Below are 57,671 nucleotides of genomic sequence, written 5' to 3'. Positions count from 1 at the left end.
CTGATCGTGATGGCTACTGCCCGAAAGTCTGGCCTGGATCACGCGGTTCTCTGGATGCTTTCGATCTGGGGATTATTGCACATGCTGGGAGGCATCCTGCCGGTTGGCGATACCGTTCTGTATGGCTGGCGGATCATTCCACTGATCGATCGTGGAGGTGACTTTTTCATCCTGAAAATGGATCAAGTCGTCCACTTTTACGGATTCATGGTAGCGGCGATGGTCATGCATCAATTGATCGCGAAACGCAGTGTGGATTGGGTTCATCCTGGGATGCTTATATTCTTTGCTGCGATTGGCAGCCTTGGTTTAAGTGCAGTTAACGAAATCATCGAGTTTTTAGCATTTGCCACCCTGGAGGAGACCGGGGTAGGCGACATCTATAACATGGGTCTGGATTTGATCTTTAATGCACTTGGTGCCGTTGTCGGAGCAACATTTCAACAATTTCGGTTTTCCCGAAATCAATAATTAGTTGAAGTCATCGGGAATGTTTCAGGATTATTGACGTGAAAGCCAGTGAGGACGTTGTCAGCTGCAAACGCAGCCACCCAGCTAGCCCGCTGATCTCTACAGACCTGACTCCCAATGTGCTGAAGCCAAACGCTCGGTAGGTCTCGAGCTTCATGACCATCGCCTTCTTGGTCTCTGATTGCCATGCTCTGACCTCTTGGCTCCCGCCTCGCGGGGTCCTGCGGATAGCGAGCTGCTGGCCGTGAGCCATGGGCCCAAGAAGATATTGAAGCCACATCTGGTTGTGACGAAATCATGTCACATGCAATATCATGTTACTGACAGGTTATTGGCACGTTCTTCTGGTTTCTTGTAAATATGACTAAGTCACTAGCGTACTAAATAGAGAGCCGCAAAGGAGATATAGATGAATGAGCTACAACGCTATGTGTTGGGACTGATCCAGCAAGACCCAACACCGAATTGTCGATTGGCAGAGCGGCTTGGCTGAATCGAACGGTAGTGCAGGTCACCCGCGATAAGATTTCCGCTTATCAACGCCCAATTCCAATACTGTTTCCACGTGGCTGTCTCGTGTGGACCACTGTCGTCAAACAAGCCATCGTCCGAAGGGTAAAACGCAGTGATGAGATTTGGGTGTTGTGCAAAAACGGAGACTCGTTGGAATGGCTTGACCGAGGCGAGCTCGACGATGCCGATCTGGCGAACCAGATTGAGCGTCAAATTGAGACATTTCTTCATGTGAAAGATAACGATATGCTCAACGATTTTCGTGGACATAAGCACATGCCGGGAGCGTGGACAACGAGCTGAAACGGCGCAGGTGCCTTTCTGTGACCGCGTCTGCTTCGCACAAGAACGAGCATGCCTCCCTAATCTAAAACCATCTAACCAACCAAAAAGGTACTGACACCTTTTCAGGTTTCAGCCAGGATCGGAAGCTGATGGGGGCCGTCAACACAGCCCCTAACTTTTTCAAAGCACGTCTCGAACTGGAACGCAATCGTAATCTTGGGTTTTGGGTCGCCAAGCCGGTGATTTGGAGTGCATGATAAGCGTCACAATCGGACCACCCGCAAACCACGTCGCACTTTCTATCAGTGGCAGATGCTGGGCAGGGATGGGAGCCGATATTTCGGATTATGTTAAGAGGATGAGGATACTGCCTCCCTAGTGGTGTGAACGATAACTTGATGGTTTAAAAAGGCGGATGGATGTCGGGCACGCGATATCGACCGGAAATAGATGGATTAAGGGCACTCGCGATCGTTCCTGTCGTCATGTTTCATTTGGAACTCGGATTACCCGGTGGTTTTATTGGCGTAGACGTCTTCTTTGTCATCTCGGGCTTCCTAATCACAGGAATTATCCGACGTGGGCTTGAGAACGAAACATTTTCTCTGCTGGAGTTCTGGGAGCGGCGAATTCGCCGGATTTTACCGGCTCTCTTCGTGGTGGTGGCAGCAACTCTCGCCGGAGGCTGTTGGCTGCTCGTTCCAAACCAGCTTGAGGAATTGGGGATGTCCGCAGTGGCTCAAGCTTCGCTAATGGCGAACGTCTATTTCTGGCTGGCTCCCGGGTATTTTCATGACTCCGCAGTGTTTCGGCCTCTGGCCCACACTTGGTCGTTGGCTTTGGAAGAACAGTTCTATCTGTTCTTTCCGTTGGTCTTGTGTTTTTTGAGGCGACTTAGCCACCAGAAACTCTTTGCCCTACTCATGACGGTCGCTCTGATTTCCTTCGTAGGAAGTGCCTTTGGGGCGTTCTTTTATCAGGAGGCAACTTTTTTTCTGCTTCCAACGCGAGCATGGGAGTTGCTGGTTGGCTGTTTGCTCGCAGTATGCCCTTGGCAATGTGAGTCATCTCCGCGCCGTGATAATGCGATCGCCACGCTTGGTGTTTTGGCGATTGTCTTGCCATTCTTTCTCTGCGATTCGGAGATACCCTTCCCGGGACTTGCCGCAGCACCGCCTGTTCTTGGCACCGCGGCAGTCATTTTCGCGACCGCGAATTCGCCGAGCATTTGGGTTTGCAAGCTCCTCTCTCTCCGGCCATTCGTCTTTATTGGTCTTTTTTCATACTCCCTTTACTTATGGCACTGGCCGGTCATTGTTTACACACGGATCTACTTTGGGTACTTCGGTTGGAAGCAAATTGCCTTCGCGTCTGTCGTGTCGATTTCGCTTGCGATTTTGTCATGGATGTTCATTGAAACGCCATGTCGTCAAAAAAACTTCGTCAAGCAAAGGCGAAAACTGTTCACTTCCGCAATTATTTTGAGTGGGGTGACGATTGCAATCGGACTGCTAATTATTGGTGCGCGGGGATTCCCGCAGAGATTTCCAAATTACCCCTCTGTTTTAGTCGAAGATGCGGAATGGACGGGAGACGAGTATTCACTGCAAACGCGGTTTCGATTCAACTCGATCTCGCCTGCGGAGTTACCGACAGTTGGCAGAAAGCCAAGCAATGGTCAAGAAATCGATTTCTTAATTTGGGGCGATAGCCACGGAATGGCTTTGAGCAACTGCTTCGATGAAATTGCGAATGAATTTAACTTAACCGGAAAAGCCGCGTTGATGCATGGGTCGCCACCGCTTCCTGGTGTCGCAAGACCTGATTTGAAATATCGGCTAAAGCTGAAACGGGAAATACTCAAGTGTATTGAGGAGTTGAGACCTTCGAACCTAATCCTTGTCGCCGCTTGGTCAGCCTATGAACCGTTTCTTGCGCAAAAGCATTTTCAAGAAATAATTACCTTTTGTTCAAAGAATTCGATCCGCTTATGGATCGTAAAGACGGTGCCCAGCACTGGTGAACCAGCGGCAGCCGCTGAAATTCTCAAGTTTGCTCTCGGTAGCAAAAACGAGGTTTCCAGCCAGAAGACATCTCTCGCTGATCATCAGGCGCGTACCGCAAAGATCGAGCAGCTTTTCCGTGAACTTGATCCGGATATCGTACGATTTGTCGACCCTGCTCCGCTCTTGTTCGACTCAAACCAAATGACCATCAATTACTACGAAGGACGTGGTGTGTACCGAGACCGACATCACCTTAGCCGTTGGGGAGCGGAGCAAATAAAACCTCTTCTCGAAGACATGTTTCGAGACAAGGCATTTCAGAATCCCAGGAAGCTGACGCCACCAAGCCGTTAGAATTCGTTCGCAATTCCACCTGGAATTTATCTACGTGATATCGAGACAAGGCTTGCGAGTTCTGAAGTGACTGGAGGTGGAGTTCTCAGTTACTTGCCTAGAATTGAGCAGAGGACCAGTTCGGTTGAACGCAGCGACTGGTCTGCGGCATGATACTCTCGTAAGGGCGATTAGCGATCTTCCTGGGCATGGATGGGATCATATCCGCCCTGCCGAAGCGATCGGGTCGATTTCGCGTCCTGGCATCGCATTTTGTTTACCACTAATCGAGCTCATGGGCGAATCAACCAAGCAGTGATCCGAAGGACAGTAGGTCGATCAATACCTTGATGATAACTGCACTGATTGGGTTCGAAGCACGTTTTGATGCTTTAATGGCCAGCGCGAACAGTACGCCGTAAATCGCGAGGGCAACCACAAACGCGACGGCTATTTGCGCCACATTACACGACCCATGCAGTAATAATCTTTAGTCGATCCCAAATGAAGATGGGAACTGCTAAAGGTCAAGAATGTACTACGTCGATTAAGATTCTCAAGTTCTTGCGCTTCGATGATCCCTGCGAATTGACCTCGTTGGCGAATGGGTGCGCATAGTGAGCGAGAGCAATTCAACGTTAACCATTCGCGCCGGCATGCCAATTGGATCCGGGTCAGAAGAGAAGTCAAAAAGTTCCGATAAGTGGCAGTGTGGCCGCCCACATGGAAATCAGAATGCCAAGCATGAGAGCTCCAGTGATTGAAGCTGAGAACGTTTTCGCACCCAACTTAGATTTCTCGTTGCGATGCAACGCTCCAAAAATACTCACACCTAGGGCAATCGCAAATACGAAGGAAGGAATTAGGAAGTAAGAGTACTGCGACGCCAGGTGACTTGTTTTTACCAACCATAGTGTCTGAGCTGGAAGCGTCGTATCGAAATCTAAAAAGACTTGTTCACACTGAGGTATGGCGACCCACCAGCCGAAGCAGAGCGTCGCCCACCCCATGCCACGCGCTACCCCTTCACCTCGGATCGCTCGGACAGTGTCTACGCTACGTAGAGGGCGCTGGCTGATGGCAAGCACCGCGATAGTCATTGCGAACCAAACCGCGAGAACTATTGTAATGATCATGCGCTTCTTCGTCATGCAAATGTGGCAATGGTAAGGCGTTTGTTTTTGCTGATGGCCGTGTCTCGGCGATTGCGTAAGCGTTCATACTGGCGTGCATTCCACCATCGGTGCCTAATCCGATTCGGCGTAATCACTGTTTGGACAGTAGTAGATTTTCGCGTTTTGTCGAGGTGTAACGGCTATCGGGATCGTGAAAACAAGCACATGCCTTGAGGAAACACGAGGCCGTGAACAACGAGCTGAAACAGTGCAGGCACCTTTTTGTGACCGCGTCTGCTTTGCACAAGAACGAGCACGCCTATCAAATTTCAAAGTTTCTAATTCGCCAAAAAGGTACCTGACACCTTTTTCGCTCACGCCCCGGCAACGACATCATGCATCGCTAGTCGGAGTTCTCTGAATTGTCGCGCTTCTGAGGTCGTGCTGACACACTTTTCGGACCTTGCGCTGGGCTTGGTTGCACTTTGAATTCGAAGGCGAAGGTGCGTATGATCGAAAGACGCAACCACAAAAAGACCCGCACAGCATCGAAAGTGGTAAAGTAATACTTGTTTGACTGCTTTGCGATCCAATTTGGTGTCATCGAGCCCACCTTAACCATGAAGCTTCGATTACAAACGGACTATGCACTACGAGCATGAATTTTTCTGGGCCATGCTGACCGGAAGTCGACTGCGGAAGAAATATCCAACGCATTTGGTTTTTCCTAAGACCATTTGGTGAAAGTACTTCAGCAGTTGGCGCGACTTGGCTACGTGCGAACGTATCCTGGACGTGGCGGCGGCATTGCACTGGCAAAGGATGCGTCGGCGATCACGGTTCGTGAGGTCATTGAAGCAATGGAAGGAAGTGTGGGTGTCTTGGATTGTTTTCAAGATGCCTCGTTCTGCCCGATGGAACCAGGTTGTCACCTTCGACGCTTACTGATGCATGCGGAAAGTGCGTTTTACGAGGTGCTGGGTTCTACCTCGATCGCGCAACTCTATCGAGGTCGCAGAAAGGGTGGGCTTTCAATTCTCGAGATTGAGATTGGAGGCGTATAGCTATGTTTGCAAGGATTTCGTTTGTATTGGTAGGTCTCAGTGTCGTGCTTCTTGGATCTTATTGCGAAAATCTCTTGGCCCAAAAGGCCCCTTCAACTGAAGCAGCAAAAAGCAAATCAAGTACCGTCAAAGCCGTTGACCGAACTCGTCGGCAAGTACAGATGCTCGATGGTATCTATAAGGACAGCATCGTGCTCGTCACAAAACACTATGTCGAAGGCGACGAAGACGTGCCCGCAGGCACTGCCTTCAAGAAGCTTTTCGAGATCGCAAAGAAGAACGGGTGGCACGAAGTGCGTCTCGTCGACGCGACCGGCGAGCCTTACGGCGATGAAAACGTCGCGAAGTCCGATTTCGAAAAGCAGGCCGTTAAGCAACTTAAGACCGGCAAGCCATTCGTCGAAAAGGTGATCAAAGCCGATGGTAAACGCTACTTGCTCGCCGCGACGCCGATCCCTGTCGTCTGGAAAAGTGCACGATGTGCCACGACAACTACGACATGGACAAGAAGGGCCTCGTTATTGGTGCCCTTACCTACAAGGTACCTATCGACGAATAGAGAAAAACACGGTCGGCAGGTCAGTCCCGCTCAGTGGCGGCTATCAACTCCCTCAGTGGCTTAGGATCGGCGGCGCGTGCCGCTGTGGCAACGGCGATGAAGGACAGTCATTGGGCTGTTCGTCGGGAGGCTGCCGTTGCACTTGATCGGATGCGAGCGTCGGAACCAGCGACAATATCGGCTCTGATTGAAGCAACAATTGATGAGAATACGGATGTCCACGTTGCGTCTATGGATGCGATTACGAATTTAGGATTGCCGACCAAGACGACGGTGTCGAAGCTAATCGAGGCGTTGAACGACGAGACCGTGGAGGTTCGTGAGGCAGCAATTCATTCCCGAGAGAATATGGGGGCCGAGGCAGCGTCTGCGATTCCGAAGTTGGTCGACATGCTGAAGGATGAGGACGCGGATATTCGTCTTGCGGCGATCGATGCGTTGAATTTGCTAATGGGCGCTGAGGCGACTAAGGCGAGTAGGGGATGGAATATTTTCGTCACGGCGATAGGCTCGTTGTAGTTAGTTTCTGTCGGGGTTGCACATTATTGGAACCCCACTGAATGCCGCGAATTCGAGCAAGTTCACGGAAAGACCGATGGTCGTTTTCGGGACAGAATCCGGGACAGAATACATGTCAAAAGATGCTAAACGACACTAAAAACTGGAATTCGACACGCTGACCGGCGTGCAGGGACGGAAGTTCTAAGTTCCCAATTCTAAAACAGTTGAGTCGCCCCGAGGAGAAGGTCCGCGGATTTCGTGGACTGGCCTACGGAACCGAAGGGGTGGATACAACGCGGCCTGAGCGAGAGCGTGTTTTCGGGGGGCCGCTGGAAATCGCCTTTCTCTCTGCGGAGGGGAAGGTAATATCCCCCCAGCGAGCGGGGGTGTTATGGGTGAGGAAAGGTAGTTAAGGTAAAATGCGAGTTTTAGGTGAGACTTTCAGATCTAATTGACGCTCGGCACTTTTCTCGATTCTGTGGAGCAAGTGAAATGCGAAAGGCAATCCTAGCGGGCCTGCTGCTGGCCTTATGGTCGCAGGCTACTTTCACCCCGCGTGTGGCGTTTGCAGATGGTATCTATTGGACCCAGAAACACGAAATTTGGCGTGCTGATTTGGATGGGAGCAACAGCGAGATTCTGGTATCCGGTCTGACAAAGGCCAGGGGCGTGGCACTCGACACGACCGCTGACAAGATCTACTGGGCTGACTACGGCTCGGACAAGATCCAGCGAGCGAACCTCGATGGATCTGAAGTCGAGGATCTGGTGACCACAGGCATATTGGGGCCACGAGGGCTCGCACTGGATTCGGAAAACGGGAAGATGTACTGGAGCGACAAGGATACGGATAAGATCCAACGGGCGAATTTGGACGGCACCAATATCGAAGATCTGGTTACAACCGGATTGAAATACCCGTACACGGTCAGGCTCGACGTGCGGGCCGAAAAGGTCTACTGGGTTGATCGACATACACGGAAGATCCAACGGGCGAACCTGGACGGAACACAAGTCGAGGATCTTGTAACTCTCTCACCTCCACACGAATACATTACCAATGGTTTCGCATTGGATACGGCCCACGACAAGATGTACTTCAATCTGCATTCGGCAACCCACAATAGCATTATGTCCGCATCACTTTCTGGCGAAAATGTTCAGACCGTCTTGTCTGGAATTGGCTTTCCGCAGGGACTAGCTTTGGACCTTGCCGCAGGGCAGATGTACTTTGCGGAGAATGATGAAGCTCGGAACACAAGCACAATCACGCGCGCGAATCTCGATGGCTCAGATGCCGAGCCGCTAGCGACTCAAGGGCATTATGCTTCTGTCCGGCTTATCGCCTTGGATTTCACGCCGGTCCCCGAACCCTCCACCGTCATTATGCTGGCAATGGGTGCCCTCGGTCTTCTCGCCGTAGGGCGAAAAAACTCGACCGAACAGAAAACCTGATAGGCTGACTCAAGTTAGAGTGTTTGACATCAGTGATTCTCGGCCGGATCGGTATCGTGATCCGACAGTGAGAGATGCTCGGGATCAAAAACGGAGATCTGCTTGATTGTCTCTGGATCGAGTCCTTTCGCTTTCTCGGCCAAGAGACGTCGTTGCTCCGGTGTCAACTGAATCGGTTTCCCGGTTTTCCGTTCCACCTCTGTTTTCAATCGCATCGCTTTCTGCTGCAACCTGGCGACCTCGCCTCGCTGCTTTTCGTCCAACCAGGTAACCAACTGTGTCTTGAACCAACGAAACATTACTGACTCGCTCAGGCCGCATCACAATAGTAATACTTCAGCAGTCCTCCGAGCCGCTCGCGACATTCGATCTTGCCGACCGAATGCCCGATCTCGCTGCTGGGGTCAATGATCTGGTTGTCCAATCCCTGATGATTCCTCTCGAGATGGTAATGGCGGATGTAAGCATTCATAGCTCGCCGTAGCGACGTCTCGCCGAAGAAGATCATGCGTGAAAGACATTCCGATTTGATGCTTCTCATGAACCGCTCGATGTGCGCGTGCAAATCGGGACTTCGCGGAGGCAGCCTCAGTGGCTGAGTGCCTTCGGTATTCAGGAAGTCACGGAACGTCGGCCAGAACTTGCCGTTACGGTCCATGAGAATGTACTGCTTGCCACTGAGAAATCCATCTTCGAAATTGGTCAATTCACGGGCGTTCTGTTTCATTCAGGCTTCATTGGGATTTGGTGTGCATCCGACAAAGTGGACGCGTCGCGTCTTGAGCTCCATGACAAACAGCAAGTAAAACGTCACCAGTCCGCCCTTGGTCCAGACTTCGATGGTGGTGAAGTCGATGGCGGCCAACACATTCCAATGCGCTTTCAGAAAAGTACTCCAGGACCCTGTGCGCTGACGATCCGGTGCGGGGGTCCACGCCGTGGGCTTTGAAAATACTACGAACCGTCGTGTCGCTGATCCGATAACCGACATTTGCCAGCGCACCTTGGATTCTATCAAAACCCCAACTTGGGTTTTCTTTCGCGAACCGCAGCACGAGGTCTACGATGACCTGACGGACACGCGGCCGACCTGGCTTCTTCCGACGATCAGAGTAATCCCATTTCTGCGCTACGAGTTGTCGATGCCAGCAGAGAATCGTATCTGGCGTTACGATCGTGGTCAGTATCGGTCAGCGCCTGGCGGCCGAGTGCCTTCCCTTTGACGGCCAACAGCCGCCGTTGCCCATCAGTCAAAAGCACTCGTTGTTTGCCAAATTTCTTGAGCAGGGCCTCGATCTGTACATTTTGAAACTCGATGATCTGTTGCTGACGCTGATTCACCCAAGCAGAAACGAAGACGAAAGCAACGTGCCAGGGCTGCAGTACGAACTCCATGGCGTCACCAGATTCTCAACTCGCAAAATCCACAGCATCTCGCACCTTTGGCCTGAAATCAACCGACCCAGATTTGAGAATCTGACTAGCCAAAACTCGTGAACAGGACTTGAGATGCCGTTCGGCTGAATAATTTGACCGCACCGGCGCACTGACCAAACTACCAGGAATAATAATGAAACTATCACTACGGAAGTTTTTGCGGGATAAGGCCGCAGATTGGACTGCGAAGAATCCAGACCGGTTGTTGTACACCGTTGCCGACATCGGCGACGGATTGCCCGAATTGGAAATGGTCGAGCGTGGCATCGACGAATGAGACTGCCTACCAGTAGTATACAAACCTGGTCCGAGCGCCCTTTTCGCGAACTAACTCGCATCCCAGACAAGAATAGGCAGCGGGAGTTGCCGCCAAAGTTGTCAAGGTGGTCGAACATATTAAACACTGTCCGACGGTGGATTCGGCGATGCAACAAAGAATGCCCCGGAATTTACGTTGCAGTTTAGGTCGGCCATGGTAGGTTGATGCAGTCAATCAAAAGGCGGAGAGCGCTAATTCCAACAAAGACGGCACGAAGTTTCCAGCGGTGGTCGCGGACGCTTCGTGCCTTTTTTGTTGATCGGGCGATGCCGTATTGGAAGGCAACGTCGGATAACGTTCGAGTATGTGCGCTTTCGGGCGCGAACTTGACGATATGAATGATCGCATAGAAAGAAAAATGGCATGACTCAATTGTCTCTCCGTTTTACCGGGTTACTCGTTTTTCTCTCAGCCTGCCAGCATGTCCACGGTAACGAGGGACCGGATTTATTAGGCGACTTCGCAATTGGTTCACAAATTGTCGAGGCCGTTGGGGGCGATCATTCGTTCACAAACCTTTTTTGGTATCCGGTCGATCCAGAAAACGCGTCCGGCGAGCCGAGCCAAGGGTATTTTGACCATAGCGGAGGGCGATTCTTGTATCCGCGGACACTTCTCGGTGGATTTCATGATGTGCCGGTGTCTACAGCCGGCCCATTCCCCCTGGTGGCGCTTTCGCACGGGCATGAGGGAAACCCTGGCGGCTACACAATGCTCGCCGAGTCACTCGCCAGCCACGGATACGTCGTCGTAGCTCCCCAACACAAATACGAACGACCGCCCGCGGCGGAGATGCAGTTTCTGCTCGACTCCGTAACGGCCAAGAACGAGAACCCTGACGACGCGTTCTTTGGTGCGATTGATCTGGCGGCGACCGCAATGGGAGGCTATTCGCATGGCGGGGACGTCACCGTGTTAGCGATTACCGGCAATGATGAAGTGCCAGCCGACGATCGCGTTCGGGCAATCTTGTTATTGGATAGCCTGGTCCCAAACAATGAAGTTATCGATTTGCCCACACTCGCGATGGCGGGGGGGCATGCCCGCACGACGACCGTTTTGGATCGTCTTCCATCGGTGCAGCCCTTCTACGGCTTAGATTTTAGCGAAGTGGATAACGTGTCCTTCCGTACTTCGATCTGCCAGATTGGCGACCAGATTCTGGCGGCTGATCCTCCGCAGGAGTTTCTTGATGTGTTGCCAGACCGAAGTGAATGGAACCTGCAGTCACCCTGCAATCCGGACTTCCAACACATTCAACCGACGATGTCGCGTCAAAGCGTCGCCTTTCTTGACACGGTTTTGAAGGACGATCGTTCGCACGAGCCATTTATTCGAGCTGACTCATCGGAAGGAAGCGTGTTGCTTGAGGTGCTAGTCGACGGCAATGGCCGACTCGCGAGCCTACTATTGACCGATCCAGATGGAAGACAACTTGGCGCCGGTCCATTGTCAGAAATCGTCAACGACCTTGGAGATCAAGCGAGATTCAGGAGGGGGCGGCGGGCTACGACGTTTATTTTGCCGGCCGAGGATTTAGTCCCGGGCGAATACGTACTGACGGGGACCGGTGACACGCAGCTGCTGGAATAAACACTGAACTTTACGCTCACGATTGAAAATCTGCGAGATGACGACACTCGGTTTGTCTTTCGTGGTGAACCGGTATTTGGCAGCGGTCTGCTTAAGGGTGGGCTGGAGCTAGAGCCCATCCGATTCACGATTATTCCCGAGCCTGGCGGCTTAAGCCTAACAATCGTGTTTTTCGTTTGCGCCCTGCTGAACCGCCGTTCCTGGCCGCAAGTGGGCTATTAGGCCTTATGGAATTTCTTGTTTTTTTGGGCGTTTAGTCCCCCAATGAAGAGGTTCCATTACCAACGCGAGATGTTGCTGCCTCCGCGAGAAGATTTAGGGGCGGTGCCTCAAAAGAAAAAGAACAGGCTCAATATTTTCGTTTTGTTTGTGATCTCATTGGTGGGCTACATTGACGTTTACGTGTACGGATTTCAAGGGCACCTGCCCAAGTTAGTCATGATTGCACTTACGGTTTGGATCGTAAATTCTGTGGCGGTCACGTACGGGTGGATGCAAACCACACACGGTATCAACCGTAGATTTGGGAGTAAGATTGGCGTAATGCTGTTTGCTCTACTTGGATTTGCCCTGCTAATCGACACTACTGGCGAAATTAGAAATGCATTGCAAAACCGATCCGATGAGTGGTTGGAAATGAGGTTGGAGAACGAGCAACAGTTGGTTGCTCAACCCCTCCCAGACGCTGGACCCCTGGACCCCTGGACCCCTGGACAGTGATAGCGCGATGGAAGCCGCTCGTGGAAATTGGGTACAGGTCGCAAAGCACGAAGCTGATTTGAGGGCTAAGGCAAGAAAGATTGGGGAGCCGTATGATGTCGAGGCGTGCATAGAAAGAATAGCAGCGGCGAGAAAAGCTTTTGAAGACGCTACCGAGCAGGCGATTTTAGCTTGGCACCAGGGGCGGAAAAAGCCGAAGCGGGATCTGGTAGAAACATTGCAGGGCGAGAACAGAAATGTTCGCTCGGCGGCTAAGAATGGAATGCGGCATATAGGCCCGAAGGCGAAGGCGGCTCTGACGGAAGCATTGACAAATCCCGATCGAGAAATTCGTTGTCAGGCCGTCGTTTCATTGAGCCGGGTAGCACCTTCATTAATGGGGTTCGAAGTCAAGCTTGCACTGCCGGCTTTGATCGAAGCATTGCAGGGCGAGAACAGAAATGTTCGCTCGGCGGCCGTTCAGCTCCTGGGGAGTATGGAGGTCGATTTTTCGACGTTGATACCGGCTGTCACTGACGTTTTGAAGCATGAAGATTCGGATGTCCGCTTGGTCGCTGTTCGTCTCCTGGAGAGTCGAGGCATGGAAGCGGGGGACGCTGTGCCTGATCTAAAGGTCGCCTTGGCGGACGAAAATATGGAGGTCCGCGTGGCATCCATTCGGGCGCTTAGCCGAATAATGGGATCAGCTGCGATACCGGCTCTGACCGAAATGTTGAATCACGAGGACCTGGTTCTCAGCGGCATGGTGAAGACAGCGATCAGGAGTATCGGATCCGATTAAAACGGGAGCCGGATGTTTTTTTTGCGATACGTTTGAGGCTGCCTTCACAAACACCATCCTAAATGGTGACCGATTGGAGTCATTGATGAGCTTCACAAGCAAATCCGACCATTGCAATCTGTTCTATGCAGTCGACACCCTTCAGCCTAGCGGGCGATTCTTTTTCTCGGCTGCGGCGATCGTGATGGCGTGGATAACGATTCCGACGATTCTAGCCCGTATTTCCGATCCTATCGTGGTTGCCTTCAACATGCTGATCATGCTGGCGATGATTTATCTTGTTGCTGCGGCTTGGCTGAATCGAACGGTATTGCATGTCACCCGCGATAAGATTTCCCTTCGTCAACGTCCAATTCCAATGCCGTTGCCACTTGGGTGGACTGCTTGGACCGCCAACATCAAACAAGTCATCGTCCGAACGGTAGCAGGCACAACTTCATCCTATGAGATTTGGGTGTTGTTCAAGAACGGAGACTCGTTGGAATTGCTTGATCTTGGCGAGCTCGACGATGCCGATGTGGCGAGCCAGATTGAACGCCAAATTGAGACGTTTCTTCATATTGAAGATGACGATACGCTCAACGATGTTCGTGAAAACAAGCACGTGCCGGGAGTGTGATCATCGCTCGGTGGCTGCAACGGTGCAGGCTGAAAAAGGTGTCAGCTACCTTTTTGTGACCGCGTCTGCTTCGCACAAGAACGAGCACGCCTCTCCCATCTCAAACCATCTAATTCGCCAGAAAGGTAGCTGACACCTTTTTCGGCCACGTAAGGTGTGCTTCTTTCTGATTCAATCGACGACGAGCATCGCCCCCTTTATCGGGGCGATGATTATTGGCACAAGGCATTCAGCGACGACGACGAACAAACGCCAGGGCACCTAGCAAAAGAAGTACAACACTACTCGGTTCCGGAACGGCAGCTGCCGCACGGACCCCCGCTTCGTAGCCACCGTCTGTGAAGGCTGAGACAAAATCGCTTGAATTGAACTCGCCGTCGCCATTCCAATCGCCTTCGGACCAGGTCGAATTGTCGTTTAACTCGTCCTCATACTCGCCAGCCGTAAAGACCACAACGAAGTCAGTCGAATTGAACTCGCCGTCAAAGTTCGAGTCACCAATCCAAGTACCGAGAACATCGTGCACGTAATCGGCACGCTCGCTAGGATCCGTTAGCGATCCATCATCGAGGCGAAGAGTTGGGTCCAGACTTCCCACGAATTGGAGTTCTCCCCAGTTACCTGCGTGGAATAAGTTGCCATCTTCACCGGTGCCGCTGGTCGTGACGTTTTGAGACCAGTCGGTCCAAAAGATATTTCCTCCACCAAATCCAGGCTGTGGATCTTCATGATCATCAACATCTCGCCAAAACAAAGCGAAACCCATGTTCTGGTCTGGTGTGAACCCTTCATTGAATCCAAATGGTAAGACCAGTTCGGCCGCATAGCCTGTGAAAGTTTCGTTAGGATTGGCCAAGACTTCAGGATTTTGCGCGCCTGCAGCGCCTAGGTCATCATACGATTTCGCAGCCACATCGTGCCCACCGACAGCGGAGAAATCGGTTTCCTCTCGCACGTCCTCTAAGTAAGCTAATCCGACGATATCTGGGTTGCCAGCACGTTCCATATGAAGCTCCGCGCCCACATCGCCAGGCTGCGGTTGAGCGGGTGGGAATGATTCGTTGAGACCGAACGTTAGTTGGAAATCGTCGGTATTGGGTTCCTCGTCGTCGATGGTCGGGAATCCGAATTCCGCGATCAGGCCATCTTCTTCGCTGTCACCCAACGCATCGATGTAGATTTCGAATCCATCGTTGAGGAAATTCGTGAGTCCACCTTCTGATCGAACACCGTTGAGTTCTTCATCAATGAAGACGCCTAGAATGTAGAGGAAGTTGTCATCGTAGGCGAAGTACATAGACGCCCCAAACTCCGATGCATTGTCTGGCTCCCAAATCTCTAAGTCGGTCCCGTTAAACGGTCCAACACGATCGACATCCCAAACAAGGTGGTCGCCATTTGCGCCCGTAGGAATTCCCACGCCCTGTGCGTCGGGAAACTCTGGCTGCTGAGCAATCGTTGTATAGGCTGCCAACGGCCAGTCGCTGAAATCGCCGTCAACGGTTATCGGTGACGAAATGCGAGGGACACTGATCGTGCCCTTAGGGCCAGCAAAAAGTTGCGCAGCGGCAAAGTTGAAACTTACAACCGCAATAAAAGATATCGTCAAGACTTTCATGTTCCACCCTTTTTGAGAAGGAGCGCATTCTTAGGAAAGTGCTCATCACTTTAATCGTTGTTAACACTCATTGCCAGAATTTTCAGTCAAATGTCTGGTGGTGGTCCATGTTGTTTCGGGCACTTCTGCTGTCAGCTATGAGGCTGAACAAATATGCTCGCGAGGGCTTTGTAAATGAATCGGTGGACTTTTATGTCGATCCTTTCAAGGACCGTGGCGATCTGCCAGTTGGAGGTTCCCCGCGGAAATCAGCTGGGCAGTTACCTCTTAAGGAGGTCAACGACTTGCAGGTTGGGAACGGAAAAGCGGAGTGTCCGCACCCATTAAATACCGGTAGGAGATTAGCCGTACCCTCACGGATGGCAGCTAATTGGTTGAAGTCGGAATCGCAAGAGTGTCTTTGACAAGCCCTTGCTGTTAGTTTTCGGATCGGCAAATCAGCCGGTAGGGAATCACTGTACCTTTTACGAACATTTCATGATCACCGAAAAAGACTAGAGCGGTGACAACTCGTGACATAGAATATTGAAACTCTATTCCAGGCGGCTTCATTCTCTCCACTCTTCGCGCGAAGTGACAGCTATGACCCGAAACAAAATGACTGTTCTTGTCTCGTTTTTCTTCCTCTCTGGTTCTGCGGTTGCGATCGCCGATCAAAAGCTTGAGTTAGCAGTTCCATTCACAAGTAATATGGTCCTGCAAAGACAGATGCAGGTACCGGTTTGGGGATTTGACCTACCTGGCAGTGAAGTCACCGTCGAATTTGCCGGCCAAAAACGGCGTGCTGTTGCTGACCAAGATGGCGATTGGATGATCAAGCTTGATCCGCTCACCGCATCGCGTGAAGAACGCACCTTGAAGGTAGCGAACGATCGACAAGAGTCGATTGTGCTTGATCGTGTGCTGGTGGGTGAGGTTTGGTTCTCTTCGGGACAATCCAACATGGTCTGGACGGCCGGTAAAAGCATGTGCAGCGGAATCGCCCGCGATATCGCCAGTTCGGAGACCGACATTCCGATACGCGAAATCAATATCAATACGGTGTCTGCTTTGTTTCCTCAAAAATCAGCCACGTCGGAGGGGGGATGGAAGACACGCGGAAATGCCGGCAGTTTCTCCGCACTGTCATTGTCGTTTGCCTACGAACTTTACAAGGAATTGGACGTGCCGATCGGTATTCTGTTGAGTGCCCATAGCAATACCAGGATTGAAGCGTTTACTCAGCGCGAGGCAATCGAGCAGCATGCTCAACTGGAGAGCGACGTCGATTTGATTCATGATGCGGATCCGAGGATTGAGCAGGGGCACCGGGCGTTTGAAAAGTACTACGCGGATTTAAAGGCTTGGCAAACAGTTGCCGGTGACGCCGCCGACGCAGGTGGCAGAGTTGCTGCTCATCCCAACCTGCCTGGGATCGCCGGGATGTGGCGGGGCCCATCCCAGTTCTTCAATGGGAAAATTAATCCAGTGATTCCCTTCGCGGTTCGCGGAGCAATCTGGTGCCAGGGCACAAGCAATTCGGGAGATGGCAGGATTTACGCCGCAAGAATGGAAGCTCTTGTGAACGGCTGGAGAGATGCTTGGGGGATGCCCGAGATGCCATTCTATTTTACCCAAATGCAGTGTTATGGATCTCCCAATTCGGATTCCGTTGCATTCGCAGACATCCGGCAAGTCCAGCACATGTTTTTCATGAACAACCGAGATCACGTTGGGATGGTTGTTCAGTCAGACTTAAATTCAGCTCGACCGCAAGGGATTCATTACTACAACAAACTTCACCCGGGAATGCGGTTGGCGCGCTGGGCTTTGGCAAAGCAGTATGGCAGTGACATTGCCTACACCGGTCCGATTTACACCGGGTACGAAGTTCGAGGCGATGAAGTGATCGTTTCTTTTGAAAAGGAAAGTCTCTTTGGTGGTCTGATGATTGGTAACAAAGGAATGGCCAAAGACTACCGGGAAGCGGACAAGTATGTTGAGCCAGCCAAGCCGACTCCCAATGACAAATTAAACCATTTTCGACTTTGCGGTCCCGACAAAGTTTGGCACGCTGCCAACGCGGTGATTGTCGGTGACACCGTTGTTGTGACTTCGGGAAGTGTGCCCGAGCCTATTGGCGTTCAATATGCCTACAACGCGGTTCCGGAAAACTCTAACTTGTATAACCAAGCCGGCTTGCCGGCGACTCCATTTGCTTCGATTCATGGCAAATTGATTTTTGAGGAAGACGATTTGGAAAAAGCAGCGGCGCTCAAGGCGAAATACGCCCAATACACCGACCCGGATTATCCCATCCTGCAAGTTGTTGAGTATTTTCGGGACGGCGCGATTATTCAACGGGACAAGCCAATTCCCGTCTGGGGTCACGCGAACAAGGGTGTCAAGGTGACTGTTACGCTGGGAGATGTCACTCGAACTGCGATCGCTAATGAGCTTCAGCAATGGTCGGTCGATTTTCCGGCGCTCGAGGCTTCCGCCAATCCGATTACTCTGTCCGTCGTTTCGAGCCACGGACATCAACGAACGGTCAATGATATTCTTGTGGGTGACGTTTGGTATCTTACCGGCTCGACGCTCCTGAACGGTGAAATGGCATACAACGCACGAGACAAGGGGGCGAAGCCTCCGGTTGCAATGCCGCTGGTGCGTGAGTTCAGGCGAAAGACCAGCGCCAGCAGTTTTCCGACTCCACGGAAACGGAAGTTCGAGACCGGTGGTGGCAAATATCGTTCCTCATGGATGGGCACCGACTCCTGGGAAGGCGATCGGGGTGTGACGATGTTTGCGTATTACTTTGCGAAGACTTTAGATCGTAAGGGAATTCCTCAAGGGTTCATTACGATGTCCTCGGGACAAGGCGGACGGGCAAGGCAAATGGCCTCGCCTCTTTCATGGACTTCTTTTGAGGGCGTTAAAGAGGTCGATCAGCCGGCGTTTCGAGCTCGTTTGAATGAGCTGTTTATGCAATATCCCAACACAGAGGTCGCGAGAAACGCGGTTGACGAACACGTAGGGCAAGTGAAGCAATTCGTCTCGACGATCGTCGCAGCCAGCCAGCGGGGCGATGATCTTTCCAAGGCAGCGCCGCTGGCGGCACCGCCTTTTCCTGAGGCGGGGAAGGGCGGTGAGATCCCGTCAGATACGATCCCGACTTATGTTTACAACTGGTGCGTTAGCCCCATGACACCGATGGCCGTTGCTGGCGTGATCTGGGTTCCTTCGGAAAACAATGTCGGATACGAACCAACGCTTTACGCTGCTGAAATGGAAATTTTCGCAAAGAGTTTGCCTCGTACTTACGGATTGGATCGAGTGCAATTGATTTATGCTCAGCCCGCCGATTCACTTGTCGAAAATATCACCATTCCCAAAATATCGGACGCCAAACGCGTGACCTTCAACCGTTGGCCAAAAAGCTTGAAAGAGATTTCCATCGAGATGGCCAAGCTGGCAAAATGAATAAGCACCGAATGCTGGAAAAAAACGTCAGCTACGTTTTTGGCTGAGCCGTTAGCATCGCGTCGGATGCATTGGTCATTCAATTGTGGATCCAACGCTGGTAGCCGTAAGGTATCAGCTGCTTGTTGCAATCTTCCCGTCAACGAACGGGTCGAGAATCATCGAGTGATCAGGATTCATGATTCGCTGAAGAAACTGGATCCAGAAAAATCGCTCGCCTCGTTGGCGTTGTGAAAGAGTTGAGGCATGAAAGAGGTTCCGTCAAGATCCTCTGGTGGAGTTTCGTTGGCGAGTTCATAGAGTGTGGCAGTCCTATCTCGGATGTCGTGTTGTTTTGAGAGTCGTCCGTTGCGGATCAACGGACCCCTGATCCCAGCCAGTCCTTGTGATGTGTAGTGATATCGGTGAAGGATGTCCCTTCCGTTAGCAGGCCGTGCTGGGGACATTCCAGTGAGCCGATGGGCCAATCCGTTTCGCCAGCATGCGACTGCATCCGGTAGGTCATTGACGCAGGGGCCATCATATTTTTCCTGGGTCAATAAGATCTTGCCTAGCGCTGGTTTTCCGGTTTTGGAGTTTCGTGATTTCTTCAAATCATCCACCAAGGCATGCAGGGTTGCTTGATCGTCACCGGGATCGACGACGCCTTGGGGTTCACCTCCTCGTAGGTTCACGCGTAACAAAGCGCCATAATCAGATCCGGGTCATAGAAATACCTTGCCGCCTGGCGGGAACTTGCGAGATGCCAGGCGGTTGACGAGACTTTCGGAGATACTACGTCGAAATAAGTTGCGGAGTGCGTCCTTCGCGCATCGCACGCCATTTCGGCAACCGGTGAGAGCCAGAGTAATTGTTTGACACGCCTTGTGGTGTCATGAACACCACATTCGCATCTGCAGGGAGGGCCTCTAATAAGTTCGCGAGATTTACATCGATGCTGCGGTAAATGTTTTCCAAAGTATCGCCGCACGCTTGCGCCGATTTCGAATCCCAAAGCGGATGTTGCGGATCTCGCAATTGCCAGAATTGATGCGCTGCTACATGTGTTTCGCTGAAGGTTGTCGTAAAGAAATTCCAGGGACCTTGCTGCAACAGCCAGCTGCATACATCACTGCGTATTCGCAAAGCGGCAATCAGATTTTCTTCTGCTTCTTGATAACCTGTGACGGTTAACGGAAGAGCGTTTTGAACTTTCATGGGATGCGAGCCAAACTTCTTCTCGACTTCGCCATATAAGCTGCTCGGGACACTCTCCGGTGATCCTGCCGGTGAATTTTCAGCCTTTGATCATTCATCAGCATAAGGGCCGCTTACCAATGATCGCTCCTTGTGGATGTCGTGTTTTCCTGGACTGACATCCGTTAAAAAGGTTTGAATACACTGCCGTCCAGAGCGTCGCTGTCACTCAATAACGGAACCGTGATACCGCGTTTGGTAAGTGATGATAGAACAGGCATCGAGCCGTCTGCGATTCGCGTTTCTAAAATTGCAGGATTTGCCGAGTCGATAATGATCAATGCCAGTATGATGTTTATTCGAAGAGATGTAGATGAGCACTTTGGAATAACAGATCCAGAATGCCTCGCCGGTAGCAGCACACACACACACACACACACACACACCAATTTGTGTGATCAATAGCGGTTTTGTATTTGCAGCTTAGGTCGAACTGGATTTCATTGACGGGATGTTCACCTTTAGCAACGCACGTTGGATCGCAGATTGGGAATGACGGATCGGTCGAGGCTTCCCGACTCTGAGAGTAAATGAAAGGGTGGCCGTATTCGTCGCTTCTGCGACCGCCTGAACGTCTTCCCAATCAACACGAGAAGCATCGGGGAAACCGGCGTCGATTGCGTCGACGCCTGCTGCTTCGAGTCGACTAGCGAAACTCGCTTTCTCAGCAGGGGTTAAGTGCACCCCTGCACTTTGTTCCCCAGCTCGTAAAGTCGTGTCAAACAGTTTCACGTTGGTGTGCCTCGAGTATGTCGAATCGCGAGGATTGATACGATTAACGTAAACAAGTTTCTGTTGCCAGAAAAATAAAAGCGGTTCCTTGGGTTTGCGTTCGTGATTTCTCGAAGAGTAATCTTTGATCTTGATCGTTTTGGTGGGTGGTTAACGCCGTGTTGTGATTGTCTTTCGTGTCATGCCCAATTGGGCGCAATCGATCGGATAGTGATTCTCGGCAATGCTTGTGCATTGTTAAGTTGAAAAATGGCTTTCGGGATGAGTCTCGTGACCGTGCGTTTGAATTAGCGTGCAAGACTCTGATAGAAAGAACGCTGACCGTCTGTTGTTGCTGGCGGATTTGACTGCACCCGGCTCTTGCAATGTTGTCCCGGTAGAAGATGCGCTAAAACCGGTCAAATTCATCCTTGGATCGCCAATGGAAATTAAGCCCTTGCCTTTGATGCTTCGCAAACCGTTCGTAATTGAATCTGCGAAGTATCTGAAACAGAAAAGTGGCCACGGCCAGCGCACCGGATGAGGCATACAACCACCAGCCTACTGAAGTTCTTACATCTTCCGCACGCAGCGCCCAGGTGAGAGAGACCGGGCCGAGAAAAGCTGCAATGCCAACAAACGGTTGCGTTAGCATCATCGGGGTGTGGAAGTTTTTTTGTCCAAACATTCTGACCATCGTGACCGACCAAAGACATTTACCTGCGGCAAACATGGTTCCCGTCAGGCACATTAGGAATGTAAAGAAGACAACGCCTTTCATATAGGGGAGCGATACGGCTGCGATCAAAAGAGCGACGGCTTGCACTAACGAAAAGATAAAGTACATCGGTTTGATAGGTAAACTGTCTGACAGGATTCCAAATCCAAGTCTGGAAGCTCCATAGCAGACCAGAAAGATGGCCGCCATGCTGGAAGCAACAGATTCAGTCGTGTGGAAAACTTCATCGCTGAGAGCCGAAACGATGAGCTTGAATCCAAAACCTGGCAACAGGAACAACAAAATGAAAAAACCAAAAACCCAAAACGATGGAAATTGAACGATGTTGCGAAAGGCCAAGATGGGTGTGTCGTCTTTTTCCGAGCTGGTCTTTTCAGTGGTCGATTCAGGCGGGTCAATCATCAATAGCAAGCCCAGCAGTTCGACCGCAGCGACGGCGAATCCTAATAAAATCAACATCCACAAGAAGCCAACATGCGATCGAACAATCGGGCTGAGGACACTATAAACAGCTCCCCAAAATCCAAGCAGCATGCCGAACGTTCCCGATGAGAGACCGACTTTGCCCATCGCATGACCCCATGACACGAGAAAGACGAGTCCGATAAAAAAAAGGTTAACGATACTAACGCCGGCGGGAACTGCAAAGCCAAACATCAACAACCAGTAAAGTCGGTAATGACAGGCAATCGCTGCTATTACGAAGCTGAGGACCAGCGCGGCATTCATCGCGACAAAAAGTTTTGTGCGATTGCCTGCCAACTTGAGAAAGCGATTGTGGGTTAAGCCACCGAAGCCGAGTGACAGGAAGAGAGTGCCGCCAATCAGCGCACCGGCCCAACCGTTGTTAATGTTGTCCTGGGAAAAGACTTCGTTGATCGGTCGGACTAAAGCATTGAAGCCATACAGCGGAGCCGCTATTGGAGTCAGGCAGAGCGACTGAATCGGTAGCACGATGAACCAATAGAAACGTTTTGCTTGTTGGGGTGGGCATGTTCGAGTCATGGAGCGGATCTATACTGAGCCTGCGTCCCCGAAGGGACCGAAATGATGGTCGGTGGAGCTTTGACAAGCCAGGGATGATAACACAGCCCGGGCCGGTCGTGGTTCACTCGATCACCATTTTCTAGTCAGACTGGCCTTCGGATTGATCCTCATCCGGTAACCGATCCGGATGCATCGGCATGAAGAGACCGATCAGCACAATCACGCAGAAGATACCCACTTCTAATCCCACGTATACGTAGGGGTTCCCTACATCGACCTGGTCAGCTGCCGGCGGAATAAATGACAGAATTAAGGCGACCACGCTAATGAGAATACCGACTCCACTGACTAACCAAATACCCGCTACGCCACCGGGCACTTCGAAATGCCGTTTGATATGAGGCTTGGAATATCGGAGTCGGATTGCTGCCGCAAACATCATGATGTACATCACCAAATAGACCGTGCCTGATAACGCCGTGAGAATCAAGAAGGCGGTCGATACATCTTTCAGGAATAGGAATGGGAGCGTCATCGCGGTAACGATCACTGCCTGAATGATGAGCAACGGTGTCGGAACGCCGTGGCGATTGGTTTTACCAAAGATGGCAGGGAGGTCTCTTCGTTGTGCAGCTCGTCGAATGGCTTCGGTGGGGCCGATCACCCAAGTGGAAATGTGCCCTAAAACCCCAATGCAAACGCATGCGGCGAGAACGGGAGAAAGCATTCCCAAATTGTGTGTTTCCAGGAATACGCGAAACATCTCCATCGGGCCGACATTCAAATCCGCTCTGATCTTTTCCGGTGGAAGGATCATGGCGATTCCTAGCGAACCGAAGATGTAAATCGTGAGCACAATTCCAGCTGACAGGATCATCGCAAACGGAATGCTGCTACGCGGCTTGTTAATGCGGGACCCATGCACCGCATTCACTTCGAGGCCGGAATAAAAGGTGATCATCCCGGCTGCAATCGCTAGACCTCGAATGCCTTCCAGCTTCGGGAAGAATCCGCGATTGTGTTCTGGAATCGCAATCGGATGGTCACTCATCCACCAGATTGCTGCGAAAAGGATTACCAACAAGGTTGGCAGAATTGTACCCAGTACAAGCCCGATTGTTGCGACGACACCACTGGTTCGCAGCCCGCGGAAATTCATCAACGTGACAGTCCAAAAAATGATCGTCACCACGATCATCACAAAGGTGGGATTTTCTGCCAGCTTCGGATTGAAAATATAGGCGAAGGTGGCTGCGCTAAAGGAGAGCCCGGTAGGATACCAAACCAAAATCTGAACCCATTGGCACCAGACCGCAAGTACTGCCGGTCGCCTGCCGAACGCTGAATCCACCCAGCCATAAACACCGCCGCCACCGGGCCAGCCGACAGCCAGTTCACTCGACACCAGACCGACTGGAATCAGGAAGGTGATCGCACCCACGAGAAACAGGAAGATCAGCGGAACTCCGTAAAGCGCCATGTCTGGTAAACCCTCCAGTCCGATGATCACGGAGGCGTTCATGGCCACGAGTAACATGGGGCCTAACGCTTTTTTCGGCTTGGAGGATGGGGAGTTCACGATTTAATCCGACCTGCGATTGAACGGTTAGGTAAGGCGTTTCAGCCTCGACAGCGAGACCCAATTATAATTAGAAGCTAACACGATAAGCGAAGTGGGCGACTTTTATGAGGGGATTGTTGCTGTTCGAGCCGAACGGCGATTAAATCCGTGATCGAAATCAGGTGAAAAGCCGCTTGATCCCGCTAGGACTTGGGGGATCGGGTAAGTTGGTAGTCCGCCTGTTTTGCCAAGTTGCGTTGTTTTCTGGCAGGAACGGCAGTGACACGGTCGGCCACGGGGGAAGGCCTTTTTTACAGCAGGTGCCAATTGTGTGGCTGAAGATAGGATCAATTGTTTTGGGACTCAATACGTTCCAACCTATTGCCGATCGTAGATTGTTTTTATCCTCGACCGCTGTAAATTTTTTGTCGAGCGTCACGGTTGATTGGCACGTAACTTCTGAATAGCGCGCGAATTTGTCGGGTCAAGATCGAGGGCTCGGCGATATTCTTTCATCGCCTCTGCACTTTGATTTGTCTGATTCAACGCTTCCGCCAAAGCGACGTGTGCTCGCGCCGATACTCCATTGATTCGGATCGATTGTTGAAACGCCTCCACCGCACTTCTGTATTGTTTGGATAGTACGAGTGCGGTTCCGCGATAGTATTGGCCTTCGAAAGAATCTGGATCTTGAGTGACTACCCATTCAAGCAGTTTTAGCGCTTCCTCGTTGCGACGAAGAATCATCAGGATTTGAGCCCTTGTTAGGTGGGCTTCCAGTAGATCCTCATCCAAGCTGATTGCCTTTTCTGCGTGAATGAGTGCCTGCTGGAATTGCTTACTGAGCTTGTATGCCACGCTGAGGCTGTGCATCCTCGCCGCATCGTCTGGATGGCGTTTGCACAATTCCAGTGCAAGTCGGATTGCGACCTCCTCCTGTTTGAACTTCATCGCAGCTCTCAAGCGTTCGCTGATCGCGGCGTCTGTCGTATTTGAACTCAACACCTGATGGTAGAGCGGATCATCATAGAAGACATGCTTCGTGATTTGGTCTTGTTGATCTAGATTCTTTAACTGTGCGAGATGAAAACTCGCTTTTTCGGTGAACCCAATGCGCTGATAAATCTGTCCAAGCAAATTGTGTGCACGAAAGTCTCTTGGATGGCCGGCGACCACACGACTCAGCAATTCAATTGCAACGGGATAGTTTTCTTCGTCGAAAGCAATTTGTGCTAGACCGAAGTATCCATGACTTGATGTGGGCCGCAGTGTGACAAATCGCTGGTAGGCTTGTTTCGCTTGCCTGTTTTTGCCGAGTTGGGCATAAGCGTTGCCTAGTGCGAGAAAGGTGGGAGCGTAATCGGTATTAAGTTCCGCGGATCTGTTATAGGCCTCGATGGCTGGCTCATATTCGAAAGCGTCTGCATGAATTCGACCCTGGTAATAGGGCCACTGGAAGTCGTTCGGTGCCAGCACGCTGGCCTGCGAGTAACACTCCAGAGCTTTAGCCGAATATTCGTGGCTATGAAAAACTCGACCCAATTGTCCCCAGGCATCTGCATCAATTGGACGGGCTGCGATCGGTTGGAGCGCGTGATGGATGTCCTGTGCTGTTCGTACCGATAGCTGTGAGAAATTCGGGATCTCGGGCAGGTGATGCTGTTCGATGAATTTAGCGAGCGCTAAAGCATCTGTCTGGGCATTGGTCTTGCCTTCGATCTCAACGATGCGGAGCGGTGGAAGCTCAATTTTAGCCGGATTGCCTTGTTTTTGGTTGGACAACAGCAAGCCCAGAATGGTCAGGCCGATGAGGCCGACAACCAAGCCAAGCAAATATCGAGTTCGGCGCGTGGCGGATTGGGCTGCCGGATCAGGTTGGCTGGTTTTCAGATCTTTTTGCGTTTTTCGATTGGGCTTTGGCAACGTCACGCACCATTTTTGCTGCAAGTGACTAACTTACGGCTTGAAACTTTCGGAATCGATCGACAGCGGATAGTATGAATTAGCGGGTCGCCGTTGACGACCCATAAACTTTTCGAGTTGACACAAAATGTCTCCAAAAGCACCTGAAGCCAGAGAAATAAATCACGACTTTATCGACCAGATAGTAACCGTACCGTTCGTTCTCCAGATGACGCTCGCTGCGTTGCTGCTGATTAGCTCGGTGGGCTGTGGTCGTCAGGAGAATGTTTCCGTCGAGCAAGCGGATGCGGGGCGCCCCGCTTCTGATTTGCTTGTTGACGTTACTCAGATTGCGGGCATCAATTTCGTGCATGACGCGGTTCGTAAGGGAGAGTTTTTATTCCCCGAAATTAGTGGTGCCGGTTGTGGATTTCTCGATTACGACAACGACGGCTACTTGGATATCTACTTCGTGCAAAGTGGACGCAATTTGATGCAGCCGGAAACGGCGGGAAAGCCGAATCGACTCTATCGAAATCGCGGGGATGGTACTTTTGAAGACGTGACTGCCCGGAGCGGTGCGGGCGATACGGGTTACGGTCAGGGGATGGCGTGCGGTGATTACAACCGCGATGGTTTTGTTGATATCTATGTTGCGAATGTCGGTGGGCCCTCGAGATTACTGAAAAACAATGGTAATGGAACCTTTCGCGATGTAACGGAAACAGCTGGTGTTGCGAACGGTAACTGGGCGATTACGCCGGCTTTTTTTGATTATGATAATGACGGATTCCTCGATTTGTTTGTAACCAACTACGTCAACTGGTCGGTAGAAAAAAATCTTGTCGGAAAGACCAAGAATGGGCAACGCGATTATGTTGGACCAAGATCTTTTCCGGCACGCTCCGCCATTCTTTATCACAACAATGGTGATGGTACTTTTACCGATGTGACCGCCGTCGCTGGAATTGATAAGGCGTTTGGCGCTGGCATGGGCATTATTTGTGCCGACCTCAATGATGATGGTTGGGTCGATGTTTATGTCGCAAATGACAGTTGGGCCAATCAATTGTGGATCAATCAGGGAGACGGGACGTTTCAGGACCAGGCACTCGAGAGCGGTTGTGCCCTCAGTAGTGCCGGTTTTGGTTTAGCGAGTATGGGGACCAATGCAGAAGATCTTGATAGCGATGGCCATCTTGATTTGTTTACAACGAACTATCATGCCCAGGGAGCCATTCTCTATCTTCAAGAAACCAAGGGGATTTTTACCGATGCGACGCGACGAGTTCGCCTGTTCCGACCCACCGCTGCTCGCACGGGCTTTGGTGCTTGTTTTCTCGATTTGTTCAACGACGGTTCACCTTGTGTCTACATTGGCAATGGTGCGGCGATTGCGGGAGGTGAAATCGACGCATCCGATAATAGTTACGCGCAAAGAGACGTTGTCTTGCAATGGTCGGAGCAAGAATCAAGCTTCGCAGACATCACCGCTCGAATCGGATCTTCCATGCATTCAGCCTATACGAGTCGCGGTGTGGCTGTCGGCGATTACGACAACGATGGTGCCGTGGATGTGTTGATCTCCAATAACGATGGGCCTGCCCGATTGCTCCGAAACGTGGGGACTCAAGGTAACCATTGGCTGATGGTCCGCTGTTTAGATCATGATGCAAAATCGGATGTCATCGGAGCCAAGGTCTTGGTGACCGTCGCTGGGAAAACACGGCGGCGTGATGTGATGGTCAACTACAGTTATGCATCGGCGTGCGATCCTCGGATCCATTTTGGTTTGGGCTCCCAGAAGGTCGCTGAACAAGTTATCGTGCGATGGCCGGGAGGCGCTGAATCGGTTTGGGACAACGTGGCTGCCGATCAGGTTTTCGTGGTCCGAAAACCTTCTTCTTAGGTCGATTCTTAGCCCTATCGTTCACAGAACGAAAAACGCATGTTATCCTTTTTGCGACGGTTCACTCTTTTGCCTGCTTTCTGCCATGGCTAACGCGGTGCTCGAGAATTTCAATTGTTAGAAAATGATTAAGAAGGAATGGTGTCGTTGATGCAGAAAATGCTCGTTTTTACCTTTGTCGCTTCGCTTTTGCTGCAAGCACAATCGTTGCAAGCTCAGAAAACAGCTGGCTTTAATCATCAAATACCGCCTGAGATCCTCACCCCTTCTTCGGTGGATACCAGTATTGGTGTTTTAAAGTTTTATGATGGGTTTCCCAGTTCCGAAACGGTCAAAAAAGTTTACGACAATTTGGATACGATTCGAGCAACCGAAGTGTTTCTCAATTTTATCCCGGCGGCGTCGCTGGAAGGGATCCGTCGAGGGTTGAAGACGATTGGCGTTAGTCGATCTAACCAGGTCTTGATGTTCGATCAGCTGTTAGATTCGAGCCCGCTGTTTCTCACAGGTAATACGGATACGGTCTACAGTATCGTGATGCTTGATTTGGAACGTGATGGGCCCACTGTGGTGGAAGTCCCTGAAGGGAGTGGCCCGAGTACTGTGGATGATGCGTTCTTTCGTTTTGTCGTCGACATGGGAGCGCCTGGCCCGGACCGTGGAAAAGGAGGCAAGTACCTCATCTTGCCTGAGGACTACGAGGGTGAGGTTCCCGACGGCTATTTTGTCGCGCGGTCGCCTTCCAACGTCAATGTAATGGTTCTGAGAGGATTCCTCGTTGACGGCAAAACGGATGCAGCGGTGCAATCGGTCAAAGAGGGATTGAAGGTTTATCCGCTTCGCCAAAAAGATAACCCACCGAAAATGGAGTTCGTTAGTGGGTCACGCGTGTCATTTAACACGGTTCATGCGAACGACGTCTCCTACTTCGATGAAGTTAACGATGTTGTTCAACGTGAACCTGTGGATTTTATTGATCCTGAATTACGGGGCACGCTTGCCAGCATCGGAATTCAAAAAGGAAAGCCCTTTCAGCCGGATGCGCGGATGAAGAAAATTCTGATCGACGCCGCGGCGATTGGTAACGCAACCGCTCGATCGCTCACATTAAAGCCACGGGATAAAGACGCTTTTTACTATGAAGATCGACAGTGGTACACCGCGTTTATAGGAAATGACTACCGCTGGTTGATTGCAGATGGTGAAGGTGGGCGGAATCTAGATGCTCGGATTGCATTCTTCTACGGCTACACGCTCAATACGCCAGCGATGGTCTTGAAAATGGTTGGCGCCGGGTCCCAATATGCAGTTGCGTCGACAGATGCAGATGGACAATACCTTGATGGGAGCAAGAATTATCGCTTGCGACTACCGCCTAATGTGCCGGCCAAGGATTTCTGGTCAGTTGTGGTTTACGATCCACAGACTCGGTCCGAGCTCCAGACGGGACAACTGTTTCCGAGTAAGAATGACAAACGGGACAAGATCGCGACAAACAGCGATGGCTCGGTTGATCTTTACTTTGGCCCCAAGCCACCGGCAGGAAAAGAGTCAAATTGGATTCAAACGATTCCTGAGAAAGGTTGGTGGGCCATACTGCGGTTGTACGGACCGCTGCAACCATGGTTTGACAAAACCTGGCGTCCAGACGATTTCCAACGAATCGATTAGGATTGGACGTGCCGGAGACAATCCATCTCCTTTCGGGGAGATGGATCCCTCGAGTCGGTTTATAAGAGCTGACGCTCGTGCGCGACTACGATGAAGGGCCCCGTCTTTAGCGGAGATGTGGAGCTGATTGCGCTCGCCGGTTGGTGTTGGGGGTGGAATCAAACCGCCCGACGAAATCAGTTCCGAGAATGTGGTAGGCCATCTTGGATCCGAACGATGCTCAACAAGGGGAGCATTTCGCGGTCAAACTGGTGTTTCTCAACTGCCAGGACCCCCAGCAGCGGAATCGTCACGAGTGCGATTTGAATTGAGCCCGCGAGCCATGGGTTCAATTGCCGCAACGGCGAAAATTCAGTCATCCAGCAAAGCAGGGGGGCGAGCAAGATTACGAGTGCTGAGCTGGTTGAGAGTCGACCAAAAAAGCACCCGATCAGCAGCAAGCTGCACAAACTCACGAGTCCGATCCCAAGACTAGCAGTTGGGGAGACCAAACGGGTGGGCTCTCTGATGTGCCACGTCAGCAGTTGGGCCATGATCGTCGTTGTGATGACCGTTGCAACCAATGGAAAGGCAGCGGCCCCGCCTTTGATATAACCGGACAGCATGATTGCCAAGCCGGCACCTTGGGTTGCCAGCGAGACCGTCATGGAAATCGATATGCTGGGTGATCGAACTGATAGCCAGGAGAGCAGCCACCACAAACCAACCGCTAATGCCACGCAAAGGGCCAGCACGGTGCCAAGTTGCCACGCTGCTGAATCGGTCATCTCGCTATTCAAATAAACCGAACCGTGCAGCAAAATTCTCGGTATGGTGCCAGCGAGAATGATTCGTAATACCCAAGCCGTCCAGGTTGGGATCTGTTGAAATCCTGCAATCAATTCGATCGCGAGAACGGCTGGAATGACCAGCGTCAAAAAACGGTCAAGACCGTTCGCGGGTGGCCAGATCCATCGAAATGCCAGCACGGAATAGCCAACTGTGAGTCCGAGACCGATTGCCAGGACAGCTGCCGAATTCAACCAGGTTTGGCTTGCGCTCCGTCGTAGTTTGACCATCGTCAGCATCGTGATGGCGCTGACGATGGAGGCGGCTATCATCGCCTTGAGATACAAGAGCGGATCGGGCATTGGCTATTTGCTCACGCCTTCACAGTCAATCATGATCAGCGCTTCATCTCCGATCGGTCCAATGGCATTTTTGTCAAAACCATAGTCACTGCGTTTGAGTGCAAGTTCAGTTGAGAAGGCAACTCGTTTCGTCTTCCCGAATTTATGTTCCTTGCCTCCCATGAGGACAATCGTGACTTTTCGAGTCGTGCCGTGCATGGTGAAGTCACCGGTCACCTCGAACCCATCTTTGATCGGTTTGACGTCGGTGCTCTTAAATTCAATCGTTGGAAATTGCTTTGTGTCAAAGTAATCAGGTTGCCGGAGGTGTTCGTCACGTGCTTCGTTGGCCGTGTCGACACTGTCGGTCTTGATCGTGATCGCAAACGTAGAATTTTCTGGGTTTTCACGATCGATGGAGAATTTGCCCTCGACGTCATTGAATCGACCATGAATCCAGCTGATGTCGAGATGTCTTGCTTTGAAGCTCACCGATGAATGGACTAGGTCGTAATCATACTCATCAGCTGCGGAAGCAGGCTTGCTAGCCGCAACGGCAAGGGTTGCGATCAGGGTTGTGGTGAAAAGCGTTGTGCAAATTCTTCGCATAAGATTTCTCCCTCCAAACAAGAACTCAGGAATCGTTGATAACTTCTGTGACGCCATGGTAGGTGGTCGCGATTCGGGAGTAAAGCGTCTGGGGTAGGTCTTGTTTGTTTCGAAGCTGTTTCTCAGGAAATCGTTAGCGAGGACAGCAGCTACTGATGCGATCGCTGGCTGCACGACGGGAAAAGGCAAGCATGGTCGTCATTTTTTGATAACCATCACATGGAGTAAAGCTGTGGTGCTGATCTGCGCCGGTGTGAGCCGTTTCCTGCTGCGATAAGAATGACGATGTTCTGGGAAATAGCTGTCGTGTTTTCCGGGAAGTCGGTAGGGATGTGGCGAGGTACCTCTGTTCTTTACGTTTTGCTGGGAATCCAGCGGTCATCTTTCCATTCGGTGGCGCCACCATCTTTTTCCCAACGTCCTCGTTTGAAATTCCACTTTTCGTCGTCAATTTCATCCCGATTGGTATCTAGCTTGCCTCGGTCCCACTTGCCATCTTTGTCGTCGTCGTACAGGTTCAGCTTCCACGGGCTCGACGGGCCGAGCACGTCTTTCCCTTTGCCGCTTGGGTCAGCTGCCTGTGTGGCAATCTTCATCGCTTTGCGATAGCGATCCTGAAGATGGTCACTTGTTGATTGAGGTTGATTCGCTACGGGATTTGCCCCCAGCAATTCATTCGGTGCAGCCTCCGCCTTCTGCCTCCATTTGTTTCCGGACCAAACGGTTTTCCCACCGTCCTTTTCCCAGGATCCGTTTTTGAAGTTCCATTTTTCGTCGTCAAGCTCATCTCGATTAGTATCCAGCTTGCCTCGATCCCACTGTCCGTCTTTGTTGTCGTCATACAGATTTAATTTCCAAGGGCTTGATTGCCCCAGCACGTCTTTGCCTTTGCCACTTGAATCCGCCTTTGCCGTCGCGAAGGTCATGGCATGGCGATATTGGTCAGCGGTTGTTATTGGGCGACCTTGGTTAGGGGACTGGTTTGGCGTGGTTGAGGTTGGCCTGGGTGCACCCGATCCGGGCGACTTGCTGGCATTGACTTGTGATTTGGCAGGTGACGCCACTGACTTTGGCTTGTCCTGGGGGGCAGGTAGGTCGGCAAGTTGCACGGTTTTCGAAGGCGAGGGTTTGAGTTCGCTGGTATCAGGATTTTGGAATCCAAAGAACGCAGCCACGCCGGCGACCGCTGCTCCTAGCGTTCCAAGCATCGCATTGCGAACATTTTGATAGCTAATGAACATCGGTTTCCTTTGTTGTGGTTTGCAGGTCGTGGCTAACGCCTTCAATCATGCCTCTTTGAATGGGGACAGTGCAGTTGCAGTAAGTGTAGGGGCAGATTCTCGCCCCATCGAGTAATGTGATGCCTTCACTTAATGAGCCGAGTCGAGCGAATTGTCCGCCTACCCGGCTCGCCGGATAACAGCGAAATGCTTCGCCCGTTGATTTGATCACAATGTAATTTGTTCCGGAATGACATAACTTGCCTTGGAAATTGTGTGCAATTCGGCCCGTTTGGTTGTGCCCGCCTAATTCCAGCAGGATTTGTTTCTGTTCGGGTGAATAGTCGCGTAAATAGCCCCCCACCTTTTCTGGTTGTACTTTGAAAACCAGATTGTGTTTGCGAAAAAATGGCTCGATTTCGTCTCGGATTTGCACCAGTCGGTCCGGCACACCAACCGTCGTAATGTGGAAGCGAAGGCCATCTTTTTCAAAGGGTTGAACGATCTGGTATTTGTCAAGAAACGATCGGGCATCGGCATATTCCAGGTGCAAGCTTGCTGAAAAGAGATTGAGTGCACCACGTGTTGCCTCCAGAAAGGAAAGCAAACGCGATTCATTGGCAGAAAAATTGGTTTGTACCGAGATGCAATGTCCCATGGCGACCAATCCTGAAACGATTGCATCGAGTCCCGGTTGTTGGAACGGTTCACCGCCGCTGAGCTTAAACTCCCAATGCCCCGGCAGAGTAGAAAAAGCGAGAAGTGTTTGTTCGATTTCCTCGAGCGTACCGGTGCGGTCAGGCATGTGACGTTGTGTGCAATACGAACAGCGGTAATTGCAGGAGTCGTTCATGTTCCAGCTGACAACACCCGTAATGCGTCGGCCGAGTAGGGTTGCTTCGGTTTGCGGTGTGCTTCGTTGTTGCAGCCAAGCGTCAATGCTCATTGTTCTCGCTCGCTTTCCTCAAGATCAGTTGTTGACGCTCTTGGTTGGGAAGACGGACGATGCCACGATTGACTGGGACCGTGCAAGGACAGATTGTGTAAGGGCACGGTCCCCCTTGTTTTCGTAACTGGAAGGTGCCCTGAGTGAGATTCCCTAATCGGGCTTGATCGTTTTCAGCCAGGAAACGTTTTCCGGTGCGGCAACTGAACGCTTCACCCGTTTGATCAACGGTGAAATACCAGACTCCTGCCTCGCAATGCAGGCCTTGGTAATTGGGGGATCGGTTTACCTTGCTGGGATCGTGGCTGCCATGGGTGAGCTGTTCAATGAGGGCCATTTCGGTTGGGGGGTAGGGGTAAACACCGCCCTTGATTTTCATGAGCTGAGGGAAATATCGCAGCCCGGCTGCTTCAATTTGATCGCGATATTTCACGTGATTCGCAACGTAACCCGGCACGAGCACCACGTTCACAACGAAAGAGCTGGCTGGGTTGTACCGCTGTCGCAATTCGCGATAAGCGATCGCTTTCTCAATGAAATCTTCCGCTGAAGTACTGTCCGGATGCAGACTGGCACTTGTGATTCTGAGTCGATCCGCGGTTAGCTGGCAGAACTTTTCCAGTACGTCGATTGGGGCCGAGAAGTTGGTCAGCACTGAAATCAAGTGACGCGTACGTTCGGTGAGTTGTGGGATCACCGAATTGACAAAACCTTTAAAGGCGAAAGGCTCGCCACCGGACATCTTGATTTCCCAGACTCCGGGTAGCTTTGCAAATTCAGTCACGATGGATCGCACCGTTGAATCTGTTGGCACCCCCACGCGTGATTTCGCGGACTGAATGCAATAGGTGCAGTCGTAGTTGCAGAATCCATTTACCTGCCACTCGACAGTCGGTTGTAAGTCGGGGAATGGGGGTTGCGGTGGATCGCGTCTCGGTCGACGGTGCCGCTTGGCCAACGATCGTGCCCAATCTGTAACGCTCATTCGACGGCCTCGGGTAGTGAACGGGGATCGCTCGTAGGCGGTTGCGATTCGCGCTGCAATTTGTGGAGTTTATCGGCCCACTTCAGATTCTGTTTGTATTTGCCGCATTGCTGACAGCTTTCGAAAAAATCACCACGTCCAAGTCGAGACCTCATCTCGGCATATTTTTCACCTTCCCACAGTTGCTGGAAACTTGTGTTGTCGTCAATGTGACCTACTGAGATGTCGGTATTGCAACAATAGAGCAGTTCATTGTCGACGGTGATTCGACAGTAGATCGTCCCCATGTAGCAGCCAACTTCTTCAATGGGGGATGTGCGATGCGAGCAGAGTGAAACTTGTGTTTGAAAAGCATCGAGGTCGGTGACGATACCTTTGAATTGCGAGATTGCCTTGGCCCGGGGGATGAGTTCTTCCAGTAACTCCAGCTTTTGTTGCTTGTTGAGTCCGACTGCTTCTGTCCCGTTGACTAGCGATGCGAACTTGAAGTTGATTCGTTGGGTGGGCCATTCTGCGGCGAATCGGACCATGTCGGGCAATTGATGGTAATTTTGTCCATTGATGACTTGAACATGTTTGGGTTGAAAGCGAGCGTTTCGCAAGATCTCTAATTGTTTCAACAGTTTGTTAAATCCGCCGGCGAATGATCCCCCGTGAAATTCCTCCCAAACGGTTTCCGTGACGCCGCAAATAGAAACCAATAGATTCAGTTCACCGTCGCTGTCGAGCAAGACAGGCAGGTCAACGGTCAGCAGATTGGTGATAATCGTGACACCAATGTTGTGGTGATGGGCAAACTGAACCATGGTGATGAGTTCGTTATTCAGCGATGGGTCACCCATGCCGGATAAAATGATTTGTTCGAGGCCGCCGAGTCTTAGCAGGTCCTCCATGATGGTTTGGAAAGTTGCGAAGGACATGGATTGTCGTTTCCATTCCATCGACGGGGTGTGGATTTCATGAAGGTGAAGACTGTGGTGCCAGCAGGTGGTACAGCGGACATTACAGCCATTTGCGATGTCGAAATGAACGGTTTGTGGTCCAAACGAAGGGCGATTCGAAAGAATCCCCTGAAGTCGTCGCTCGCGATCCGTTTGCTTGACGTTTGTGGCAATCCTTTCCGTAATGCTCATGTCGAAATTCCTTCTGTGATCGATTCCAGTCTTTCGCGAGTTATTTTTGTGTCTAAGACCTTGAGCAGTTGAATCTGTTGCAGAATGGCGTGCGGAAGGTCACCCATCGCGATGCGGTGTCTCATGAAATGCTCGAAAAGCATACCGGCCTCTCCGACGTTGACGTCGACGACACGAGGGAAGATGCGAAACATTTGCAGGATATCGAATGCAGAACAGTCGGAAATGGAAAGGGTGAGCAGGAAGCGGACCGTTTTGATCACTTCGCACGCCCACGGTGTTTGCTGGTTGTTCTGCTTGGCGAGTGGTGGTTGTTTTTTGATCGCGGAGTTGAGAGTTTTTAGTGATTCCTCGGCCAGTTGTCGAGCAGGAACGCCCAGTGCGGCTGCTGCTGATTGAATCGTGTTTAACAGATCCAGCAGCGTCGCTTCGAATTTGAAATGCGATGAGTGGACCTTTTCTTTCGCGAGTATTTGCTCGACTTCATGGGCAGCCGCTGGCGACAAGTGTCGCATGATGTCGTTCAGTCCGGAGTGGTTCTTGAGAGACTGGAACTGTTCTTGTGGCGCAAGGGGCGTAAGCCAGTCGGCCAGCGCGCCGGTCGTGCCACCATTGATACGTTCCAAGGCATGAGTCAGAGCGGGAGACAATACATTTGATGCCCAATCCAATTGTTTCGCGTCATAAAGGGGGCTTAAGAGTTCAATGGCACATTGCCGTGCGCCGTTTTCGGGTATCCAATTATCACAGGCAGATCGGATTCGCGCAGTAATCTCTTCGTCGAGAAGTTCCCTCGTCGTTTTGATCACCAAGTCGGTATTTTGGGGCGTGGAAATCTCCTGGCATGCGCCGTGTTGCACTGCATTACGAATTCTTTGCTGTTGATCATCGGCGATTTTCGCTTGCGAAAAAAATGCTGTGGGCACTCGAGCAAACAAAAGTTCGTGGAACGAGTTGTAGCCGCCCGCGCTGATTGCTGCATCGATCGTTCCGAAGTATCGCCAGACGGCGGGAGAATCGAACCAGGTCAGGTTGGGGCTGGCCAAACGTTGTCCGCGATAAAGGGGGCCTGCGCCCACCAGAAGGTGGATGTCGTCCTGGGAGCGAAACGCATTGACGAGCGACCTTAAGGTCTCTTCAGCGTTCGGATCGCCTCCGCCTCCTGCACTCAAATAAACCAATCGTTGATGATCTGCAATGCCCAATTGTTCTCGACCCATAGAACGCGGCAGCAATTCCTCTCGTTCAAATTGCACCACCTCGCCGGTGTAGGTGCAATCTCCGGGGGCAGCCACTTGGGTTGTGCTGTCGCGCCGACGATGGGGTGAAACTACCTTATCGAACAAGCTGATCGCCGCACGAAACATTGGCCGAGCGGCGTACTCGGACTTTACATCTCGAAAGATGAAGCTCTTCTTGAACGGGCCATCCAGGATTTGGAATAGCTCATCAAAGCTACCCGATGGAAAGGTGTCGACTACGAGAAGATTGGGTGAAAACACACCCAACGTGTTCCAGACGAAATGTTTGGCCAGGCGTTTGTATTCTGACTTGTTTAATTCGGACCGTACGGCCACGGTTTTGCTGGGAATCTTGAATGCCGCGAAGCGAGCATCGGCGAGTAAGTCACTGGCGTCGCTGGAGGTCAGAAAGAGGATCTCAGGTGGGCGACAATCGAGTAACGCCACGTATCGACGGATCCATTTTGCGACTGCTGTCAGACGGGTCAAATGGCCGAGGCCGGAGCCATTAATGGCATAACAGACGATGGTTTTCGGTTCAGGCATTGGTCTCGTTCCCCGGCCTAACTCGGGTCGACGAATAGGTGGTCTTCATGGGAGTCAAGCATTGATGCTGCCAAGTCTTCTGCGGCGTCATCATATCCAGTGGTTTCAGTGGTTTCAGTGGTTGCGTGATCCTCTGTTGGATCGCGGTAGCTCGAACGATCCCATTCGGGGTTCCGATTGCGAAAGTCCCGTACTTCGAAGATGTCGTCGGCTGCGGAGCCTCCCGTGATCAAATCCCACCAAAGGTAGTCGCTGGTGAACGAACCTCGATCATATTTCTCAAACCCAGCAATCTTGTTTCGTAAACGGCCCGTCTTGTCGCGTCGCCGTTCCCATTTATCGGTCTTGACATTTCTCATTCGCTGAAGGTCGGTTGAGTAATAATGTTTGCGTTTTCCTCGGCGTTTTTGCAGTTCGAGTTTCTTGATCTTGGCTTCGGTCTTTGCCAAATCCTGTTTCAATTGCTGGAACAACGCCTTGAGGCGAGTGACGCTTAGTTCGCGCAAATACTGAATCTGTTTTCGAACGCCGGTCTGCTTGCGGAGAAACGCGTTCAGGACCTTGTCTCCACGCGCTAAGTCGATGCGCAGATCTTCGGGGCAAGCATCGAGATGGGAAATCGCCGCGCCACCCAATTCGTTAAATAGCTCGGCGAGCAATCGTTCCGGGGCTTTCAACAGTTCTTGATGTTCTGTCTTAATCCCGTGAATGCGATCTCGTTCTGCAACTCGTTTGTCGTATGCTGCGACGATGTCATTCGTTTCGTCACGTAGTTGGCGATAATGCTGCTTCAGGCTGACTGGGTTGTTGAATTTAAGCTTTGCTTTTTTCGATAATTCCGACATGAGGAATGAAATCGCTCGCCAATCAAAAAAAGTGTGCCACCAGCGAGCGACGTATCCTTGTTCAAAATACTTTCGCTGATTCAGTTGCTTGAACCACTTGGAACCTTCCCAAAGGGAAATGTGCTGGCAGGCTGTTTCGTATTTGGGCCGAATATCTTCGACGCCTTGGTTCGCTTGATCGATCAGAAAGTCGTAATGTTGGAACTCATCCATGGCTTCCAATTCCACACGTCGTTTTTCAGCCGCATCAAATGCTTCGTCGTATTTCCGTTTGATTGGTCGCAGACCGGAATAGGACAGGCGCTCCTCTAATGAATCGAGATGAGGGTCTTGAATTTCCGGCAGCAGGTAGCCGATCAGTTCCTGACGGATTCGTTGCTCGACATCTTGCAAACGCTTGATGTCCGTTGCAAATTTTCCATCTTCTTCACGTAACCATTGCAACTGCTCGTTAATGAAGTTTTTGCGAAACTTGCAGGCTTCGATGTAATTCGATATCCCCGCCATGACGTCTCCATACGCGATAGGGCATCGCTCGCGATGTTTCCTGGTGAAAGCATTTGAAAGCTCTCGGTCAGTATAACGAAGCTGGTCAATAAAGTCTTGCGACGAACATCGGTCGTTCTCGCTCAGTAAATTTGATCGCTTTTCGTGTTGCCGGCGGAGAGCCGAGTCAGCTAATTGGTGGGGAGTGATTAGCGTTCTCCTGTTGGGTTGTGTGTGGTCTGCGGTGATTGGGATATTGAACCCTTGATGAGACAGCAGTCGGTAGCGAATCGGCAGGTCTCGATATCAACAGAGAAGCGTTGATATCTGAAACTGTTTCTCGTGCCTCAACCGTTGTTAGGCGTTGGCAGGACTTGCCAATCCGATAAGATGGAGTCTCCGTCGCTAGATGGGTGAGTGGTTGTGGAAAGCTCCGGAACGATTTTTTGTTCCGTAACTTGCTTTGTCACGTGTTGTGCAAGGTTTTGCCAATCCTGGAACTGCTTTGATTGCACACCGTGACGAGCGGATGCTATAAATTTCAAAGTGACCACATTCGCTTGGGAAGCAGCAACCTCGTTGCTCCGGCGAGTGAATGTCAGCCTCAAGAACAATTGCCGGGTGTCATGGGCTGAAAGAGGATTGGATCGATTTATCTTTTACTTCCACTCTGTTCGAGTTTCGTGGTTGTATTTGGCTTGCTTTGTCTGAAGCGAGCGCAAGATCGGGGAGCCTCTTTTTGGACTTCGATGATCTTGGTCTGTTGGGCCGCTGCGTGCGTGTTTCCCGTTTTGTGTTTGATGGGAGGAACGAGTCAGTCAGCCACCTTGCTTTGGCAACCTGCGATTGTCGGTGGGTTGTTTCTCGCCGGTCAACTGTTCACCTTTCTCGCGGTGTCACGCGGTGATGTCTCCATTGTTGCGCCTGTTTTGGGTGTGAAAATACTCATCGTGCCAGCGGCTTCCCATTTTGTAGTGGACGAGCAGGCGCCAGCTCGCATTTGGATTGCGGCCGCAGTGGCAGTGATTGGGATCGGGTTCGTACAAGTTCGCGATGCAAACATCCAACGATCCCGAGTGTTGGCATCGGTGATCTACTCTTTGCTTGCTGCCGGCGTGATGACGATGTTTGATTTGTTAATACAGCGTTGGGCTCCTCGCTGGGGGGCTGGCTATTTCTTGCCACTGACGTTTTCCTTTTCAGCCCTCTTTTCGCTCGCCTTTTTGCCACTTGCTGATCGACCCAGGAAACTTTTGCAATTGGGTTTGATGCCATTGTTGGCATTTGGTGCGTTACTGATGGCGGTGCAAGCCATCGGCATGACTCTGACGCTGGGTGTGTTTGGTGATGCGACACGCGTCAATATCATGTACTCGATGCGTGGTGTGTGGGGGGTCTTATTCGCTTGGGTAGTGGCGTTGCAATTCAACCCGTCGGGTTTGCAGCCGAATCGTCGTACGATGTTCATGCGGCTGATTGGAGCTTTGCTGTTGGCTGGCGCAGTGGTGATTTCGGTGACCTAAATGAGCACTATGCGGCAGAACGGATGAAATCGATCGTGATGCGAAGGGGGATTCGGCAAGACACTGGCAGCTCAACGTTGAGTTGAACATTGTCTTTGCACATCGAATCTTTGACACGATGTCGATCGTTGCGAATTGCCGGTGGCAAGCTTAGTCGGTTTGCGGCTGTTCGAAACGAACCTTGTCGTTGCCGATGAGTTGCACGAGGTTGGGTAAATCGTAAACAGTCAGTGCGCCATGGACTGCGTTTTCGAGGCTGCCGGTTGGAATCTCTTGTTCCAGGATGGAAGCCCATTCCCTGGGGACATTGCGTAGCGTGACGGATGTAAACAGTTGCGGCTGCAAGGCGGCTGCGTGTAACGCAATGATGCCAGCCTGTCCAACGCCGACCAGATGCACCTCGCGAGGATCGTTTCTGGGCTTTTCATAGTACGCAACAAAATCGGCGGCTGCCAATGCGTCTTCGACCCTCATTCCTAGCAGGGGCTTGCCCAGCAAGTAGGCGAGATAGTACGTCTTCCAGTCCGTGAGTAAGGGATCGCGTTTTGGACTTCCCGTCTCACCTTGACCGCGCAAGTCAACGGTAATCACGACATGCCCTTCTTCCATCAGGTCCGCAATCGGGCCGTTGGGATGAATGTCTCCGATCTTTCCGTCGTCGTGCAAATAAAGATAGGCGTCATCCGAGGGGCCGGCTGGGTGCAAGGTTAGACCTGCTAAAGTGGCGCCGGTATCGGTGCGCAAGACAAGCTTGTCAATGTGATAGGTTTCACGTGGGACCCGACCGATATCCTCAACTACCGGTGGTTTCATCTCGGAGGCATCCCGCACCTTAATCAGCTGCCGAATCTTTGTTTTCATCGCATCGGGAGCAGTTGTCTTCCACATTTCTTCTCGCTGGACCTTCAGCTCTTGCTCGTGTAGGGCGTTCAATTCGAATACGGATTGTTCGTTGGGGAAAGTGGTTAGGATTTGTCCCGTGTCAGTACACCAGAGGTCGCGAGCAGGACGCACGGCCAGTTCGGTCGCCGCGACGGGTTGGTCGGTAGCTAACAGCCACCGTTTCATCCAATGCGTGATGGTGGCTAAGTTTTGAGGGGCGACGCCATGTTTGCCGGCGATCTCGACTAAGTCCACACGTTCGGGAAAGCCCAGTTGTCCATAGATGCGTTTGGCCTGACGGAAGTTCGCCCAACTTCCCTGGATGTCGAAGAAGTCATCGGTGTTTGAGCTGATCAGAGTTGGGCGTGGTGCGCGCATGATCAAGTAATCTGGGTGATCGAGTCCGAATGCGAGTTGTCCAAAAATGTTTTGTTCGGCATCCTGAGGCCCAATCGTTTCAATCAATCGACGAAACGTTGTTAGATAACAAGCCGGGGCCGCACAAGCGACCCGATCGTCCAATGCCATCACATAGCTGGTCAATGTCCCGCCTCCCGAACACCCCGTGAAGCCAATTCGATTAGCGTCCACCTCGGCGCGACTGGCGAGATAATCAATGGATCGCATCGCATCCCAAACTCGATATCGGGCCGTATTACGACCCACGAGAGTCGAACCAACTCCCATCAGGAAATGTTCGGTTGTGGTGCTGCCGAACTTGGGTTCGCCTTCGGAATCGAGAATCTGCGAACGTTCGCCCTGTCCGATTGGGTCATAACAAAGTGCGGCCATGCCGTGTTTGGCCATCATGATGCCAAAACGCTGGTTATAATCAGCTGTCTTACCGGTGCGACTGTGACCACTCGAAACCACGATGCCAGGTACCGGGCCACTTTGAGAAGGCAGGTATAGATTGGCGGTAATATGGTGGTGGGGTACACTCGTGAAGATTACATTTTCAATTCGATAGCCGTCAGCTTCGATGCTGCGAACGGTGCGTGCATTGAGGCTGGTGCGTTCCGGAAAACCGCCCAGTTGCTCAAGCAGGAAGGATTTCAGCTTTTGTTGGTGTGCGCGGATCTGTGCCGATGATTTCAGTTGTTCGAAGGCCGCGTCACGACGATCAAGTAATGCATAAGCCTTTTGCTGAAGTTGCCCATATAGGGCAGCACTTTGCCGCTCATCGTCACTCAGACAAGTCAAGTTATCGGCGTGCACCTTTCCATAACAGGCGGAGCTAACGACGAGCAAAAACAAGAAAACCTGTCTCATGGAATTTCTCCGAAAAGACGCAGGAATTAATTTCGTTTGAACTTGATGCATCGAAGATCTATCGACCGATCGATGCTTGATACAGACTCCAATATCATATCCCATGCTTGTCATGCCGTCGTCTGTGCAACGGTGGGATGAAAATTTTTTAGGGGCGATTTGATCCGCATGGCTAGGCGATGAGAGAAATCGCTTCATCGATCGTTGCCTTACATGCCTTGATAGATGCTTGGCTCGATCTTGCCCAAATCGACCGTGTCTGCTCGGAAGGCCATCGCGAACGATCTTGTCCTTTCGATGCGCTAGGAGTCAAGCTGATTGGTCGCGAAGTACAAAGCGTCGCAAATCACAGCCTGAGAGACTAAACTTAAATGCTGCGAACCGACTTTTTACTTTATCATTCTTCAGTGAGATCACCGAATGAAAAGCCTGAAACCCAGGATCCGCTTTCTCATCTTCGCGGTTTTGCCAAATCTACTGCTGACAGCCGTCGTTGCGAATAGTTCGTACGGCGCGAGGCCGAACGTCATCATCGTGATGGCAGACGACTTAGGTTTTGGTGATGTGTCTCCGACCAATCCAGAATGCAAGATCAAGACGCCCCATCTGCAGATGCTGGCAGATGAGGGGCTAACCTTTTTGGACGCTCATACGCCAAGTTCGGTTTGTACACCGACGCGTTACGGGCTGCTGACGGGACGCTACAACTGGCGTTCCCGTCTTTCCAGAGGTGTACTCAGTGGGACGAGTTCCCACTTGATTCCGCAGAGCCGCCCGACGTTAGGTCATCTCATGGGGAAAGCAGGTTACCATACTGCCATGATTGGCAAATGGCATCTGGGTTGGGATTGGCAGAAGGACGGAAATCAGATTGATTTTACCGCGCCCGTCAAGAACGGGCCCGATATCAATGGTTTTCAACAGTACTACGCGCATTGTGGATCGTTGGACATGCCGCCTTATGTTTGGGTTGATACCGGCCGGATTACCTCTAAGCCGGATCGCGTCGAAGGCGTCACTCGCAAACAGGATCGGTACGGCTGGTATCGCAAAGGGCCGATTGGAGGGGACTTCAACATTCCGGAAGTTTTACCTCATCTTTTTGGTAAATCCATTGATTATGTGAAATCGCGAACCGGAGCGGCGAAAGAAGGTCAGCCATTCTTTCTCTATTTGGCGTTGCCAGCGCCGCATACGCCGATCGTTCCCGTTCCGCCTTTTAAGGATGCCAGTGGACTGAATCCTTATGCCGATTTCGTGATGCAAATGGATCACCACCTAGGTGAGTTACTTGCGACGATTGATGAGGCTGGCCTTGAAGATCAGACGCTGGTGATTTTTACCAGTGACAACGGCTGCTCGCCCGAAGCAAACTTTCCCCTACTCGAAAAGAATGGCCATCGGCCCAGCAGTCTTTATCGTGGACACAAGGCTGACATTTATGAAGGTGGCCATCGAGTCCCATTCATTGTGCGTTGGCCGGATCAAATCAAAGGGGGACGTCGAACCAATGCGTTGGCATGCTTGACCGACGTGTATTCGACGTTGGAAAGAATTACGGAGCAAGAAAGGCAGGCGGTAGGTGGTGAAGATGGCTACGACCTGACTCCTGTGTTCAACGGTGCGGCGACCTCTGAGAGGGGAACGCTGATCAGTCATTCAATCGGTGGTTCATTCGCGATCCGACAGGGACCTTGGAAGTTGTGCCTGTGCGGTGGCAGCGGTGGATGGAGTGCTCCCCGAGAGGCCGTAGCGAAAAAGCAAGGATTACCATCGATGCAACTCTACAATTTGGATCAAGATCCAGGCGAAACCAAGAATCTGGTGCTCGAAGAAGTTGATCAGGTGCGCACGTTGTTATTGCTTTTGGATGAGCAAGTTCGCAAAGGCCGTTGTACACCGGGGCAACCGATCAAAAACGATCGGGACGTCGAGTTCTTGGCGACGGGTGTCAGTTTGCCGCAGTAATCGACGAACGGACTTCAGCGACTGCTCCATGAGTTCTATTGAAGGAACCGATTGTGAATCTCGACTTTCGCCGTGCACTGCTCATTTTTTTCATCAGCATGCTGCCAACAGCCAAACTGGCCGCGGACAGTAGGTCTTTACCTAACATCGTGGTGATTCTGACCGACGATCAAGGCTACGCAGATATCAGTTTGAACGAACATCATGCTGCTGAGGTTTCAACGCCGAATATGGACGCACTCGCCAAGCAAGGGGTGCTTTTTACGCAAGCTTATACGAGCGGTCATGTCTGTTCGCCGACGCGAGCCGGATTAATGATCGGAGGCTATTCACAACGCGTGGGGGTCTATACGGCAGGTGACGGTGGGCGCGGCTTTGATCCAAGCAAAAAAATCTTTCCGGCATTTCTTCCAGACGAATATATTTCGTCAGCGATTGGAAAATGGCATCTCGGTTTGGATGATGATTATCCCCGACTCAAGTGGCATGCAATGAATCGTGGTTTCGATGAGTGCTACAAATTTATGGGGCGTGGAGGGCATAGTTATTTCGATCTTCGCAGTGACGGTGCTGCCAAATTTTCTCACCCCATTTATCGTAATAAGCAGCGCATTGACGACGAAGGTTATCTGACGACGCGGCTAACCGAGGAAGCGGTCGCGTTTATTGATCGGAATAAAGAACGCCCGTTTTTTCTCTATCTGGCGTACAACGCTGTCCACGCGCCGGCTGAGGCTCCTCAAGCTGACATTGATGCGGTTCGAGCCGAATTTTCACAACTCAGTGAGAGGCGGACGATCTTGATGGCGATGTTGAAGCACCTGGATGATGGTGTCGGTCAGGTCGTGGACAAGCTGCAGCAGGAAGAACTGTTCGATAATACGTTGCTCTTTTTTCTGACCGACAACGGTGGTGCGAAGGGCATGAGTGCCGACAACTCACCGTTGCGAGGTTTTAAATCCAGCCTTGATGAAGGTGGTATTCGGACGCCATTGATTGTAAGTTGGCCCCAACGGTTTGCAGGCAAACGATCGATTGACGCGCCGGTGATTTCGTTCGACATTTTACCGACGGTCCTAGACGCTACCGATGGTCTTCCAACGGAGCACGAATTTGATGGGAAAAGCCTGCTTCCACTCCTGGCAAATCAGACGTCAAGACATCATGAGACTTTGTTTTGGAGCAAGGGAAAAGAAGATGAATGGGCTGTTCGTCAGGGTGACTGGAAGCTCCATCACCGTCGTGGAAAGTTGGAGCTGATCAATTTGGGAAAAGACCCAACGGAGACGACGGACCTTGCGGATCGTGAACCGCGGCGGGTTCGCGAGTTGAGAACCGCTTTTGATGCTTGGATCGATCAAATGGTCGATCCTATTACTGGCGGTCAAAAGCGAATCGATTCTGGCGATGTCGAAACCCAACCATCTGTTTCCGAACGTAGCTTGCGACGTAAGCGTCTACGCGCTGAACGGCAAGAAAAGCGAAGACAGTCTAAGTCGAAAAAGGAATCGAAGTAGTCGGTCTGGCAAGATGTTGGGGGCGTAAGAGACGCTTGTCTTAGACAAGATCCGACCGTGCGGAAACATGTGCTCGATGGATCGGTTCACGCGAGATTTGGGATTTGATGCGGTGCTCATCTAACGCTTTCGAAAGTGAATCATCAGCAGGTCGTTGATGAGAGGAAAAGAAGAATGGATCGAACGAAGCGATGCCTTTTTGTCCCTTCTCGCCTCTGTTTCGGCACAATGATCTGGCTCGCTACTGCTCCGTTGTTGGCGGGGCAACTGGAGGTGATGCCAAAGGGTGGCGAAAAAGTGGTATTTGAAACCCTTCTCCAGCAGTCTCGTCGCCACTATCAACAACGAAAAGTAGAGGTCAAAGCGGCCTTGGCTTCACCTACAACGGCAGGTCGCCGACAGCGGCAGTTGTTGCGTGATTTTCGGCGAATTATCGGCGAATTGCCTCAGCGAAAAAATGCTTTGAACGCAAGGACGACTGGGGTGATTGAATGTAACGGCTATAAGATTGAGAAGGTTGTGTATGAGAGTCGACCAAACCATCATGTAACCGCGAATCTTTACCTTCCTACAAAAGGCAAGGGACCCTTTCCCGGTGTCGCTGTGGCGTGTGGACACAGTGCGAATGGCAAGGCTTATGAGTCCTACCAGAAAGTTTGTACATTGTTGGCGCTGAATGGTTTTGTAACGCTGATCTATGATCCAATCTGTCAAGGGGAACGGCATCAATTAGTTGATGCTCCCCGTCACGGAACGACGACCCATGCGATGTTGAATGCTGGCTCTCTGTTGGTTGGGCGAAGCATCGTCGGGTACGAGGCCTGGGATGGGATTCGCAGCATCGATTATCTGCTCAGTCGTCATGAGGTTGATCAGGAGAAACCAATTGGCCTGACAGGAACTTCGGGCGGGGGTACGCAGACAAATTTTTTGATGGCGTTAGATCCCCGAGTCGGACCGGCAGCTCCATCCTGTTACGTTATGCGGAAGCAGCGAAAGTATGAAACGATCGGTCCTGCCGATGGCTGTCAGCACCTACCTAGCGAAGTAGCGCTGGGTATTGACCACATCGATTATTACTGGATGCGTGCACCGAAGCCAACACTGACGTTGGCGGCTCAGCAGGACTTTTTTGACTACGAATCGACGAAGGATGCGGCGACGGAAGCAGCTTCACTCTACACGGTTCTTGGTCAACCCGAACGAACCGCCTTGTTTTCCCATGGTGGCGAGCACGGTTTTCTTGAGCCCCATCGTGAAGCGGTTGTTGGTTGGATGAAGCGATGGCTGAATGATGACACCAAGCAGGTTCGTGAACCGGCCATGCAGCTTCAGCCGGAGCGATCGCTTCAAGTGACTAGCACAGGCCAAGTGGCTACCGCCTTCAAACAAGCAGATACAGTGGCAAAGATGAACTTAGCTCGGGCGCGAGAGTTGTCCGATCAAAGACGACGGTTCTGGGGAGATCGGGATCCGGCAGATTGTCTTGCCGAGGTTGCGCGCCAGATCGGTTTGACTCAGGCGTCCGAAGAAAAAACAATCCAGCTGAAAGAAACGATTGATCGTGATAAGTATCGCATCGAAAAACTGCTGATTCGTCAAAGAAATATGGTTCCGCTTCCGGGCTTGCTGTTTTTACCAAACGATAAAAGTAGGAAATGTCCTGCGGTCATCATCGTTGACTCGGTCGGGAAAACGAATGCTGCAGCAGTCGGAGGAGACAATGAAAAGCTTGTGCAGGCCGGTTGGGTTGTCTTGGCGCTTGACATCGCAGGGGTGGGGGAAACTGCAGATCAAGGAAGTAAAGCCAAGTACTACAATAGCGAACATCGTATTGCGAATCTCGCGTTTCACATTGGTCGACCGCTCCTCGGACAACGGGTTGATCAGATTCTAGCTGCGGCAAGTAGCCTCTCGGAATTTCATGATTTTGAATCGGTTCACCTCATTGGTCGAGGGAAGACGGGGCCGGTGGTCTTGCACGCCGCCGCCCTCGATCGGCGATTTGCTTCCGTGGCCGTCAATGACTCAATTGAGTCCTGGGTAGAAGATGTTGTCGCGAAACCGTTGACTCGAGATTTATTGGGATACGTGGTTCCGGGCGCACTTTTGAAGTACGACCTGCCAGACTTGATTGAAGTGATTGCTCCACGAGACGTCATTCTTTCAGCAGAGAAGTAAGCGATTCTCATCGGACGAGCCGTTCTGCTGGATTGGGAGCTCTGCTGGGGTTGTGACGGAAATAATATTCCCAAATCATGTAGATGTAGATTTGCGCCACGTGAATAGCCTGGGGGGCTGTTATGATCTTCGGCATTCGATCTCGCATGGCATCCTGATTGAGTTTGCAAGCCCAACTATTGAATAGCGGTAGTGACGCTGACTTTGGATGAATCGCATTTGTCGGCTCTGCCAAGATTGGGGTTTTTGCAGGCGAATGACTAGGATGAATCGAATGGCGCTATTCGTCTTCCGATCGCTATGTTTCAAAAATTGACTTGATGCATTGTTCTTAAGATTTGACCAACGCCTGACAGAATCCTACATTTGTCGGTCATGATGCCAGTAGGCCGTCGGTCGAGCGTTCCCGTGACGAAAATAACGATTCGTTTGCGAGAATACAGTGTTGTTTTTGGCAGGGACGATTCGGATTGCAGAATTGCGGCTCCAAAAGTGTCTGTTGATTTTCTAGTTAGTCTGATGAGTTTGGAATGGGCGAAGCGAGAATAGTCACTTGCCCAATCAAAGTTTTGCAGAGCAATCGAAAAAAATGACAGTGCAAAATTCCGATCGTGAAGTGGTTGTGATTGGTGGTGGGCCTTCTGGACTGACGGCTGCTAGTAAGTTAACAGATCGAGGGATACAAACTACAGTGTTGGAGAAAGCCGCCATTGTTGGTGGTATTTCTCGAACCGAATCTTACCGTGGTTTCTCCTTCGACATGGGAGGTCATCGATTCTTTACAAAGTCTCGAGATGTCCAAAAGTTTTGGGAAAAAGTGTTGGTTGACGACTTCATTGAACGGGATCGACTGTCGAGGATTTTTTATCGTCGCCGTTTTTTTTACTACCCGCTTAAGCCGTTCAACACGTTTGTCAGTCTCGGGCCGATCGAGAGTTTTCTGATTCTCCTTAGCTATTTTCGTTGGCAACTGTTTCCTTACCGAATCGAAGACACGTTCGAACAATGGGTGACGAACCGGTTTGGTAAGCGGCTTTTTGAAACATTCTTTAAGACCTATACGGAAAAAGTTTGGGGTATTCCCTGTACGGAATTGAAGGCTGAGTGGGCTGCTCAGCGTATTAAGGGTTTGTCCTTGCGGACTGCTGTTTTGAACATGTTCCGCAAGCCCGACAAGTCGATCAAGACGCTGATCGATAGATTTCATTACCCGCGCCTGGGGCCCGGTATGATGTGGCGAGCGGTGGCGACATCCATTAAGGATCAGGGTAATCATGTGCGAATGAACTCTGATGTGGTTCGTATCGTGCGCGATGGAAATAAGGTGAAACAAGTGATCATTGCTTGCGACGGTCAAGAGGAAGCAGTTGAGGGAACAGATTTTATTTCGAGTATGCCGTTGACGGAACTGGTGCGAAAACTTGATCCTCCCGCACCGGATCATGTGCTTGCGGCGGCAGGTGAATTGAGTTATCGGGACTTTTTGACAGTTTGTTTAATTGTTAACCGAGCTGAATTGTTTCAAGACAATTGGATCTACATTCATGACCCGGGGGTCAAGGTTGGTCGCATCCAAAACTACAAGAACTGGAGTCCGGACATGGTGCCGAACTCGGAGCAGAGTAGTTTGGGACTCGAGTATTTCTGCAATGAAGGCGATGAGGTCTGGACGATGGCCGATGAGGATCTCATCGAATTGGGTAAACGCGAAATGGACCAATTAGGTTTAATTGATTATTCTGACGTCGAGGACGGATGCGTTTTCCGTGTGCAGAAATCTTATCCTGTTTACGATTCTGACTATCGCGTACATCTGTCTGTACTACGCGAGTACGTTGATGGGCTTGAAAATCTACAGACTGTCGGACGTAATGGATTACACCGTTACAATAATCAAGATCACGCGATGTTGACCGGTATGCTCGCCGTAGAGAATCTGTTGATGGGGCGAGACCACGATCTGTGGGCTGTGAACACGGAACAAGAGTATCACGAAGAGATTTCAGAAGCAGAAGAGAAAGTATCGGTATAGTATGGAAAAGAATCTGCGATGAAGAGTGAGCATGGACAGTTCTTGATCTTGGACAAGATCGCAAGAAGGGATGGAATCCTTACCGCTGCAATGCTATCTCCGAAATGGTAAATCGTTTGCAAGGCATCTCTGGGATTCGTTTTTGTTAAGAACCAAGTTGTTGCCATTGAGTTGGGTAACTGTGACACGTGAAAGTGAGCGTTTTTGCGATTTCAATAATGATTTTCTGGCCTCATGGTTCTGGGGGAATGCTGTTCACATAAAACACACTGACTGGTCACAGTGCGGGTTCACAGAAAAGTGATGTGCCCAACGATGCGAGTTATTTGTCAGGTGAATGAAAGGAACAGTTGAGCGGAAGTATGGGGACCAAAAACGCGATTTTATGATTGCGATTTGATTCCCTACTTGGTGTCAAACTTTCGGCACCTGATCGCTTGTATTGGGTTTCAATATGCGGGATATTTCAAATGACCGAATCGATCGCGCGAGCTTTCGAGATGTCTTCAGCAACGGGATCTGGGCGTTGCGTCTGGCCTGGTCGGCTTCGCCATCGATTGTAGCAATCACACTGTTTGTCGGTTTGCTTCGCAGTTTGGTGCCAGTCGTGATGATCGTCTGCGTGCGAGGTTTGGTGAACGACTTCCAGGCCGGAGTCGATGTAAGCGGCAGCATGCACTGGCTGATGCTGTTGCCGATTGTGATTTTTGGCGGCGCTATGGCGAGCAATCTTGGGACCTACGTCGCGGTTCGACTTCGCGATGAAATGGACCTAGCGATCAATCTAGGGTTATTTGCTCAAGCGTCTAGACTGGATTTGTCATTTTTCGAGGATCCAGCTAACCAAGACATGATGAGTCGCGCTCGAGAAAATTCAGCGCATCATTGTGAATTATTGGTCAATGATGCAAGCGAATTCTTGCGGAATGGATTTCAGCTCATCTTTTTGTCGGGTCTCGTATTTGCGATGGATCCGATCACTGCGATTGTCTTGGCGGGGCTTGCGATCCCTTTTGCTATCTCGCAATTTCGGATGTCGATTCTTCGTTATCTGTACCATCATCGACGCGCCACCAAGGTGAGATGGAATGCTTATTTTATCAGTAAGCTCATGAACCACATCTGGATTCCAGAGGTGAAGTCATACAATTTGTCGCCGCTGTTCATTCGGCGCTTTCGGGAGATTTCGCAGGCATTCTGTGATGAGAATCGACGTTTTCAAGGTCGTTTTTTCGTTATTGAATCTGTCTTTGCTGCGATCTTCACCATCGCCCTCGCCGCTTTGGGATACCATGTGATTTCACAAGCGATCGCAGGCAAGATTGCACCGGGTAATGTGGCGGCCTTAATGTTAGCAGCGGAGCGGTTGTACACGACAGTCAGTCAGCAGATTCGTGTATTTAGTCGTCTTGTGAATAGTAGTTTGCTTGTGTCCAACCTGCAAAAATTTCAAAATGCGAAGCCGACCTTCCCAAAGCAAGGGGGCCTTACCCTTGCAAATCCAGAGGGTGCAATCGATTTTCGGGAAGTGTCGTTTGCTTATCCCGGATGTGAGATGCCCATTTTGCATAGCGTTTCTCTTTCCATTGAACCGGGCGAAGTTGTTGCCATCGTCGGCCAAAACGGCGCGGGTAAAACAACGCTTATAAAGCTGCTATCCGGACTGTATTCGCCCAATTCGGGGGCGATTTATTTTGATGGTCATGATGTTGAAGAGCTATCGGAGCGATGTCTGCAGACGAATATCGCTTCCGTGATGCAGTCTTTTGCGCAATACGAGGGCACGGCGGCGGAAAATATCGCATTCGGTGACTGGAAGCATTTATTAGATGATCAGGCGGCAGTTCGAGAGATTGCTGAGCGTGTAGGTGTCCATGAAATGATCGAGTCACTGCCTCATGGGTACGATACGGTGCTGGGACGCACTTTCGGTGAGGTAACCCTTTCCGGTGGACAGTGGCAGATGTTAGCCATCGCGCGCGCACTCGCAAGCAAAGCGAAAGTTGTCGTGCTCGATGAGCCTACTTCAGCATTAGATCCGAAGACTGAATACGAAATGTTCGGACGTTTTCGGCAACTGGTTGAAGGTCGTACTGCCATAATTATCTCGCATCGGTTTTCTACAGTACGCATGGCTGATCGAATTCTGGTCTTGGATGAAGGACGCGTGGTCGAAAATGGGTCGCATGCAGAATTAATCAGCTCCGCTGGGGTTTACGCTCAACTCTATGAGCTTCATCAGCAAATACTTGATGGCTCCAACGTCTAGCGGCGAGTACACCAATCCATGTAAAGTCGTGTAAGGTGATCGTTCCACAGAGGGATTGGTTGGTTATTTAAGTGGTGTGGAGGGCTCCATCATAAAGCGGTCTCAGTATGAGCCGAAGATTTGATTTAAAAGGTTAGTGACGAAAGTTGTCTCGATACCATGTACAAGAGATTCTTGTTTAGTGCCAGTATTGTTCTTGTCGGAATGGCGCTCGTGTTTGCGCCACCGATAGTTGAAAAGGTTTGGCTTGGACGGCCGCTGTTCTGGTTGTCTCGTGACCGTCTTTGGTTTTTGGTGCTTGCTGCAGTTCTAAGCAGTCTCTCTCTGTTCGTCTACGGAAGGCACACATCAGGTAGTTTGTTTCATGATTTGAAACAATCAATTCAGCTATTTCCACGACGGACTGCGACCGCATTTGGTCTTGCAGTGAGTCTCCTGATTTTGCTTGTGATTGATGCTGGGTTTGGGATTCTTCTGCAGATAAGTGCTCCAGCAGACCAGCATTACACGGGGGCTGACCGGCAGCGTTTCTATGAGAATGATCCCGTCGTCGGCTACAAACCTCGGGCTGGTTGTACGGTGGGCTCGCAGAAATCTAAGGGGTTGCAGCCGATCTACGATGTGACCTATCGCATCGGTGAGGACGGGTATCGGATCACGCCAGAAAGTCAGCCGGAGGGTGAGCCCGTCGTTCTGTTTTTTGGCGGCTCATTCACCTTCGGCGAAGGGGTGAATGACGATGAAACTCTTCCAAATCAATTTTGTTTGGCGGCTGGTGGTGCCCGTGTTGTCAATGCTGGTTTTTGTGGGTACGGACCACAGCAAATGTTGGCCTCGCTAGAAAACGGTAGGTGGGACTCGTTCCTCCAAGGACGCGACATCATCGCTATTTATGTGTTCATTGACGATCATGTGAGGCGTGCCATAGGGAGCATGTACGTGGTCAGTCGCTGGGGATCACAAATGCCATGTTACCAACTCGAATCTAATGGTCATGTAATTCGCGCTAAATCCTTTTTGGCCGAACGACGCATTCTTTGCGGTTTGTATGGATTGGTAGCGACAAGTAATGCGTTGCGTTATTTGGATGTTGATCTTCCACACCGAATTAAGCCGGAATATTTTGCATTGACCGCTCAAATTATCGAGCAGTCGTCACGGCTCTTGGCTGCCAAATCGGCAAGCAGCCGGATGTTTGTCGTGCTCTATCCTGACTCCACAACGGGAACGACGGTTGCCCGCTACTTGCGGGACGAGTCGATTGAAATAGTCGATTTCTCCGACTTGTTCTCGGGTGATCGTGACACCTACGTTATTCCGTTCGACGGTCATCCAAACTCCATTGCAAATCAACGACTAGGATTTGCTTTAGCAAAAAGGATTTTGCCGTGAAGAAACTGCTGCATCAGAGATCCGAGGTATGGACGGGAGTCGTTCGTAATGCAGGCAGCATCGCGAGAACTACTCATGAGGGAAGCGACTGATTGACGGGTAACTAAAAGAGTCACCTTAGGAAAGCCATGAAATTGATCAACACGACTGAATCTTCTGATGCGGCAGCGTCTGCGGTTCAAGTGGCGAATCACACCGCCAAAGGCGCGCGATTCCAATGGCTGCCTGAGCTGTTGGTAATTATGATTGTCGTATTTGGAATACAGTTTGCGCTCGGTGGCTATTCGAGAGACATCGCAACGCACCCGGATGAAGCTGCTCACTTTGTAACCGGTACGCTGGTTTATGACTATTGCACCATGTCTCTTGGTTCATCACCTCTCGCGTTTGCGGAGGAATACTATGTCCGTTACCCGAAGGTGGCATTTGGACATTGGCCCCCGGCTTTTTACGGCTTACAGACTATTTGGTTTATGATTGCGGGGGTCTCTAAGACGAGCATCACGATTTTGATGGGGCTGATCTCTAGTTTAGTCGTGTTGGTTCTTTGTCACCGAATTCGCCAAAATCATGGGTGGGGAATTACCCTGTTGACTATAGTCGTGTTTCTTGGTCAACCGCTGGTCCGCACCAATACAGTTGTGGTGATGTCGGATATGACCTTCACTCTGTTCGCATTCTTGGCGGTGTTTGCATTCAGTGATTTCATTGCAACCGAAAAGAATAGTCATCTTGTGTTTTGCGTGATTTGGTCCGTGCTCGCGATGTGGACCAAACCTGTCGGCCTGAGCTTGATTCTCTTTCTGCCGCTGTACGTTCTAGTAAGTCGCCAAATTGCCGTTTTGTTTAATTGGAAAATTTTGGTCGCAATTGCCTGTATCAGTCTCCTTACGATACCTTATTACGTGGAAACCATGAATCAAGGGCTCGGCACCCATGGGCAATCTGATCTGGTGGAATCGGCGACCAAATCGGTGTTATTGAAACCGCGTAATCACGCCTCTGATACTTTTAATAAAGTTGTTTCCGTTGCGATTGGCGTGGTCGCATTCATTGGTGCAGTGCCCCTGTCGCGGCGGTTTCGGCGCGTGGCTGCAGAAGACGAGTACTCAGCTGATTTGGCGGTTGCCATCAGTTGGTGCGGTGCGACGTTGATCTTCTTGTTCTTTGTACCGATCGTCTCCGAAATGCGTTATTTGCTACCTGTTCTGACGGGGGGGATGGTTTTGTATGCGAACGGTCTTAAGCTCATTTTGGGTAAATTTAAACGTGCCGCTGGCTGGGGGGTTGTTGCTGGAGTTGTGGGAGTGAGTGTCTTGTTCGCACCGGGACGTGACCTGAGAATTGTTTCAGGATATGCTGCTGCAGCAGCATATGTTCCCAATGTAGGATCAGGGTATGTCACGTTGGTAAGTTCCGATGAGGTTGGAGAGGGAGCGTTTATCTCAGAGTTAAAGATCCGCGATCAAGAACTCACTGAGTATGTGCTTCGATCAAGCAAGGTTTTGGGGGAAAGTAGTTGGAGTGGTCTTAAGTACCGGCCAATATTCACGACGAATGATGCACTGCTGGAATACATAGATTCGATTCCCGTCCATTTCATTCTGCTCGATGACTGTGATTACCGATGGGATACTCCGCTTCACCACGAATTGCTCGAAACACTTGTCTCCAAAAGACCCGACCAATTCTCACTGATTGCGACTTTTCCGGTTCAATTTGATGGAGTTCAAAAGGCGAAGAGTATCCGAATCTACGAAAATCTGGCTGCGAGAGGCAAACGTGTAAGTGGATTTGAGGTCGATATGCGATCGAAGATTGGTCGAAAGATCAAAATTGGAAACGATTCTCGAATTCCCACAACTCGGGAAGATTCCACTCCTCAGGAAACTGTGGATTGATGATGCTTTTGTTGGATTCTGCATGATAGATATGCTTCGTAAATTATTTGCAGTCCATCGCACGGCGGTTTGACCGAATGCGATGTTTCTATCCGCATGCGGCTTGCAGTGATGAGTGTCTGTTCTAGGTCAGCTCCGCTCAAATTGGGCTTTGCCGTTTTCTCATGCCAAGGCCAGACTTCTCTTGCGAAAAACGGTGTCGATGCGGCATCACCTCTATCATCATATGGGTTGCGATCCGTTCTGTTGAGGATGCCGTAAATTCCTCCAAGACCCGAATCAATGCCTTGAACAATCTGTGGGAATTGTGGTGGGTGTCCGGAGCGCTGGAGGTTCAGGATCCTGTTTCAAGTGGTTGCGTTTGATTTTTTGTCCCCCAAGATGAAGCCGGCGACCAGTTACAACCCATCGAGTTAAATTGGTCAATGCTGCTAAGTGCTAAGAGAAGTGATCATGAATCTCGACGGATCCGTTTTGTCGAGCTTCAGTAGCTTGATTTTTTGGGTTGGCCGCCGCAAGATGAACATTGAGGAAAATCGGAACAGTCGGACGCGGAGATACCAGTTTTTTGGGGAGACGCTGTTAGCTGTTTTCCTCTCATTTCACGAATGTCTCGATTTGGTGAATGTTGTTTTCATGACGTATTATCTGCTTATCTGCTGGTAAATTAGCTAGAAATCGCCTGCTATGAGTGACGTTGTCAATCAGAGTACTGAGGAATATCAAAAGCAAGGATTGGCTTCACGTGAGAAGCCAATCCTCTCTGTTGTGATTCCCGTTCGGAACGATCCGGAACATTTGAGATCTTGCCTGAGTTGTCTGAAAGAATCTCGCTTCGAATCGTATGAAGTGATTGTCATTGATGATGCGTCAACGGATGACACTGCGGCAGTAGCGAAAGATCTGGGAGCGAAGGTCATAAGCCTAACGAGTCAATCCGGTCCGGCCAAAGCAAGAAACCTTGGTGCTACCGAAGCAACAGGCGAATATGTCTTCTTTCTCGACGCCGACGTTCTTGTGAATTCGGAGACGATTCGATTGATCGTGGAGGAATTTAAAGGTGACTCGACGATTGATGCGGTCTTTGGGTCCTATGATCTGAACCCAGGGAAACAAAATATCCTTTCGCAGTATAAGAATCTGTTTCATCATTTCGTCCATCAAAACAGTCGCAGAGAAGCAACGACGTTTTGGAGCGGTTGTGGTGCAATCAAGCGACAAACGTTTCTTGATGTTGGGGGATTTGATACATCCTATGCGAGGCCCTGTATCGAAGATATTGAATTGGGCGTGCGTCTTCATCGTCGAGGGCACCGCATCTGCTTGTTAAAGAAGGTTCAAGTGACGCACCTAAAGCATTGGTCACTCTGGACGTTGATGAAAACTGATATTTGGGACCGAGCGGTGCCGTGGACAAAGTTGATGTTGCGTGATGGAAATGTTCCTAACGATTTGAATGTAGGTTTTTCACAAAGACTAAGCGCCTTGTTTACATGTTGCCTGCTTGTAATGTTGGCAATTAGCGCGCTACTCCGACCCGAGCTTATCTTGTTTCCTGTACTCACTGTAGTCGGGATTCTGCTAGTGGATGCTTGGTCGATCAATCGACGGATCCCTGGGATCGCCCGCGTGGTTGCCTCGGTCCTTGCGCTCGTAACAGCCACGGTTTTGACGATTCAATTTCACTTTTGGTCAATTGCGCCGTGGCTTGCAATCTTAGGCATTCTGATTCTGAATTGGCGTTTTTATCTGTTTTTTTCACAAGAAAAGCATCCTCTTTTTGCGGCAATTGTGTTTCCATTGCATTTTACTTATTTCAGTTATTGCAGTGCGACCTTTGCAGCCGTCTCCTGGTGTCATTTATGGCGACGTTCTTTATTCTTAAAGCTGGTTCTCGTTGCTGGAATGATGATTAGCGGATCGGCACTTGGCGAAATCTATGTGAGGTATTTAATCGCTTTCGATCTACGTGAGCCGATAACAATCTCTGATGCGACGATGGGCTGGAAGTCGCGTCCAAATCTTCGGCAGATCCAGCGGAATGTTC

Annotated in this window: 46 protein-coding genes (2 of these 46 cut by a window edge); 23 read left to right on the top strand and 23 right to left on the bottom strand. The window is 50.9% G+C overall.

What is annotated here, in order from left to right; genetic code table 11:
• Positions 1-471, top strand: the 3' portion of a protein-coding gene (locus P8N76_08080) for a DUF2238 domain-containing protein (GenBank protein ID MDG2381618.1). It extends 78 nt beyond the left edge of the window; 471 of the gene's 549 nt are visible here — the last part of the coding sequence; its start codon lies beyond the left edge, outside the window; it ends in the stop codon at positions 469-471.
• Here the strand turns inward: P8N76_08080 and P8N76_08075 are convergent.
• A complete protein-coding gene (locus P8N76_08075; GenBank protein MDG2381617.1) occupies positions 465-659 on the bottom strand; it encodes a hypothetical protein in 195 nt (64 codons plus the stop codon). The two genes, P8N76_08080 and P8N76_08075, sit on opposite strands and share 7 nt — an antisense overlap.
• Positions 660-897: 238 nt before the next feature.
• Positions 898-1,254, bottom strand: a complete 357-nt coding sequence (locus tag P8N76_08070) for a hypothetical protein (GenBank protein ID MDG2381616.1) — start codon at positions 1,252-1,254, stop codon at positions 898-900.
• 434 nt (positions 1,255-1,688) lie between these two features.
• On the opposite strand from P8N76_08070, the gene P8N76_08065 reads away from it, so the two are divergent.
• A complete protein-coding gene (locus P8N76_08065; protein MDG2381615.1) occupies positions 1,689-3,629 on the top strand; it encodes an acyltransferase family protein in 1,941 nt (646 codons plus the stop codon).
• 665 nt (positions 3,630-4,294) lie between these two features.
• Here the strand turns inward: P8N76_08065 and P8N76_08060 are convergent.
• On the bottom strand, positions 4,295-4,744 hold the full coding sequence (locus tag P8N76_08060) for a hypothetical protein (GenBank protein ID MDG2381614.1): 450 nt from the start codon (positions 4,742-4,744) through the stop codon (positions 4,295-4,297).
• Between the two features lie 719 nt (positions 4,745-5,463).
• Here P8N76_08060 and P8N76_08055 point away from each other — a divergent pair.
• The 4 genes from P8N76_08055 to P8N76_08040 all read left to right on the top strand — a co-directional run bounded on the left by P8N76_08055 (position 5,464) and on the right by P8N76_08040 (position 8,302).
• Positions 5,464-5,787, top strand: a complete 324-nt coding sequence (locus P8N76_08055; protein ID MDG2381613.1) for an Rrf2 family transcriptional regulator — start codon at positions 5,464-5,466, stop codon at positions 5,785-5,787.
• A 2-nt stretch (positions 5,788-5,789) separates the two neighbouring features.
• Entirely contained in the window at positions 5,790-6,410 is a 621-nt protein-coding gene (locus P8N76_08050; protein ID MDG2381612.1) for a hypothetical protein, read from the top strand.
• A 32-nt stretch (positions 6,411-6,442) separates the two neighbouring features.
• Positions 6,443-6,865, top strand: a complete 423-nt coding sequence (locus P8N76_08045; GenBank protein MDG2381611.1) for a HEAT repeat domain-containing protein — start codon at positions 6,443-6,445, stop codon at positions 6,863-6,865.
• 474 nt (positions 6,866-7,339) lie between these two features.
• On the top strand, positions 7,340-8,302 hold the full coding sequence (locus P8N76_08040) for a DUF5050 domain-containing protein (protein MDG2381610.1): 963 nt from the start codon (positions 7,340-7,342) through the stop codon (positions 8,300-8,302).
• A 29-nt stretch (positions 8,303-8,331) separates the two neighbouring features.
• Here the strand turns inward: P8N76_08040 and P8N76_08035 are convergent, their stop codons facing one another.
• The 4 genes from P8N76_08035 to P8N76_08020 all read right to left on the bottom strand — a co-directional run bounded on the left by P8N76_08035 (position 8,332) and on the right by P8N76_08020 (position 9,697).
• Positions 8,332-8,601, bottom strand: coding sequence for a hypothetical protein (locus P8N76_08035; protein ID MDG2381609.1), 270 nt, complete (start codon positions 8,599-8,601; stop codon positions 8,332-8,334).
• An 11-nt stretch (positions 8,602-8,612) separates the two neighbouring features.
• Positions 8,613-9,029 carry an integrase core domain-containing protein gene (locus tag P8N76_08030; GenBank protein ID MDG2381608.1) on the bottom strand — a complete coding sequence of 139 codons (417 nt, stop codon included), beginning with the start codon at positions 9,027-9,029 and terminating at the stop codon, positions 8,613-8,615.
• Positions 9,030-9,293, bottom strand: a complete 264-nt coding sequence (locus P8N76_08025) for a hypothetical protein (GenBank protein MDG2381607.1) — start codon at positions 9,291-9,293, stop codon at positions 9,030-9,032.
• 116 nt (positions 9,294-9,409) lie between these two features.
• Positions 9,410-9,697 (bottom strand): hypothetical protein, encoded by a 288-nt coding sequence (locus tag P8N76_08020; protein ID MDG2381606.1) that lies wholly within the window; start codon positions 9,695-9,697, stop codon positions 9,410-9,412.
• A gap of 175 nt (positions 9,698-9,872) precedes the next feature.
• Between P8N76_08020 and P8N76_08015 the strand changes: the two genes are divergently transcribed.
• From P8N76_08015 to P8N76_07995, 5 genes are all read left to right on the top strand, one after another.
• Entirely contained in the window at positions 9,873-10,016 is a 144-nt protein-coding gene (locus P8N76_08015; protein MDG2381605.1) for a hypothetical protein, read from the top strand.
• Positions 10,017-10,421: 405 nt separating this feature from the next.
• Positions 10,422-11,651 carry a hypothetical protein gene (locus tag P8N76_08010; protein ID MDG2381604.1) on the top strand — a complete coding sequence of 410 codons (1,230 nt, stop codon included), beginning with the start codon at positions 10,422-10,424 and terminating at the stop codon, positions 11,649-11,651.
• Between the two features lie 264 nt (positions 11,652-11,915).
• Complete coding sequence (locus P8N76_08005; GenBank protein MDG2381603.1) at positions 11,916-12,371, top strand: hypothetical protein; 456 nt, start codon at positions 11,916-11,918, stop codon at positions 12,369-12,371.
• A 7-nt stretch (positions 12,372-12,378) separates the two neighbouring features.
• Positions 12,379-13,152 carry a HEAT repeat domain-containing protein gene (locus P8N76_08000; GenBank protein ID MDG2381602.1) on the top strand — a complete coding sequence of 258 codons (774 nt, stop codon included), beginning with the start codon at positions 12,379-12,381 and terminating at the stop codon, positions 13,150-13,152.
• Between the two features lie 85 nt (positions 13,153-13,237).
• Positions 13,238-13,771, top strand: a complete 534-nt coding sequence (locus tag P8N76_07995; GenBank protein ID MDG2381601.1) for a hypothetical protein — start codon at positions 13,238-13,240, stop codon at positions 13,769-13,771.
• 229 nt (positions 13,772-14,000) lie between these two features.
• On the opposite strand, the gene P8N76_07990 is transcribed toward P8N76_07995, so the two are convergent.
• A complete protein-coding gene (locus P8N76_07990) occupies positions 14,001-15,380 on the bottom strand; it encodes a PEP-CTERM sorting domain-containing protein (protein ID MDG2381600.1) in 1,380 nt (459 codons plus the stop codon).
• 606 nt (positions 15,381-15,986) lie between these two features.
• Here P8N76_07990 and P8N76_07985 point away from each other — a divergent pair.
• The gene (locus tag P8N76_07985; protein MDG2381599.1) at positions 15,987-18,851 is read left to right on the top strand and encodes a sialate O-acetylesterase; all 2,865 of its coding nucleotides are present in this window, start codon (positions 15,987-15,989) and stop codon (positions 18,849-18,851) included.
• 176 nt (positions 18,852-19,027) lie between these two features.
• Here the strand turns inward: P8N76_07985 and P8N76_07980 are convergent, their stop codons facing one another.
• The 6 genes from P8N76_07980 to P8N76_07955 form a co-directional block, all read right to left on the bottom strand.
• Complete coding sequence (locus P8N76_07980) at positions 19,028-19,525, bottom strand: hypothetical protein (protein ID MDG2381598.1); 498 nt, start codon at positions 19,523-19,525, stop codon at positions 19,028-19,030.
• Between the two features lie 100 nt (positions 19,526-19,625).
• Positions 19,626-20,048, bottom strand: coding sequence for an alkaline phosphatase family protein (locus tag P8N76_07975; GenBank protein ID MDG2381597.1), 423 nt, complete (start codon positions 20,046-20,048; stop codon positions 19,626-19,628).
• A 462-nt stretch (positions 20,049-20,510) separates the two neighbouring features.
• On the bottom strand, positions 20,511-20,819 hold the full coding sequence (locus P8N76_07970) for a hypothetical protein (protein MDG2381596.1): 309 nt from the start codon (positions 20,817-20,819) through the stop codon (positions 20,511-20,513).
• Between the two features lie 388 nt (positions 20,820-21,207).
• Complete coding sequence (locus P8N76_07965) at positions 21,208-22,542, bottom strand: hypothetical protein (protein ID MDG2381595.1); 1,335 nt, start codon at positions 22,540-22,542, stop codon at positions 21,208-21,210.
• A 121-nt stretch (positions 22,543-22,663) separates the two neighbouring features.
• On the bottom strand, positions 22,664-24,103 hold the full coding sequence (locus P8N76_07960; GenBank protein MDG2381594.1) for an APC family permease: 1,440 nt from the start codon (positions 24,101-24,103) through the stop codon (positions 22,664-22,666).
• A 417-nt stretch (positions 24,104-24,520) separates the two neighbouring features.
• Positions 24,521-26,008, bottom strand: a complete 1,488-nt coding sequence (locus tag P8N76_07955) for a tetratricopeptide repeat protein (protein MDG2381593.1) — start codon at positions 26,006-26,008, stop codon at positions 24,521-24,523.
• Between the two features lie 127 nt (positions 26,009-26,135).
• On the opposite strand from P8N76_07955, the gene P8N76_07950 reads away from it, so the two are divergent.
• Complete coding sequence (locus tag P8N76_07950; GenBank protein MDG2381592.1) at positions 26,136-27,896, top strand: CRTAC1 family protein; 1,761 nt, start codon at positions 26,136-26,138, stop codon at positions 27,894-27,896.
• A gap of 150 nt (positions 27,897-28,046) precedes the next feature.
• The gene (locus tag P8N76_07945) at positions 28,047-29,567 is read left to right on the top strand and encodes a DUF1254 domain-containing protein (GenBank protein ID MDG2381591.1); all 1,521 of its coding nucleotides are present in this window, start codon (positions 28,047-28,049) and stop codon (positions 29,565-29,567) included.
• Between the two features lie 176 nt (positions 29,568-29,743).
• On the opposite strand, the gene P8N76_07940 is transcribed toward P8N76_07945, so the two are convergent.
• The 8 genes from P8N76_07940 to P8N76_07905 form a co-directional block, all read right to left on the bottom strand.
• Entirely contained in the window at positions 29,744-30,697 is a 954-nt protein-coding gene (locus P8N76_07940; protein ID MDG2381590.1) for a hypothetical protein, read from the bottom strand.
• 3 nt (positions 30,698-30,700) lie between these two features.
• Positions 30,701-31,285 (bottom strand): YceI family protein, encoded by a 585-nt coding sequence (locus P8N76_07935; GenBank protein ID MDG2381589.1) that lies wholly within the window; start codon positions 31,283-31,285, stop codon positions 30,701-30,703.
• 353 nt (positions 31,286-31,638) lie between these two features.
• A complete protein-coding gene (locus P8N76_07930) occupies positions 31,639-32,526 on the bottom strand; it encodes a hypothetical protein (GenBank protein ID MDG2381588.1) in 888 nt (295 codons plus the stop codon).
• Positions 32,516-33,451 carry a radical SAM protein gene (locus P8N76_07925; protein MDG2381587.1) on the bottom strand — a complete coding sequence of 312 codons (936 nt, stop codon included), beginning with the start codon at positions 33,449-33,451 and terminating at the stop codon, positions 32,516-32,518. Before P8N76_07925 ends, P8N76_07930 begins: the two co-directional genes overlap by 11 nt.
• Positions 33,441-34,436, bottom strand: a complete 996-nt coding sequence (locus P8N76_07920; GenBank protein MDG2381586.1) for a radical SAM protein — start codon at positions 34,434-34,436, stop codon at positions 33,441-33,443. Before P8N76_07920 ends, P8N76_07925 begins: the two co-directional genes overlap by 11 nt.
• A complete protein-coding gene (locus P8N76_07915; protein ID MDG2381585.1) occupies positions 34,433-35,569 on the bottom strand; it encodes a radical SAM protein in 1,137 nt (378 codons plus the stop codon). The genes P8N76_07920 and P8N76_07915 overlap by 4 nt, the downstream gene beginning before the upstream one ends.
• Positions 35,566-37,356, bottom strand: coding sequence for a hypothetical protein (locus tag P8N76_07910; protein ID MDG2381584.1), 1,791 nt, complete (start codon positions 37,354-37,356; stop codon positions 35,566-35,568). Before P8N76_07910 ends, P8N76_07915 begins: the two co-directional genes overlap by 4 nt.
• A gap of 17 nt (positions 37,357-37,373) precedes the next feature.
• Positions 37,374-38,708: a hypothetical protein gene (locus tag P8N76_07905; protein MDG2381583.1), complete on the bottom strand. Its 1,335-nt coding sequence runs from the start codon at positions 38,706-38,708 to the stop codon at positions 37,374-37,376.
• A 728-nt stretch (positions 38,709-39,436) separates the two neighbouring features.
• Here P8N76_07905 and P8N76_07900 point away from each other — a divergent pair.
• A complete protein-coding gene (locus P8N76_07900; GenBank protein ID MDG2381582.1) occupies positions 39,437-40,210 on the top strand; it encodes a hypothetical protein in 774 nt (257 codons plus the stop codon).
• A gap of 150 nt (positions 40,211-40,360) precedes the next feature.
• Here P8N76_07900 and P8N76_07895 read toward each other — a convergent pair whose 3' ends face one another.
• Positions 40,361-42,364 carry an acetylxylan esterase gene (locus tag P8N76_07895; protein ID MDG2381581.1) on the bottom strand — a complete coding sequence of 668 codons (2,004 nt, stop codon included), beginning with the start codon at positions 42,362-42,364 and terminating at the stop codon, positions 40,361-40,363.
• Positions 42,365-42,784: 420 nt separating this feature from the next.
• Between P8N76_07895 and P8N76_07890 the strand changes: the two genes are divergently transcribed.
• The 8 genes from P8N76_07890 to P8N76_07855 all read left to right on the top strand — a co-directional run.
• A complete protein-coding gene (locus tag P8N76_07890; protein ID MDG2381580.1) occupies positions 42,785-44,332 on the top strand; it encodes an arylsulfatase in 1,548 nt (515 codons plus the stop codon).
• A gap of 53 nt (positions 44,333-44,385) precedes the next feature.
• Positions 44,386-45,849 carry a sulfatase-like hydrolase/transferase gene (locus tag P8N76_07885; protein ID MDG2381579.1) on the top strand — a complete coding sequence of 488 codons (1,464 nt, stop codon included), beginning with the start codon at positions 44,386-44,388 and terminating at the stop codon, positions 45,847-45,849.
• A 174-nt stretch (positions 45,850-46,023) separates the two neighbouring features.
• Complete coding sequence (locus P8N76_07880; GenBank protein MDG2381578.1) at positions 46,024-48,030, top strand: hypothetical protein; 2,007 nt, start codon at positions 46,024-46,026, stop codon at positions 48,028-48,030.
• 553 nt (positions 48,031-48,583) lie between these two features.
• Positions 48,584-50,062, top strand: coding sequence for an NAD(P)/FAD-dependent oxidoreductase (locus P8N76_07875; GenBank protein MDG2381577.1), 1,479 nt, complete (start codon positions 48,584-48,586; stop codon positions 50,060-50,062).
• A gap of 454 nt (positions 50,063-50,516) precedes the next feature.
• A complete protein-coding gene (locus tag P8N76_07870; GenBank protein MDG2381576.1) occupies positions 50,517-52,331 on the top strand; it encodes an ABC transporter ATP-binding protein in 1,815 nt (604 codons plus the stop codon).
• A gap of 159 nt (positions 52,332-52,490) precedes the next feature.
• On the top strand, positions 52,491-53,723 hold the full coding sequence (locus tag P8N76_07865) for a hypothetical protein (GenBank protein ID MDG2381575.1): 1,233 nt from the start codon (positions 52,491-52,493) through the stop codon (positions 53,721-53,723).
• Between the two features lie 128 nt (positions 53,724-53,851).
• Positions 53,852-55,624 carry a glycosyltransferase family 39 protein gene (locus P8N76_07860; protein MDG2381574.1) on the top strand — a complete coding sequence of 591 codons (1,773 nt, stop codon included), beginning with the start codon at positions 53,852-53,854 and terminating at the stop codon, positions 55,622-55,624.
• Positions 55,625-56,311: 687 nt separating this feature from the next.
• On the top strand, positions 56,312-57,671 hold the 5' portion of the coding sequence (locus tag P8N76_07855) for a glycosyltransferase family 2 protein (protein MDG2381573.1). It continues 803 nt past the right edge of the window; the window shows 1,360 of its 2,163 coding nt (coding positions 1-1,360); it begins with the start codon at positions 56,312-56,314; the stop codon falls past the right edge of the window.

Source organism: Pirellulaceae bacterium (assembly GCA_029243025.1).
GTDB lineage: Bacteria > Planctomycetota > Planctomycetia > Pirellulales > Pirellulaceae.
Note: the sequence above shows the minus strand (reverse complement) of the source record. Positions and strands in the feature narration are given on the sequence as shown.

Bases quoted from the DNA above. Each gene is read 5' to 3' on its own strand.
- P8N76_08075 (MDG2381617.1), bottom strand. From the start codon at position 659: ATGGCAATCAGAGACCAAGAAGGCGATGGTCATGAAGCTCGAGACCTA.
- P8N76_08070 (MDG2381616.1), bottom strand. From the start codon at position 1,254: ATGTCCACGAAAATCGTTGAGCATATCGTTATCTTTCACATGAAGAAA.
- P8N76_08065 (MDG2381615.1), top strand. From the start codon at position 1,689: ATGTCGGGCACGCGATATCGACCGGAAATAGATGGATTAAGGGCACTC.
- P8N76_08060 (MDG2381614.1), bottom strand. From the start codon at position 4,744: ATGATCATTACAATAGTTCTCGCGGTTTGGTTCGCAATGACTATCGCG.
- P8N76_08050 (MDG2381612.1), top strand. From the start codon at position 5,790: ATGTTTGCAAGGATTTCGTTTGTATTGGTAGGTCTCAGTGTCGTGCTT.
- P8N76_08045 (MDG2381611.1), top strand. From the start codon at position 6,443: ATGAAGGACAGTCATTGGGCTGTTCGTCGGGAGGCTGCCGTTGCACTT.
- P8N76_08040 (MDG2381610.1), top strand. From the start codon at position 7,340: ATGCGAAAGGCAATCCTAGCGGGCCTGCTGCTGGCCTTATGGTCGCAG.
- P8N76_08035 (MDG2381609.1), bottom strand. From the start codon at position 8,601: ATGTTTCGTTGGTTCAAGACACAGTTGGTTACCTGGTTGGACGAAAAG.
- P8N76_08030 (MDG2381608.1), bottom strand. From the start codon at position 9,029: ATGAAACAGAACGCCCGTGAATTGACCAATTTCGAAGATGGATTTCTC.
- P8N76_08025 (MDG2381607.1), bottom strand. From the start codon at position 9,293: ATGTCGGTTATCGGATCAGCGACACGACGGTTCGTAGTATTTTCAAAG.
- P8N76_08020 (MDG2381606.1), bottom strand. From the start codon at position 9,697: ATGGAGTTCGTACTGCAGCCCTGGCACGTTGCTTTCGTCTTCGTTTCT.
- P8N76_08015 (MDG2381605.1), top strand. From the start codon at position 9,873: ATGAAACTATCACTACGGAAGTTTTTGCGGGATAAGGCCGCAGATTGG.
- P8N76_08010 (MDG2381604.1), top strand. From the start codon at position 10,422: ATGACTCAATTGTCTCTCCGTTTTACCGGGTTACTCGTTTTTCTCTCA.
- P8N76_08005 (MDG2381603.1), top strand. From the start codon at position 11,916: ATGAAGAGGTTCCATTACCAACGCGAGATGTTGCTGCCTCCGCGAGAA.
- P8N76_08000 (MDG2381602.1), top strand. From the start codon at position 12,379: ATGGAAGCCGCTCGTGGAAATTGGGTACAGGTCGCAAAGCACGAAGCT.
- P8N76_07995 (MDG2381601.1), top strand. From the start codon at position 13,238: ATGAGCTTCACAAGCAAATCCGACCATTGCAATCTGTTCTATGCAGTC.
- P8N76_07985 (MDG2381599.1), top strand. From the start codon at position 15,987: ATGACTGTTCTTGTCTCGTTTTTCTTCCTCTCTGGTTCTGCGGTTGCG.
- P8N76_07975 (MDG2381597.1), bottom strand. From the start codon at position 20,048: ATGAAAGTTCAAAACGCTCTTCCGTTAACCGTCACAGGTTATCAAGAA.
- P8N76_07965 (MDG2381595.1), bottom strand. From the start codon at position 22,542: ATGACTCGAACATGCCCACCCCAACAAGCAAAACGTTTCTATTGGTTC.
- P8N76_07950 (MDG2381592.1), top strand. From the start codon at position 26,136: ATGTCTCCAAAAGCACCTGAAGCCAGAGAAATAAATCACGACTTTATC.
- P8N76_07945 (MDG2381591.1), top strand. From the start codon at position 28,047: ATGCAGAAAATGCTCGTTTTTACCTTTGTCGCTTCGCTTTTGCTGCAA.
- P8N76_07940 (MDG2381590.1), bottom strand. From the start codon at position 30,697: ATGCCCGATCCGCTCTTGTATCTCAAGGCGATGATAGCCGCCTCCATC.
- P8N76_07935 (MDG2381589.1), bottom strand. From the start codon at position 31,285: ATGCGAAGAATTTGCACAACGCTTTTCACCACAACCCTGATCGCAACC.
- P8N76_07930 (MDG2381588.1), bottom strand. From the start codon at position 32,526: ATGTTCATTAGCTATCAAAATGTTCGCAATGCGATGCTTGGAACGCTA.
- P8N76_07925 (MDG2381587.1), bottom strand. From the start codon at position 33,451: ATGAGCATTGACGCTTGGCTGCAACAACGAAGCACACCGCAAACCGAA.
- P8N76_07920 (MDG2381586.1), bottom strand. From the start codon at position 34,436: ATGAGCGTTACAGATTGGGCACGATCGTTGGCCAAGCGGCACCGTCGA.
- P8N76_07915 (MDG2381585.1), bottom strand. From the start codon at position 35,569: ATGAGCATTACGGAAAGGATTGCCACAAACGTCAAGCAAACGGATCGC.
- P8N76_07910 (MDG2381584.1), bottom strand. From the start codon at position 37,356: ATGCCTGAACCGAAAACCATCGTCTGTTATGCCATTAATGGCTCCGGC.
- P8N76_07905 (MDG2381583.1), bottom strand. From the start codon at position 38,708: ATGGCGGGGATATCGAATTACATCGAAGCCTGCAAGTTTCGCAAAAAC.
- P8N76_07900 (MDG2381582.1), top strand. From the start codon at position 39,437: ATGATCTTGGTCTGTTGGGCCGCTGCGTGCGTGTTTCCCGTTTTGTGT.
- P8N76_07895 (MDG2381581.1), bottom strand. From the start codon at position 42,364: ATGAGACAGGTTTTCTTGTTTTTGCTCGTCGTTAGCTCCGCCTGTTAT.
- P8N76_07890 (MDG2381580.1), top strand. From the start codon at position 42,785: ATGAAAAGCCTGAAACCCAGGATCCGCTTTCTCATCTTCGCGGTTTTG.
- P8N76_07880 (MDG2381578.1), top strand. From the start codon at position 46,024: ATGGATCGAACGAAGCGATGCCTTTTTGTCCCTTCTCGCCTCTGTTTC.
- P8N76_07870 (MDG2381576.1), top strand. From the start codon at position 50,517: ATGCGGGATATTTCAAATGACCGAATCGATCGCGCGAGCTTTCGAGAT.
- P8N76_07865 (MDG2381575.1), top strand. From the start codon at position 52,491: ATGTACAAGAGATTCTTGTTTAGTGCCAGTATTGTTCTTGTCGGAATG.
- P8N76_07860 (MDG2381574.1), top strand. From the start codon at position 53,852: ATGAAATTGATCAACACGACTGAATCTTCTGATGCGGCAGCGTCTGCG.